General features: G+C 39.6%; 56 protein-coding genes (2 of these 56 cut by a window edge). 40 read left to right on the plus strand and 16 right to left on the minus strand.

What is annotated here, in order from left to right:
• The 11 genes from A7P54_RS12385 to A7P54_RS12435 all read left to right on the plus strand — a co-directional run.
• A protein-coding gene (locus A7P54_RS12385) for a KpsF/GutQ family sugar-phosphate isomerase (RefSeq protein WP_005202503.1) crosses the window boundary here: on the plus strand, nucleotides 1–702 show its 3' portion. 276 nt of this gene lie to the left of the window's left edge; 702 of the gene's 978 nt are visible here — the last part of the coding sequence; the start codon falls outside the window, past its left edge; the stop codon is at nucleotides 700–702.
• A gap of 3 nt (nucleotides 703–705) precedes the next feature.
• Nucleotides 706–1,245, plus strand: coding sequence for an HAD-IIIA family hydrolase (locus A7P54_RS12390; protein ID WP_004808435.1), 540 nt, complete (start codon nucleotides 706–708; stop codon nucleotides 1,243–1,245).
• A 39-nt stretch (nucleotides 1,246–1,284) separates the two neighbouring features.
• On the plus strand, nucleotides 1,285–1,836 hold the full coding sequence (lptC, locus tag A7P54_RS12395; RefSeq protein WP_004808434.1) for an LPS export ABC transporter periplasmic protein LptC: 552 nt from the start codon (nucleotides 1,285–1,287) through the stop codon (nucleotides 1,834–1,836).
• Nucleotides 1,820–2,368 (plus strand): lipopolysaccharide transport periplasmic protein LptA, encoded by a 549-nt coding sequence (gene lptA, locus A7P54_RS12400; RefSeq protein WP_005202505.1) that lies wholly within the window; start codon nucleotides 1,820–1,822, stop codon nucleotides 2,366–2,368. Before lptC ends, lptA begins: the two co-directional genes overlap by 17 nt.
• Nucleotides 2,368–3,114, plus strand: a complete 747-nt coding sequence (gene lptB, locus A7P54_RS12405) for an LPS export ABC transporter ATP-binding protein (protein ID WP_017402170.1) — start codon at nucleotides 2,368–2,370, stop codon at nucleotides 3,112–3,114. Before lptA ends, lptB begins: the two co-directional genes overlap by 1 nt.
• Before the next feature lie 346 nt (nucleotides 3,115–3,460).
• Entirely contained in the window at nucleotides 3,461–4,951 is a 1,491-nt protein-coding gene (locus A7P54_RS12410; RefSeq protein ID WP_171549814.1) for a TolC family protein, read from the plus strand.
• The gene (locus A7P54_RS12415; protein WP_032859133.1) at nucleotides 4,951–7,074 is read left to right on the plus strand and encodes a type I secretion system permease/ATPase; all 2,124 of its coding nucleotides are present in this window, start codon (nucleotides 4,951–4,953) and stop codon (nucleotides 7,072–7,074) included. Before A7P54_RS12410 ends, A7P54_RS12415 begins: the two co-directional genes overlap by 1 nt.
• Before the next feature lie 17 nt (nucleotides 7,075–7,091).
• Nucleotides 7,092–8,282 carry an HlyD family type I secretion periplasmic adaptor subunit gene (locus A7P54_RS12420; protein WP_005202510.1) on the plus strand — a complete coding sequence of 397 codons (1,191 nt, stop codon included), beginning with the start codon at nucleotides 7,092–7,094 and terminating at the stop codon, nucleotides 8,280–8,282.
• Nucleotides 8,283–8,374: 92 nt separating this feature from the next.
• Complete coding sequence (locus A7P54_RS12425) at nucleotides 8,375–8,962, plus strand: YigZ family protein (RefSeq protein ID WP_171549762.1); 588 nt, start codon at nucleotides 8,375–8,377, stop codon at nucleotides 8,960–8,962.
• Nucleotides 8,963–9,037: 75 nt separating this feature from the next.
• Nucleotides 9,038–9,652, plus strand: a complete 615-nt coding sequence (locus A7P54_RS12430) for a chloramphenicol acetyltransferase CAT (protein WP_004808422.1) — start codon at nucleotides 9,038–9,040, stop codon at nucleotides 9,650–9,652.
• A gap of 106 nt (nucleotides 9,653–9,758) precedes the next feature.
• Nucleotides 9,759–10,601: a universal stress protein gene (locus A7P54_RS12435; RefSeq protein WP_004808419.1), complete on the plus strand. Its 843-nt coding sequence runs from the start codon at nucleotides 9,759–9,761 to the stop codon at nucleotides 10,599–10,601.
• A 119-nt stretch (nucleotides 10,602–10,720) separates the two neighbouring features.
• On the opposite strand, the gene A7P54_RS12440 is transcribed toward A7P54_RS12435, so the two are convergent.
• The 5 genes from A7P54_RS12440 to mutS all read right to left on the minus strand — a co-directional run bounded on the left by A7P54_RS12440 (nucleotide 10,721) and on the right by mutS (nucleotide 16,302).
• Complete coding sequence (locus tag A7P54_RS12440) at nucleotides 10,721–11,389, minus strand: O-methyltransferase (RefSeq protein WP_005202514.1); 669 nt, start codon at nucleotides 11,387–11,389, stop codon at nucleotides 10,721–10,723.
• Nucleotides 11,390–11,527: 138 nt separating this feature from the next.
• Nucleotides 11,528–12,241 (minus strand): D-Ala-D-Ala carboxypeptidase family metallohydrolase, encoded by a 714-nt coding sequence (locus A7P54_RS12445; protein WP_216077108.1) that lies wholly within the window; start codon nucleotides 12,239–12,241, stop codon nucleotides 11,528–11,530.
• Nucleotides 12,242–12,365: 124 nt separating this feature from the next.
• Nucleotides 12,366–12,695: a ferredoxin FdxA gene (gene fdxA / locus A7P54_RS12450; RefSeq protein ID WP_004652744.1), complete on the minus strand. Its 330-nt coding sequence runs from the start codon at nucleotides 12,693–12,695 to the stop codon at nucleotides 12,366–12,368.
• Nucleotides 12,696–12,993: 298 nt separating this feature from the next.
• The gene (locus tag A7P54_RS12455) at nucleotides 12,994–13,569 is read right to left on the minus strand and encodes a GNAT family N-acetyltransferase (protein WP_171549816.1); all 576 of its coding nucleotides are present in this window, start codon (nucleotides 13,567–13,569) and stop codon (nucleotides 12,994–12,996) included.
• A gap of 93 nt (nucleotides 13,570–13,662) precedes the next feature.
• On the minus strand, nucleotides 13,663–16,302 hold the full coding sequence (mutS, locus tag A7P54_RS12460) for a DNA mismatch repair protein MutS (protein WP_171549763.1): 2,640 nt from the start codon (nucleotides 16,300–16,302) through the stop codon (nucleotides 13,663–13,665).
• Between the two features lie 666 nt (nucleotides 16,303–16,968).
• Between mutS and A7P54_RS12465 the strand changes: the two genes are divergently transcribed.
• The 8 genes from A7P54_RS12465 (at nucleotide 16,969) to A7P54_RS12500 (ending at nucleotide 27,208) form a co-directional block, all read left to right on the plus strand.
• Nucleotides 16,969–18,495 carry a TerC family protein gene (locus A7P54_RS12465; RefSeq protein WP_171549764.1) on the plus strand — a complete coding sequence of 509 codons (1,527 nt, stop codon included), beginning with the start codon at nucleotides 16,969–16,971 and terminating at the stop codon, nucleotides 18,493–18,495.
• 196 nt (nucleotides 18,496–18,691) lie between these two features.
• On the plus strand, nucleotides 18,692–19,636 hold the full coding sequence (locus A7P54_RS12470) for a DUF4424 family protein (protein ID WP_171549765.1): 945 nt from the start codon (nucleotides 18,692–18,694) through the stop codon (nucleotides 19,634–19,636).
• 106 nt (nucleotides 19,637–19,742) lie between these two features.
• The gene (mumR, locus tag A7P54_RS12475) at nucleotides 19,743–20,654 is read left to right on the plus strand and encodes a LysR family transcriptional regulator MumR (protein WP_171549766.1); all 912 of its coding nucleotides are present in this window, start codon (nucleotides 19,743–19,745) and stop codon (nucleotides 20,652–20,654) included.
• Nucleotides 20,655–20,998: 344 nt separating this feature from the next.
• Nucleotides 20,999–22,252 carry an NRAMP family divalent metal transporter gene (locus A7P54_RS12480; RefSeq protein ID WP_171549767.1) on the plus strand — a complete coding sequence of 418 codons (1,254 nt, stop codon included), beginning with the start codon at nucleotides 20,999–21,001 and terminating at the stop codon, nucleotides 22,250–22,252.
• Between the two features lie 35 nt (nucleotides 22,253–22,287).
• A complete protein-coding gene (locus tag A7P54_RS12485; protein ID WP_171549768.1) occupies nucleotides 22,288–23,052 on the plus strand; it encodes a 5-oxoprolinase subunit PxpA in 765 nt (254 codons plus the stop codon).
• Between the two features lie 2 nt (nucleotides 23,053–23,054).
• Nucleotides 23,055–23,870: a putative hydro-lyase gene (locus A7P54_RS12490; RefSeq protein ID WP_171549769.1), complete on the plus strand. Its 816-nt coding sequence runs from the start codon at nucleotides 23,055–23,057 to the stop codon at nucleotides 23,868–23,870.
• Between the two features lie 33 nt (nucleotides 23,871–23,903).
• Nucleotides 23,904–25,490 (plus strand): urea amidolyase family protein, encoded by a 1,587-nt coding sequence (locus A7P54_RS12495; protein ID WP_171549770.1) that lies wholly within the window; start codon nucleotides 23,904–23,906, stop codon nucleotides 25,488–25,490.
• Nucleotides 25,487–27,208: a biotin carboxylase N-terminal domain-containing protein gene (locus tag A7P54_RS12500; RefSeq protein ID WP_171549771.1), complete on the plus strand. Its 1,722-nt coding sequence runs from the start codon at nucleotides 25,487–25,489 to the stop codon at nucleotides 27,206–27,208. The genes A7P54_RS12495 and A7P54_RS12500 overlap by 4 nt, the downstream gene beginning before the upstream one ends.
• 84 nt (nucleotides 27,209–27,292) lie before the next feature.
• Here A7P54_RS12500 and pgaD read toward each other — a convergent pair whose 3' ends face one another.
• Genes pgaD through pgaA form a run of 4 tightly spaced genes read right to left on the minus strand, consistent with a single transcriptional unit; the run spans nucleotide 27,293 to nucleotide 33,283 of the window.
• Entirely contained in the window at nucleotides 27,293–27,766 is a 474-nt protein-coding gene (gene pgaD / locus A7P54_RS12505; RefSeq protein ID WP_171549772.1) for a poly-beta-1,6-N-acetyl-D-glucosamine biosynthesis protein PgaD, read from the minus strand.
• Complete coding sequence (gene pgaC, locus A7P54_RS12510) at nucleotides 27,763–29,007, minus strand: poly-beta-1,6-N-acetyl-D-glucosamine synthase (RefSeq protein WP_171549773.1); 1,245 nt, start codon at nucleotides 29,005–29,007, stop codon at nucleotides 27,763–27,765. The genes pgaD and pgaC overlap by 4 nt, the downstream gene beginning before the upstream one ends.
• A complete protein-coding gene (gene pgaB / locus A7P54_RS12515; protein WP_171549774.1) occupies nucleotides 29,004–30,818 on the minus strand; it encodes a poly-beta-1,6-N-acetyl-D-glucosamine N-deacetylase PgaB in 1,815 nt (604 codons plus the stop codon). Before pgaB ends, pgaC begins: the two co-directional genes overlap by 4 nt.
• Complete coding sequence (gene pgaA / locus A7P54_RS12520; protein WP_171549775.1) at nucleotides 30,818–33,283, minus strand: poly-beta-1,6 N-acetyl-D-glucosamine export porin PgaA; 2,466 nt, start codon at nucleotides 33,281–33,283, stop codon at nucleotides 30,818–30,820. The genes pgaB and pgaA overlap by 1 nt, the downstream gene beginning before the upstream one ends.
• 692 nt (nucleotides 33,284–33,975) lie before the next feature.
• On the opposite strand from pgaA, the gene A7P54_RS12525 reads away from it, so the two are divergent.
• The 4 genes from A7P54_RS12525 to A7P54_RS12540 all read left to right on the plus strand — a co-directional run bounded on the left by A7P54_RS12525 (nucleotide 33,976) and on the right by A7P54_RS12540 (nucleotide 39,124).
• Nucleotides 33,976–34,317 carry a hypothetical protein gene (locus A7P54_RS12525; RefSeq protein WP_005202551.1) on the plus strand — a complete coding sequence of 114 codons (342 nt, stop codon included), beginning with the start codon at nucleotides 33,976–33,978 and terminating at the stop codon, nucleotides 34,315–34,317.
• A gap of 502 nt (nucleotides 34,318–34,819) precedes the next feature.
• Nucleotides 34,820–35,836 carry an AraC family transcriptional regulator gene (locus A7P54_RS12530; RefSeq protein ID WP_171549776.1) on the plus strand — a complete coding sequence of 339 codons (1,017 nt, stop codon included), beginning with the start codon at nucleotides 34,820–34,822 and terminating at the stop codon, nucleotides 35,834–35,836.
• A 433-nt stretch (nucleotides 35,837–36,269) separates the two neighbouring features.
• Nucleotides 36,270–38,615 (plus strand): TonB-dependent hemoglobin/transferrin/lactoferrin family receptor, encoded by a 2,346-nt coding sequence (locus A7P54_RS12535; protein ID WP_171549777.1) that lies wholly within the window; start codon nucleotides 36,270–36,272, stop codon nucleotides 38,613–38,615.
• 224 nt (nucleotides 38,616–38,839) lie between these two features.
• Complete coding sequence (locus A7P54_RS12540) at nucleotides 38,840–39,124, plus strand: hypothetical protein (RefSeq protein ID WP_171549778.1); 285 nt, start codon at nucleotides 38,840–38,842, stop codon at nucleotides 39,122–39,124.
• A 67-nt stretch (nucleotides 39,125–39,191) separates the two neighbouring features.
• Here A7P54_RS12540 and A7P54_RS12545 read toward each other — a convergent pair whose 3' ends face one another.
• Nucleotides 39,192–40,118: a LysR substrate-binding domain-containing protein gene (locus tag A7P54_RS12545; RefSeq protein ID WP_171549779.1), complete on the minus strand. Its 927-nt coding sequence runs from the start codon at nucleotides 40,116–40,118 to the stop codon at nucleotides 39,192–39,194.
• Nucleotides 40,119–40,236: 118 nt separating this feature from the next.
• Between A7P54_RS12545 and A7P54_RS12550 the strand changes: the two genes are divergently transcribed.
• From A7P54_RS12550 to A7P54_RS12570, 5 genes are all read left to right on the plus strand, one after another.
• Nucleotides 40,237–41,217: an MBL fold metallo-hydrolase gene (locus A7P54_RS12550; protein ID WP_171549780.1), complete on the plus strand. Its 981-nt coding sequence runs from the start codon at nucleotides 40,237–40,239 to the stop codon at nucleotides 41,215–41,217.
• Between the two features lie 156 nt (nucleotides 41,218–41,373).
• Complete coding sequence (locus A7P54_RS12555) at nucleotides 41,374–42,273, plus strand: LysR family transcriptional regulator (RefSeq protein ID WP_005202562.1); 900 nt, start codon at nucleotides 41,374–41,376, stop codon at nucleotides 42,271–42,273.
• A 144-nt stretch (nucleotides 42,274–42,417) separates the two neighbouring features.
• The gene (locus tag A7P54_RS12560; protein ID WP_171549781.1) at nucleotides 42,418–42,747 is read left to right on the plus strand and encodes a hypothetical protein; all 330 of its coding nucleotides are present in this window, start codon (nucleotides 42,418–42,420) and stop codon (nucleotides 42,745–42,747) included.
• Between the two features lie 130 nt (nucleotides 42,748–42,877).
• On the plus strand, nucleotides 42,878–43,501 hold the full coding sequence (locus tag A7P54_RS12565; protein WP_171549782.1) for a class I SAM-dependent methyltransferase: 624 nt from the start codon (nucleotides 42,878–42,880) through the stop codon (nucleotides 43,499–43,501).
• Between the two features lie 251 nt (nucleotides 43,502–43,752).
• On the plus strand, nucleotides 43,753–43,980 hold the full coding sequence (locus A7P54_RS12570) for a hypothetical protein (protein WP_005202565.1): 228 nt from the start codon (nucleotides 43,753–43,755) through the stop codon (nucleotides 43,978–43,980).
• A gap of 189 nt (nucleotides 43,981–44,169) precedes the next feature.
• On the opposite strand, the gene A7P54_RS12575 is transcribed toward A7P54_RS12570, so the two are convergent.
• Entirely contained in the window at nucleotides 44,170–44,400 is a 231-nt protein-coding gene (locus tag A7P54_RS12575) for a hypothetical protein (RefSeq protein WP_004652770.1), read from the minus strand.
• A 294-nt stretch (nucleotides 44,401–44,694) separates the two neighbouring features.
• Between A7P54_RS12575 and umuD the strand changes: the two genes are divergently transcribed.
• Nucleotides 44,695–45,306 carry a translesion error-prone DNA polymerase V autoproteolytic subunit gene (umuD, locus tag A7P54_RS12580; protein ID WP_016163161.1) on the plus strand — a complete coding sequence of 204 codons (612 nt, stop codon included), beginning with the start codon at nucleotides 44,695–44,697 and terminating at the stop codon, nucleotides 45,304–45,306.
• Between the two features lie 4 nt (nucleotides 45,307–45,310).
• Nucleotides 45,311–46,609, plus strand: a complete 1,299-nt coding sequence (locus tag A7P54_RS12585) for a Y-family DNA polymerase (RefSeq protein ID WP_171549783.1) — start codon at nucleotides 45,311–45,313, stop codon at nucleotides 46,607–46,609.
• Nucleotides 46,610–46,630: 21 nt separating this feature from the next.
• On the opposite strand, the gene A7P54_RS12590 is transcribed toward A7P54_RS12585, so the two are convergent.
• On the minus strand, nucleotides 46,631–47,539 hold the full coding sequence (locus tag A7P54_RS12590; protein WP_171549784.1) for a LysR family transcriptional regulator: 909 nt from the start codon (nucleotides 47,537–47,539) through the stop codon (nucleotides 46,631–46,633).
• Nucleotides 47,540–47,637: 98 nt separating this feature from the next.
• Here A7P54_RS12590 and A7P54_RS12595 point away from each other — a divergent pair, with 98 nt between their 5' ends.
• Nucleotides 47,638–48,234 (plus strand): NAD(P)H-dependent oxidoreductase, encoded by a 597-nt coding sequence (locus A7P54_RS12595; protein WP_171549785.1) that lies wholly within the window; start codon nucleotides 47,638–47,640, stop codon nucleotides 48,232–48,234.
• A gap of 72 nt (nucleotides 48,235–48,306) precedes the next feature.
• On the opposite strand, the gene A7P54_RS12600 is transcribed toward A7P54_RS12595, so the two are convergent.
• Nucleotides 48,307–48,942: an SDR family oxidoreductase gene (locus A7P54_RS12600; RefSeq protein ID WP_171549786.1), complete on the minus strand. Its 636-nt coding sequence runs from the start codon at nucleotides 48,940–48,942 to the stop codon at nucleotides 48,307–48,309.
• Between the two features lie 213 nt (nucleotides 48,943–49,155).
• Nucleotides 49,156–50,259 carry an MBL fold metallo-hydrolase gene (locus tag A7P54_RS12605; RefSeq protein WP_171549787.1) on the minus strand — a complete coding sequence of 368 codons (1,104 nt, stop codon included), beginning with the start codon at nucleotides 50,257–50,259 and terminating at the stop codon, nucleotides 49,156–49,158.
• A 261-nt stretch (nucleotides 50,260–50,520) separates the two neighbouring features.
• On the opposite strand from A7P54_RS12605, the gene A7P54_RS12610 reads away from it, so the two are divergent.
• The 8 genes from A7P54_RS12610 (at nucleotide 50,521) to A7P54_RS12645 (ending at nucleotide 56,627) form a co-directional block, all read left to right on the plus strand.
• The gene (locus A7P54_RS12610) at nucleotides 50,521–51,168 is read left to right on the plus strand and encodes a hypothetical protein (RefSeq protein ID WP_171549788.1); all 648 of its coding nucleotides are present in this window, start codon (nucleotides 50,521–50,523) and stop codon (nucleotides 51,166–51,168) included.
• A 17-nt stretch (nucleotides 51,169–51,185) separates the two neighbouring features.
• Complete coding sequence (locus A7P54_RS12615; protein WP_171549789.1) at nucleotides 51,186–52,151, plus strand: D-glycerate dehydrogenase; 966 nt, start codon at nucleotides 51,186–51,188, stop codon at nucleotides 52,149–52,151.
• A gap of 111 nt (nucleotides 52,152–52,262) precedes the next feature.
• Nucleotides 52,263–52,850: a 1-acyl-sn-glycerol-3-phosphate acyltransferase gene (locus tag A7P54_RS12620; protein ID WP_004808338.1), complete on the plus strand. Its 588-nt coding sequence runs from the start codon at nucleotides 52,263–52,265 to the stop codon at nucleotides 52,848–52,850.
• Nucleotides 52,851–52,975: 125 nt separating this feature from the next.
• Nucleotides 52,976–54,418: a M48 family metalloprotease gene (locus tag A7P54_RS12625; RefSeq protein ID WP_171549790.1), complete on the plus strand. Its 1,443-nt coding sequence runs from the start codon at nucleotides 52,976–52,978 to the stop codon at nucleotides 54,416–54,418.
• Between the two features lie 59 nt (nucleotides 54,419–54,477).
• On the plus strand, nucleotides 54,478–54,972 hold the full coding sequence (locus tag A7P54_RS12630) for a GNAT family N-acetyltransferase (RefSeq protein WP_171549791.1): 495 nt from the start codon (nucleotides 54,478–54,480) through the stop codon (nucleotides 54,970–54,972).
• A 62-nt stretch (nucleotides 54,973–55,034) separates the two neighbouring features.
• Complete coding sequence (locus A7P54_RS12635; RefSeq protein ID WP_171549792.1) at nucleotides 55,035–55,400, plus strand: GFA family protein; 366 nt, start codon at nucleotides 55,035–55,037, stop codon at nucleotides 55,398–55,400.
• Nucleotides 55,401–55,440: 40 nt separating this feature from the next.
• Nucleotides 55,441–55,800, plus strand: a complete 360-nt coding sequence (locus A7P54_RS12640; RefSeq protein ID WP_171549793.1) for a hypothetical protein — start codon at nucleotides 55,441–55,443, stop codon at nucleotides 55,798–55,800.
• 59 nt (nucleotides 55,801–55,859) lie between these two features.
• A complete protein-coding gene (locus A7P54_RS12645) occupies nucleotides 55,860–56,627 on the plus strand; it encodes a polymorphic toxin-type HINT domain-containing protein (RefSeq protein ID WP_171549794.1) in 768 nt (255 codons plus the stop codon).
• A 47-nt stretch (nucleotides 56,628–56,674) separates the two neighbouring features.
• On the opposite strand, the gene A7P54_RS12650 is transcribed toward A7P54_RS12645, so the two are convergent.
• On the minus strand, nucleotides 56,675–57,121 hold the full coding sequence (locus A7P54_RS12650; RefSeq protein WP_004808327.1) for a GatB/YqeY domain-containing protein: 447 nt from the start codon (nucleotides 57,119–57,121) through the stop codon (nucleotides 56,675–56,677).
• Between the two features lie 29 nt (nucleotides 57,122–57,150).
• The gene (gene rpsU / locus A7P54_RS12655; protein WP_004652785.1) at nucleotides 57,151–57,366 is read right to left on the minus strand and encodes a 30S ribosomal protein S21; all 216 of its coding nucleotides are present in this window, start codon (nucleotides 57,364–57,366) and stop codon (nucleotides 57,151–57,153) included.
• A 145-nt stretch (nucleotides 57,367–57,511) separates the two neighbouring features.
• Here rpsU and tsaD point away from each other — a divergent pair, with 145 nt between their 5' ends.
• Nucleotides 57,512–57,671, plus strand: partial view of a tRNA (adenosine(37)-N6)-threonylcarbamoyltransferase complex transferase subunit TsaD gene (gene tsaD, locus A7P54_RS12660; RefSeq protein ID WP_171549795.1) — the beginning only. It continues 848 nt past the right edge of the window; 160 of the gene's 1,008 nt are visible here — the first part of the coding sequence; the start codon lies at nucleotides 57,512–57,514; the stop codon falls past the right edge of the window.

Consider the following 57,671-nt stretch of genomic DNA (forward strand, 5'->3'; position numbering starts at 1 on the left):
GATGTATTGATTGCAATTTCTAACTCAGGCAAGAGTGATGAAATTATGATGTTAATGCCTTTAATCAAGCATTTAGCTGTGCCTTTAATTACCATTAGTCGGGATAATAAAGGGCCAATGCCTCAAAATGCAGATGTGGCATTGACATTAGGTTTAGCTGACGAGGCTTGTCCTTTAGGCTTAGCACCAACATCAAGCACCACAGCAACATTAGTGTTGGGGGATGCATTAGCTGTTGCGCTATTAGAAGCACGTGGTTTTACTGCGGATGATTTTGCTCGTTCACATCCAGCTGGAGCCCTAGGTAAACGTTTGCTTTTGCATGTGAAGCATTTGATGCATACAGGTTCAGAATTACCAAAGGTTCGCCCAGATACACCAATGAATAAAGTGTTATATGAAATTTCTGATAAGCGTTTGGGTTTAACCACGATTGTCGATGAAAATGATACCTTATTGGGTATTTTTACCGATGGTGATTTACGTCGTATGATTGACCAGCAACAAGGCTTCGATGTGAACTTAGCGGTTTCTGAAGTAATGACTAAAAATCCACTAACGATTTCTCAAGAAGCGCGTGCGGTGAAAGCTTTAGAAAAAATGCATGACAGAAAAGTGAATCAATTTGTAGTTGTTGATGATGCCAATAAAGTGATTGGTGTGATTAGTATGCATGACCTCATTCAGGCAGGAGTAAATTAAGCCATGGCATCTTATGCTTTACAAGAACAAGCACGTCATTTAAAAGCACTGGTACTTGATGTGGATGGGATTTTAAGCGATGGCTTTGTTACATTAACCAATTCAGGTGATGAGATTAAATCATTTGATATCCGTGATGGCTTGGGAATGAAACTGGTTCAACAAGCGGGTATGAAAGTAATTATTATCACAGGTCGAAAAAGTCAGATTGTTGAAAAACGTATGTCTGATCTTGGTGTTGATCTCGTCTTTCAAGGGCGCGAGGATAAGGGGTTAGCACTGCGTGAAGCTTGTGCTCAATTGGATCTATTGCCTGAAGATTGTATTTATATGGGTGATGACTGGCCTGATCTATCTGCATTTGCTATCGCTGGTATGAAAGTTACTGTGCCCAATGGACATGAAGAAGTACGTCGTCGTGCTAATTTAGTGACCCAAGCGATGGGTGGTCGTGGCGCTGTACGAGAAGTATGCGATATGTTGTTGATGGCAAAAGGTGTTTACCAAGAACTGCTTGAAAAATATCTTGCTGTACCACATTAATATAGTGTTGATTTGCTCAAAGGTTAGGTAACCCTGTTTATGGATACCAAAGTTTTATATGTTGTTGCTGTTGTAGTCGCTTCTATAAGTGGTGGCTACTACTACTACAGTGGCAAAGCAAAAAAGTTGGATGTTGATTCAGCCAAGAATATGACCTATTCAGCTCAGGGTGTTCATTTAACTCAAACTGACGAGCAGGGTAATTTGTATATGCGAGCTGAAGTTAAACAGCTACAACAGAATATGCAACAAAAAACCTCTCAGCTTGATCAACTGAATGCGGTGATGTACAAACAGGGCAAACCTGATGCAACATTCTATGCAAAACAAGCAAATGGCTATGATGATAATACTAAAGTCATTTTGCTTGGAGATGTTGTTGCAACGAAACTGTCCGATCAAGGTAACAAATTAGAGTTTCATACGGATGAACTCACTGGTTACCCAAAAACAAGAGAGCTTGAAACACAACATCAGGTGATAGTTCAATCACCATCTGCTGAATTTGTGAGTCAGGGCCTCAAGGCTAATTTAAATAATGGTCAATATGAGTTTTATAAAATTCGAGGAAAGTATGCGCCAAGTTCTTAATTCCAAATCTCGTTCTACTTTCCTTAAACAACTAAGCTGCGTTGCTGTTGTTGCACTTTCTTCTGCAGCTAGTTTTGCTTTGCCATCGGATCGTAACCAACAGCTTTCTTTGGTTGCGGATCGTGCAACCTATAATGATAAAACAGGTATAACGACCTATACTGGCAATGTTGTGATCGAACAAGGCACCATGAAGCTTCAAGCTGATTCACTTGTTGCAAATTTAAATAGCAAAAAAGAAATTCAGATCATTACCGCCAAAGGTCAGCCAGCGAAGTTCCAGCAGCAAATGGATACTAATAAGGGCTTAGCCCGAGGTGAAGCACAGACGATCGTGTACAATGCAGATACGGGTATTCTTACTTTAACGGGTAAAGCATACCTTTATCAGGATGGCTCAAGCATTCGTGGTAATAGCTTAAAATACAGCATGAATAAAGGTGATGTAGAGGCACAAGGATCTTCAACTAACCGTGTGCAAATTATTATTCCACCTTCAAGTTCAAAAAGTTTCCCAGGGGCGCGTGATTAATGGAACAATCAATGCAGCAACCACAGACGCTCTGTATCAAACACTTAGCGAAGAACTATAGTAAACGTTGGGTGGTAAAAGATGTTTCTTTTACTATGCAAAGTGGACAAATTGTTGGTCTGCTTGGGCCAAATGGTGCAGGTAAAACGACGAGCTTTTATATGGTCGTTGGTTTGGTTCGTATGGATAAAGGCGAGATTCATTTAGATAATCTGGACTTGTCTGATCTGGCGATGCATGAGCGTGCACGTAAAGGTATTGGTTATTTGCCTCAAGAAGCTTCAATCTTTAGAAAGTTGACGATTGCTGAAAACATTATGGCAATTTTAGAAACGCGTAAAGATTTGAATAAGCAACAACGTCAGCAACGCCTGAATGAATTATTAAATGATTTTAAAATTAATCATATTAAGGATTCATTGGGGATGAGTGTGTCTGGTGGTGAGCGTCGCCGTGCTGAAATTGCTCGTGCTTTGGCTGCCGATCCTAAGTTTATGCTTCTAGATGAACCATTTGCTGGTGTCGACCCAATTTCTGTTGGTGATATTAAAGATATTATTCAAACACTTAAAGATCGTGGTATTGGGGTTCTGATCACCGATCATAACGTACGTGAGACTTTAGCCATTTGTGAGAAAGCCTACATTGTGAGTGAGGGTTCAGTGATTGCAGAAGGAACACCACAAGAAATTCTAGATAATGAGCAAGTGCGTAAAGTATATTTAGGTGATGATTTCGTCGTTTAAATCGTCCGATTATCACTTTTTAAAAAGAACCGAATGGTTCTTTTTTTTTGGGTAAATAAAATAATAAATGGTTAAATATTGAGTTGTTGATGAAGTGGTGGCTTATATTTTAGCCTAATTGCATGATAAATATATATTTTATATATTCCACTATAAAGGCATAATCTATTAAAATGTGAACTGTTTTACAAAAATATACATATATCTAGCGATGAAATTATGTGCGGAACGTAGTGTTTTTTATAAAAAAATGCTTAAAATGAAAATGCTGAAATGATAACAATACGAAAAAAATATGAACTTGCACAACGATATAAAAGTGAATAATGGCTCATGGAAAAAAAGTATGGATTTTAAGTGGTTACTTTATGTAGCAACCTTATCTGTGCCAATGACACATGCAACAACTCCAAGTGAACAGTATCACACTTTAAAGAACAATATTTCTCAGCTTTTTGTCCCAAAAAGTAGTGATGAGTTTAAAGTGGCACAAATGCAGAAATTAAGTAATTTTTCTGTTGATGCTTCACTCGGAAGTGATTTGCCTGTGGTTGGATCAGGCCGTCCTCAAGTCGATACAGTTCCGGCTGCTTTCTGGCAGAATCAGCGAAAAGTTCTCAAAGATGCGGTACAGATTGCGGTACAGCGGAACCCTGAAATTTCGCAAGGAATTTCATCATTAGCCTCACAAAATGCCAATATTGATGTTGCTAAATCTGGCTACTATCCACAGATAGGTGGTGGGGTCAGCACAGGTGACTTGGGTAAAAAAAGTACTCGAGGCCAACAGTTACTCACTTTAAGTGCTGCACAAATGCTTTATGACTTTGGTAAAGTTAAATCGGGTGTTGATGTCGAAAAAGCCAAAGTTGTGGTTGGGCAAGCGAATGTTCTAGTGAAAATTGATGATATTTCATTAGATGTTGCACAAACAATTGTTAATATTCAGCGTTATCAAAAACTCATCCAAATTGCGAATCAGCAGATTGCTGGAATTAAGCGTATCCAAGAGATGGCTAATCTGCGTGCTAATGCAGGAATTAGTAGTCAGGCTGATCCGATACAGGCGCAATCTTATTTGCAATCGGCTCAATCAGCGATGATCGCGCAACAATCTTTACTGAGCCAATATCAGCAGCATTTGTATACTTTATTAGGTTTTGATACACGAAATGTACAATGGGTGATTTCAGAAGATTTTGTAAAACAATCAGATTTATATGCTGCACCGCAGTTCAATACCATTCCACAAATGATCGCAGCTCAGGCTGGAATTGAGGTTGCTCGTAATCAAAAATTACAGACACAGATTAGTAATTATCCGACACTATCTGTAAAAGGAGAACTGAGTCAAGCTTTACATGGTAGGAACCCAGGAAATGATAAAGAGGGTGGGTTCGATAGTGCGATTATGTTGGAAGCTAGTAGCCAGTTCTATCAAGGTGGGGCCACATCCTCGAAAACTCGTGCGGCTAGTTTTGCTGAAGAGGCAGCAAAAGCACAAGTCAATGCGGTGTATTTAAAAGTGTTGGATCAGATTCGAACCAGCAGAGAACAAATTGAAAACAAACAACGTCAAATGCAGGTTTTAGCAGGACAACAAGCAACAACAATACGAACAAGAGAACTTTATCAAGAACAATATAAGTTGGGAACACGGACTCTGGTTGATCTGTTAAATGCAGAACAGGCGATTCATAGTGCGAATTCAGAGGCAGAAACAGCACGTTATGACATTTACAGCAGTATTGCTCAATATATTGCTGCAACAGGACGTTCTCGCCAAGCCTATGACCTCAATAATATAAAAATCCAAGGATTTGAGGTACAACCATGATTACTACAAAAATAAACTATCAGCCTTGGTTACAAGCCATACTGACCATTGCAAAGCATTATCGAATTGAACCTTCTGAGGAACGGATTCGCCTGCAGCTTGACTGGAATCAAAACCAGAATCTAGATGAAGTTTTAGTGTTAATCAGCAGACAGGTTGGATTAAACCTTAGAAGAGTTGCCTTTAGTGACGACGTGATTAACCCTTGGCGTTTACCTGTACTGGTGGAATTAGCCGACGGGCAGGTTGGTGTTATTGATAAAGCAGACGGTTCAGGCCATGTCAGTGTTCAACTAAGTGGCGATCAAGGTCTATCCCAAAAATTTGCCGTTGGCGCATTGAAGCATATTATTAAAAATGTATATGTGCTCCGCCCTGAACAGTCAGTACCCGATGCGCGTATTGATGAATATATCAAACCATACGAGGCAAGCTGGTTTTGGTCAATTGTATTGCAAGACTGGAAACGCTATATCGATATCATGTTGGCCTCAATGATTGCCAATATTTTGGCCTTGGCCACGATTATTTTTTCAATGCAAGTCTATGACCGAGTTGTTCCATCACAGTCGATTCCAACACTTTGGGTACTTGCGAGTGGTGTACTCATTGCTGCGATTTTTGAGTTTGTATTAAGACTTTCACGGGTTTATATCTCAGATATTATTGGTAAAAGGGCAGATTTACGAATTTCTGATCGCGTATTTGGTCATGCAATTCGGATTAAGAATAGTGAGCGCTCTAAGTCAACGGGAACCTTTATTTCTCAGATCCGTGAGTTAGAAGGTGTTCGAGATCTAGTGACATCAACGACCATGGGGGCCATTGCCGATTTACCCTTTTTCTTTTTATTCCTGATTATCTTCGCAATCATTGGTGGTAACTTATTTTGGGTCATGTTATTGGTCGTGCCTCTAATGATCTTGCCTGCAATTTTGGCACAAAATAAATTGGCACAGCTTGCACAAGAAGGGATGCGTGAATCTTCGATTCGAAATGCAATTTTAGTAGAAGCAGTACAGGGTATTGAAGATATTAAATTATTACGCGCGGAGTCACGTTTCCAAAACCAGTGGAACCATATGAACGAAGTGTCTGCTGATATCAGCATGCAGCAACGTAAGATTGTGGGGGTACTGACTGCGTGGACGCAAAAGATTCAGGGGCTAACTTATGCAGCTGTGATTCTAGTGGGTTGTTTTGCGGTGATGAAAGGCGATATGACCACAGGTGCTTTGGTGGCGTGTTCGATTTTATCTTCACGGATGTTGGCACCAATTTCACAAATCACGGGCATTTTGGGACGTTTGCAACAGGCAAAAGTGGCGAAGAAAAGCTTAGATGAGTTAATGCAGAAACCTGTCGATCAACCAGATCAAGCACATTTGGTACATAAAGAAGTGTTGCATGGCGATTATGAGTTGAAAAAAGTGGTGTTCCAATATACGGAAGATGACCCACGCCCAAGTTTGGTTATTCCACAACTTAAGATTCGTGCAGGTGAGCGTATTGCGATCTTAGGACGCAACGGTGCAGGCAAATCGACCTTATTACAGATTTTATCTGCGATGCAGTTTCCGAATTCTGGCTCAGTGTATTTAGATGATCTGGATATTAGTTTGATTGATCCTGCCGATGTGCGTCGTGATATGGGCTTACTTAATCAAAATGCACATTTATTTTATGGCACTATTCGTGAAAACCTGACGCTTGGCGCACCTTTAGCACGTGATGAGGATATATTAAAGGTACTAAAAGTGACTGGTGCACTGAGTTTTGTGCATGAAAAGAAAGAAGGCCTAGATCATTTGGTATTAGAAGGTGGCGTTGGTTTTTCTGGGGGACAAAGACAAGCTTTATTGTTAGCGCGCTTATTGATTCGTCAGCCGAATATCTTATTGCTAGATGAACCAACTGCTGCCATTGATGATGTGGCCGAAAAGCAATTGATTGATCACTTAAAGACTTGGCTTGGCTATCGGACTTTAGTTGTTGCAACGCATCGACGTGCAGTTTTGGAATTGGTTGACCGAATTATTGTCATGAATGAAGGCAAGATCGTCATGGATGGACCTGTAGATCAAGTTTTACAACAATCATCAATAAAACAAAAAATAGTTTAATACTTTGAGGAAATTTTATGAGTGAACAACAACAGAACAGCAGTCGTCCCATGAACGTAACTTATAATGAACCAAAGTTACCTCGTTCGACGCTTGTTGTTTGGATGATTGGGATTGGTTTACTTTCACTCTTAATCTGGGCATGGTTATTTAATCTAGAAGAAGTTTCAACGGGTACGGGGAAAGTGATTCCCTCTTCAAAAGAGCAGATTATTCAATCGCTTGAAGGAGGAATTCTCACTAAACTTGATGTTAATGAAGGCGATGTGGTTGAAAAGGGGCAAATTCTTGCACAACTTGATCCAACTCGATTTGCATCGAATGTTGGAGAGTCAAAGTCTTTACTGACTTCAGCACAGGCAACTGCAGCACGTTTACGTGCTGAAGTGACGGGTTCACCATTAAGTTTTCCTGAAGACGTGCAAAAGAGTCCTAAATTGGTGCAAGAAGAAACAGCGCTCTATTTGTCACGACGTGCTAATTTGGAACAGTCCATTGAAGGCTATGAACAAGCAGCAAAACTGGTACGACAAGAACTGGCAATGACAGAACCATTGGTGGCAAAAGGTGCGGCCAGTGAAGTAGAAGTCTTGCGTTTAAAGCGTGAGGCCAATGATTTAAACAATAAAATCAATGATACGCGCAACCAGTACTATGTCAAAGCACGAGAAGAATTGTCTAAGGCCAATACAGATATTCAAACTCAGCAGCAGATTGTGAATGGTCGAAATGACAGTTTAGAACGTGCGGTATTTAAAGCACCAGTCCGTGGTGTAGTGAAAGAAATCGATGTTACGACCCTAGGTGGTGTCATTCCTCAGAATGGTAAGTTGATGACTATTGTTCCTTTAGAGGATAAATTGCTGATTGAAGCGCGTATCTCACCGCGTGATATTGCGTTTATTCGCCCGGGGCAAGAAGCTTTAGTCAAAATTACCGCCTATGATTACTCAATTTATGGCGGTTTAGACGGTAAAGTGACTGTGATTTCACCAGATACCATTCGTGATGAAGTAAAGCAAGATCAGTTCTATTATCGTGTATACATTCGTACTGATTCTGACCGTTTATATAACAAAGCGGGTAAGGCATTCAGTATTACCCCAGGGATGGTAGCGACAGTGGATATTCGTACTGGACAAAAAACCATTATGGATTACTTGTTGAAACCGTTTAATAAAGCCAAAGAAGCTTTACGCGAACGCTAATTTTCCGCTAATAAAAAACCTTGCCTAGTGCGAGGTTTTTTATTTGGGTGCTAAAAAGCTATAATCGCGCTTTAAATTTGTATTTATGTTTTATGCCATTCACCATTGCTACTACAGTTACTTTTGAAGAAGAAATTAAAAAAAGTCGTTTTCAAGCGATTGCTGCTGTTGTTGAAAATGAACAGCAGGTTAAAAACTTTTTAGAAACGCATAAAGATCTGTCGACGACGCATCAATGTTGGGCGTGGAAAATTGGACATCAGGTTCGATTTAATGATGATGGTGAACCCTCAGGCACAGCAGGGCGCCCTATACTTGCCACCATTGAAGGCAATGAGTTGACCAATGTTATTGTATTAGTGAATCGCTGGTATGGTGGGATTAAGTTAGGCACGGGTGGATTAGTTCGTGCTTATGGTGGCTGTGCAGGACAATGTCTGGTCTTGGCTGAAAAAATTGAGTTGATTGAAAAGAAAGAAATTCGCTTTGCTTGTTTATTCAATGAATGGGCGATTATTCAATATGAGCTGATGCAGCAGCAGATCGAATATCAAGAACAATATACTGAAACAGGCGTGATTATTGAGGCGCGTGTTCAAGTGCATCAAATTGAACCTTTAAGACTAAAACTTCAGGACGTGAGTAGAGGACGTGAGAAATTACATGTATGCGATGACTGAAATTTATCCATCCTCTCTCGCGAGGCGATGCCTCTCAGCACGTGAGCAATTGGTATTGCTTGAGGAGCAAGATAGATGAATGATCCTTTATTAAAATACCGAGAGCAGCATAAACAACGTCTGAATTATATGCCGTGGTTATATTGGACACTGAAACCCAAACATCGAGAATGGGCAGAAGCATGGCAAGCCGAGTACCAAGCCTATTTGATGGATATGGAAACGGTTGAAATTGGTCAGAACTGTTTTATATCACCCTTGGCCCATATTTTTGCTGAACGTGGTCGAAAGATTTCTATTGGTGATAATACTTTCATTGCTGCGGATTGTACTTTGCATGGCCCTTTAGAAATTGGCAATGAAGTGGCAATTAACCATCATTGTATTTTGGATGGCGGTCGTACCGGGATTAAGTTGCATGATCAAGTTCGAATCGCGGCTTATAGTCATCTATATGCATTTGATCATGGCATGGAAATGGATCGTCCGATCTATCAACAACCCGTTACGTCTAAAGGTATTGAGATTGGTCGAGATGTGTGGCTAGGAGCGCATGTCGGGGTCAAGGATGGAATCAAAATTGGCGATCATGCTGTGGTAGGTATGAACAGTATGGTGACCAAAAATGTTGAGGATTATGCGGTGGTTGCAGGGAACCCGGCAAAATTAATTCGTTACCGAAGCGAATAAAAAAGTGTATGAGATTCGATACATAAATTTAACCCACCATGCTTTTATCTATGTTAAGTTAAAAATAAGTAGAAGACCTAAGGTACATACCTAGAGAGAGGCGAAAATGAACCGTGTAATTGCATGTATTGATTCTTCACCCTGCATTGATGCTGTTGCAGAAGCAGCAGTATGGGTTGCGAAACAAACGCAAAGAGAGTTGGTATTGTTGCAAATCTTGGACTATTACCCAGCTAGCTACCATTTAGGTGAAATCAGTGGCGTGATTGGCTTTGAAAGTAATGCCATGCTACTTAAAGAACTCGCAGAGTTGGAACAAAAACAGAGTGAGTTAGCACTCGATTATAGTAATAATTTGCTGAATCACATTTCTGAGTTGATCGAAAAACAATACGGTCTAAGCAGTACCAAAATTCAGGAAAAAGGCGACTTTCTTGAGCAAAGCTTTAATCTTCTCAATGAAAATGATGTGGTGATTATCGGCCGAGTGGGTGAGAGAGCTGCTGAGAAGAACAAGCCGATTGGAAGTAATGTTGAAAACTTTATTCGTGGTGCAAATTGTACGGTTATTACCGTTGGGGAACATTTCCAGCCACCGAAACGCTTTATCTTTGCTTATGAATATTCACCGACCTGCCAAAAGATGTTGCAACGCATAGCACAGAGTGACTTGTTGAAAACATTGCAATGCCATTTGCTCTATGTAGGTGATCATCCGGAAATGTTGACCGAACCTGAAAAGTATCTCACTGATGCAGGTCTGGAAGTGGTTTCAGTCTATCGTTATGGTGATGTAGCACAAAATATTCTTGAATATCAAAGAGAACATGATATTCAATTGATTGTATTAGGTGCATTTAGCCACAGTAAAATTCATCAATTCTTCTTGGGCAGTATCACGACGACGATCTTCCGAAATGCCAATGTTCCACTATTAGTTGCTAAGTGATTCATTTTATTCCATATAGTTATCCGCAATTCCTGTGGATAACTATATGGAAAAGCACTGGAGATAAATATAATTTATTGATATTGCACAACTAAATTAAATAGGTTGTTTTTTAATCTCTATTTTACGATTGCAATGGCAAAACCATCGTGGCCTTTTGAACCAACCGTTTGCAAAGCCGTGCAAGAAAGCAGCTGAGGATGGTCTTTCAAAGCGGTGAATGCTTCACGAATTCCTTCAATACTAGGTTTCTTGTTATTTTCATCAATGATCGCACCTGCACGAATCACATTATCTAATACAATGATGGTGCCTGGATGAGACAGTTTTAGACTGAGTTCAAAATACTCTCGGTAGCTTTGCTTATCGGCATCAATAAAGATCAAATCAAATGCTTCGCTGTCTTCAGCAATCAGTTGATTCATAATATCGGCACCACGACCTTTTTTGAGTTCGATATTGGTCGGCATATTGGCATAATCAATATTTTCTTGAGCGATAACCACGTGAGTATCGCGTCCTTCAACCGTCAGTAGATAGCCATCTTCAGGAAGGGCCTTAGCTAGCCAAATGGTACTATAGGCACCGAATGTACCGAGTTCTAATACGCGTTTGCATTGATTCATTTGAATCAACATTTGCAAAAACATACCTTGATTAGGTGCAACAGCCAAATGATTAGAAAAGCCTTGAGTATCAGTATTATCTAATGCATGTTGAAGTCTAGGGTCTGTGGGAATTAAATGTGAATTGATATAGTCATCAATCTCGGTCCACATCTGTTGCATAATCAAGTTTACCTACCAATTTGTTAGCTCTGCATTTTAAACGTTTATGCTCAGAGTGCAATTTTATTGCGGCTTGAATCCGCATGATTGAAACAAAAAAAGAGATCATTTTGATCTCTTTTTATTCAGATATCTGTTTTAGAAATTACACATTGAACTATTACGGGTCAAGTCAGGTCCCCATGTCCGATAGCCTTGAGTATCGATATGGATTTGACCAGAACTATATAAACCAATGCCTAAATCTAGGCTTTGACCATGCTGGGCCCAGAACTGACATAGCTTAAACTTGGTTTGTTCAATATAGGCATAGTCTTGCGGTTGAGGATATTCAGGTCCAATACGAAAATCGATGGCTGAATTGAATAAGTGTTTCGACGAGCCAGCACCACCTGCACATTGATTGAGTGGCAAGTCTCGATAGACAGAAGTCACCTCAAAATCGGTCAAGATTTTGGCTGCAATTAAGTATTTAAAGACACGTAAGGTCGAAAGGGAGTTGTTCCACAATTCACGGTTAGGCACCATATATTCAGTACGGCCGCATTTTTGCCAGTCCCGAGCAGTACGTAATAATTCAAAACTTGGAATAATATGTGCCACATTATTACGGGTTAGAAATTGTTCATATTCTCGAACACGTGCATAGTTTTCACCTTGATTCAGCCATTGGCGATAAGAGGCAGGTTCAACTTTGTTTGGGATGGGGCGGGTAAAAGTGACTTGTTCTTGGGGAATGTAAATTCTTTTACCTTGGTTCTGATTTACTTTTGTCGTTGAGCTGGTACAGCCCGCCATCATCACAGGGATGATAAATAATGATAATAGACCCTGTAATTTATTTCGCATCATAAAAAGGCAGTTCAAAATCTGTAGGCGTACTATTTTAATGCAAAATAGCGCATGAATAATGATGTAATTGCAAAGAAATGTGTGGTTCAGGTATAAAAAAGACCAGTAAAACTGGCCTTTTGAATTATTTTTCTAAATATTGTAGCTTGTCTGGCTTACCATTCCATTCTTCACGGTCTGCTGGCTGTTCACCAATTTGTGTGATGTTGTTACCCGCCCATTTTTCTGATAATTCAGCATTGAGTTCGATAAAGACTTCTTGACCTTCTGGTAATTCATCTTCAGAGAAAATTGCATTTGCTGGGCATTCTGGTTCACATAGAGCACAGTCGATACATTCATCTGGATTGATAACAAGGAAGTTAGGACCTTCGTAGAAACAGTCTACAGGGCAAACTTCAACACAATCTTGATATTTACATTTAATACAATTTTCAGTGACAACAAAGGTCATGGCGACAGCTACCTAAAAATACGGTTTTTTGTTTGGAATGAGGTATTGTAGGCAAAAAAGGGGTAAACAAACAATTGCTTTTATTGATATTGTTTATTTATACATATGAAAAATGAATTAATATATTGATAATAAATAAAATATTTTCGGGTGCTAAGATTTTTTGACTAAAAAATAAAGTGATGGTCACCTTAATTGACCTAATCATTGCAACTGAATCTTATTTTTATTCTCAGTTAAAACAGCTAATTAACGAGGTTGAGCCATCTTCATGCTTTCATTTCTGCTTGGTTAGAACTTAAAGCGTGTAGAGCAAGTGAATGTCTTCTGGTTCTCGTTCAAACAACTGTTGATCAGGTTGTGCTAAAAGTTGAGCACCTTGTTTAAGATAAAAGTCTACAGTGCGCTTACTTGGGGTAGCGGAAATATAGAGTTGTTTTGCATTGAGTTGCTTTACAGATGCGATAGCAGCTTGCATCAACTGAGTACCGATACCTAAACCTTGGTGATCGGCATCCACATAAAAATATTGCAGTAACTTGGCTTCAGGATAATCAGCAATGTGCTGATTGGAAACGACCTGTACAGCAATCAGCTGATTAGATTCGTCAAATCCACCTACGCATAAAGCCCCTTGTTGATGTAACTTTTTGAGTAAAGGTGGATCATTTTCCAAATGATAAGTATCCCAATTTTGCTCATCATAAAAACAATCAATTAATTGTAAATTTAAACTCTGCTGTATATACATTTGAGTGATAAGTTCACGCCGACTAATCTGTAGCCAGATTAAATCAATTTCTGAGTGTTTGAGTGGCTTAAACAGAATATTAATTGTGCTTTCCCTTAAGTTGGATACTGAACAAAAATCTATTCAGTCTTTTTAGGTTGAGTGATATCAGTCAAAAATAAACAGGAAATGGTTTTGGAACAAGCTGAAATGATCAACTTGTTCCAGAAACTACATTTAAGATTTTAGAGCAGCTTTTAGAGAATAAAGCTGCTCTAATGCCTGACGTGGTGTTAAATCATCGACATCAATTTGATGTAATAATTCTAAAGCAGGTGATGGTTTTTCAACCTCAATAACTCGCTCAATGACTTGAGTTTCGATCTCATGTTCAACAGCACTAAACAAATCATTCTGCACGCTACTTTGCAAATGTTGATGCTGTTGTTTTTCCAAGATCTTCAAACGTTTTTGTGCTTCTTTAATCACGTTGGCAGGGATACCAGCTAATTTGGCAACCTGTAAACCATGACTTTGGCTGGCTGGGCCATGTTGAACTTTATGCAGCAAAATTAAATTGCCATTTAGTTCTTGTGCGGTAACATGATAATTATCAATGCCCGCTTCGCTACCCAATTCAGTCAACTCAAAGTAATGTGTTGCGAATAGGCACAGGCATTTCACTCGTTTGGTTAAATCAACCACACAGGCCCAAGCCAAAGAAAGACCGTCATAAGTACTGGTACCACGACCAACCTCATCCATCAGCACTAAAGACTGACTGGTGGCATGGTGCAGGATCTGAGAAGTTTCAGTCATCTCGACCATAAAGGTTGATTTGCCTGTTGATAAATCATCAGCAGAACCAATACGAGTAAAGATACGGTCAATCGAACCTAGTTTTGCCGATTTAGCGGGTACAAAACTACCGCAATACGCAAGCAGGCTAATCAAGGCAGTCTGACGCATAAAGGTCGATTTACCGCCCATGTTTGGCCCTGTAATAATCGCCATACGATGTTGGCTATCCAGGAAGGTATCATTCGGTGTAAAAGGCGCCTTATTTAAAGCTTCAACAACAGGGTGGCGACCTGCCTGAATTTTGATACTGGTTTCAGGCGTATATTCAGGTCTAGCCCAATTGTTGAGTCGAGCTTGATGTGCAAAGTTTGCCAGCACATCAATATAGGCAATTGCAGCACTCATCATTTGTAAATGTGCAATGTTTTGACGCAATTCATCGAGTAATGATTCAAACAGAAGCTTTTCACGGGCGAGGGCACGTGACTCGCTAGAAAGAACTTTATCTTCAAAGCCTTTCAGTTCAGGGGTGATATAACGCTCAGCATTTTTAAGGGTCTGACGACGAATATAGTCCGCTGGAGCTTGTTCTGCCTGCGCACGGGTGAGTTCAATATAATAACCGCTGACACGGTTGTATCCGATTTTCAGGGTATTGATCCCAGTACGTTCACGCTCTTTTATTTCCAAGTCAATCAGGAACTGTCCTGCATGATCACGGATTTTACGTAACTCATCCAGTTCATCGTCATAACCTTCTGCAATTACATTGCCATCACGTAGTAATACGGGTGGACTTTCAACAATTGCAGCCATTAAATGTTGATGCAGACTCTTAAAGTCACCAAGCTCTTCATCTAATTGAATTAATAACTTAGATTGCTGGGTCTTTAAAACAGGATCTAAGGCGTGGCGTAGGAAAGGGATTTGTGCACAAGCTTGACGCAGTTGTACTAAATCTCGTGGACGAGCACTGCCAAGCGCAACACGACTCAGCACACGTTCAATATCGCCAATCTCTTTTAAAACTAGACGAAGTGGTGATTCATGATAGCCCTTTAACAGTTGTTCGGTTGCATCAAGACGTGCATCTAAAACTGCCGTGTCACGAATAGGCTGCATTAACGTGCGGCTTAGTAAGCGTCCGCCCATGGCAGTTTGGCAGTCATTAATCAATTGGAACAGCGATGTACCATGATCAAACAACGGTTCAATAATTTCTAAATTACGACGCGTGATTGGATCAAGTGCAATGAAGTTTGTACTTTGTTCAATTTGAATTGAACGAATATGCGGTAAAGCTGTTTTTTGGGTTTCTTTCGCATAGTGAATCAATGCCGCGGCTGCTGCTTTCGCGAGTGGAATCGGATCTAATCCAAACCCAGATAAGGTTGAAACACTCAACTGATCGCACAACGTTTTTTGCGCGTTATTTAAATTAAAATCAACGTTTGGACGTTTGGTGATTGGACAGTCCAGATTTTTCTTAATCTGTTCAATAATATTTTTATCAATAAGATCTTCGTCAATGAGGATTTCGCTTGGCATTAAACGCGCCAGCTCTATTGCAAGTTGTTCCGGTTTATAGTCTTGTTGTTGAACTTTAAAAATACCTGCGCTCAAGTCGAGCAAAGCAAAACCAATTTGATTTTGTTGAATGCACAGTGCGACCAGATTTGATGATTGGTAACTGCCGAGCAGCGCATCATCGGTTAAGGTTCCTGGCGTTAAAATACGGACAACTTTACGTTCTACAGGACCTTTGCCTGTGACTTCACCGATTTGTTCACAGATCGCGACAGTACGTCCTGCTTTGACTAAACGCGCGAGATAACCTTCTGCTGCATGATAAGGAACGCCAGCCATAGGGATAGGTCGACCACTGGCTTTGCCACGATGAGTCAGGGTAATACCTAAAAGTTTGGCTGCTAAATGCGCATCTTCAAAGAATAGCTCGTAAAAGTCACCCATACGGTAGAACAGCAATGCATGCTGATAGTCTGTTTTGACTTTGAGATACTGCTGCATCATCGGCGTATGAGATGAAAGGTCAGCCATGATTTCAGCGCTATTCATGTATGTTAAATCCTTAAATTTAAATAATAAATAAGTTTAGTTTGAACGTTTGGCTGTCTCGCCAATTCTAACAACCACTGTAAAATTCGACTTAATTGCCAAGAAAGTATACCTTTCTAAGGCCTTCTTTTCTGTCAAAATTAAGTCAACAGGGTATGAGAAATTGAATGACTTCCTCAGTCGCTCATCTTAACAAATTGAGAAAGATTCACAAAAAGGAATCCGCGATGTGTGAAGAAATAAACAGCAAAAGAATGGTACTCGATGAACTAGAGCAATCGGCCAAGTGTCGCTATAGCATTAAAATTGGTAAGCAAAAATAGCTTAGATTATTTGCTTAGGTCTCTTTTTAAGCTGAAAAATAATGTCCTTAATTGTTTGGTTGTCTGGGTTTTATTGTGAATCTCAGCGCTAAAAATATGTAACAAATTATTCAAAAAATAATTAAATGATAAACTTTAATTCTATATATCATATTGATATTTAAATTATTTATTTAATTTTATTTAAGTTGTATATAATTCTTAAAAAAATAAACTTAATTCTGAAAGATTAGGCATAATCAGAGCAACTATTGTCAAAAAGGTTAACATAAATGGATCCCTCGCCGGGTACAAAGTTAAAATACAATTTCATGACTCCTTGTTTTTGTTTAAGGAGTAAATAATGGAATTTTTATTAGATCCAGGGATTTGGGTAGGTTTGCTTACTCTGATCGTTTTAGAGATTGTTTTAGGGATTGATAATCTCGTCTTTATTGCCATTTTGGCAGATAAACTTCCTCCTTCCCAACGTGATAAAGCCAGAGTCATTGGTTTGTCTCTCGCATTGATCATGCGTTTGGGCTTATTGTTCGCCATTTCTTGGTTAGTTACCTTAACCAAACCGCTTATTTTTATTTTTGAATGGTCTTTTTCGGGCCGAGATCTGATTCTTTTATTCGGTGGTTTATTCTTACTGTATAAAGCGGTAAGTGAATTACATGAACGGATGGAAGGCAAAGCAGAAGTCAAAATTACCACCAATGTGGTCTATGCAAGCTTTACTGCAGTTGTCGCCCAGATTGTGGTATTGGATGCCGTATTCTCATTAGACTCGGTTATTACCGCCATTGGTATGGTGGATAATATCTACGTCATGATGGTGGCAATGGTTGTGGCCATGTTGGTGATGTTGCTGGCTTCTAAACCCTTAACGGAGTTCGTCAATCGACATCCAACCGTTATCATTCTCTGCTTAAGTTTCTTACTGTTAATTGGTATTAGCTTGATTGCTGAAGGCTTTGGTTTCCATATTCCTAAAGGCTATATCTACTCGGGTATTGGTGTTGCGATTGTGATTGAGGCATTTAATCAGTTTACGCAACGTAATCGTTCAAAGCATGAGTCGAAGATCCCGTTACGGAATCGAACTGCGGATACGATTTTAAAGCTTATGGGTGGCAAGGCCGAAACCACTGCGACCAATCCGCTGCAACATTTGCAAGCACAACAAACATTTGATGACCAAGAACGTTATATGATCGGCGGTGTATTAACACTGGCAGAACGATCTGTGGCTTCAATTATGACGCCACGTAGTCAAATTTCTTGGATTAACATCAACGAAACGCCTGAAAAAATACGCGAACAGATTTTATCTGTACCGCATAGCTTATTTCCAGTCTGTCGAGGCAGCTTAGATAAAGTTCTGAGTGTAGTTCGCGCCAAGGAAATTCTGGATGTGCTGGATGATGAAACGCAATTAAAATCTTTGATCAAAGCACAGCGCCCGATTTTTATTTTCGAAAAAATGAAAGTGATTGATGTGATCAATACATTGCGCACTTCTAAAGGTTCTTTGGTTTTAGTCAATGATGAATTTGGAAATGTACAGGGATTAATTTCACCTCTGGATGTCTTTGAAGCCATAGCAGGTGAGTTTCCAGATGCAGATGAGCAGCTTGATTTGATTCAAGTTGATGAACGTACTTGGAAAGCTGCAGGCACCTTGGATCTGTATCAACTTGAATTACAGCTGGGTGTTGATCTCGTTGATGAAGAGACTGGCTATATTACTGTGTCAGGACTTATTCTAGATAAGTGTAATGGCCTAGTGGAAGTCGGCTCAATGCTGGACTATCAAGACCTACAGTTTGAAGTGGTCGAGATGGAGAGCAATCGGATTAAAACGGTAATGATTCGATTAAAGTAATTTATCTTGCTAAAAGTAGAGCTCATGGTTTGAGAAAACCTTGAACTTGGATGTAAAAGTCTGAATTAGGGGAGTAGCCTGCGAGCAACAGGCTACTCCTTTTTTAAATGTACAATGAGTAAAAAAGTGAATATCTGAGGCTTTAAGCCGCTATGATTGATCCTGATAATGACAATCTTAAATTGGACACTTAAAAATGAAAAAAATCATCTTAGCATGTTCTATTTTGCTGCAAATACCGACCTATAGCCTAGCCAATGATTCAACGGGCTATGTGGGAACGGGCGGAGTGGCCTATCTCAAAAATGCGCATGTTGCGATGCAAAGCGAAGACTTATTTATTAGCAAAAAACTGATTAAAGTGAATTATCTTTATAAAAACTTAAGCAATAAAGATGTGACGGAAACCATTTTGTTTCCCTTACCACGTATCGATAACTTCTTTGAAGCGGATTTTGCCCATACCGAAGCATTGCTAAAAAGCTTTAAAATTATTGTTGATGGTCAAAATATTCAGCCAGAAATGCATGTGCGTACTTTTATCCAAAAGGATGAAAAGTCACCGTTGATTGATGCAACAGATCTATTTAAACAATGTGGTTTTAGCCAAACCGACATGCTTAATCCTTGGATGCGTAACAATGATGACTATCGCTATTTTTTCGATAAATTAAAGCAATGTAAGCAGCCACAAATGCAGAAGATATTGGCGAATTTTAAAAAAGATGATGAAATTCCATGGTCATCTCAAGTGATTTATAGTTGGAAGCAAACCTTTAAAGCCAATGCGTTGACCAAAATTCAGCATCAATATCAACCTTTGGTGGGGGGCGCGGTTGCCCTATATCCTGATGAATATAATCAGAACTTTTGTATGGATGCACAATTTAAGCAGGGCTTAAAAAAAGCCAAAGCAGAGAATTCACCGTTTAATGCTTTAAGCTATATTCTGACCACGGGGGCAAACTGGGCTAAACCGATTGAAAATTTTAAATTGACGATTGAGCGTGATAAGAATGAATTGGTCTCATTTTGTTGGAATGGCAAAGTCGAAAAAATTAGTCCAACGCAATTTCAGATGACCAAGCGCAACTTCGTTCCCAAACAGGATTTAGATATCATCTTTGTGAATGTGAAATAAGTCGGTTTGCAAATGACTGCAACAAAAATCAATAAATAGGTAGCTTAATCAGGCGGATCACTCCCATACTATATAGTGAGAAAAGGATAGCGAGCTTTGGTTTAAAGTGAATTTAAAGAATCTAGAAGCATTTTACTGGGTGGTGACGCTGAATAGTTTTAATAAGGCAGCGACAAAATTACAAACTACTCAGCCAGCGGTATCACAGAAAATCACCGCGATTGAAAATGACCTTGGATTTAAAGTTTTAGATCGAAGTTTTCGCCAACTGAAACCGACCCATAAAGGAATGACCTTATTTAAATACGCTGAAAAGTTGATGCGTTTAGAAACTGAACTTATCGCAGAATTAACTGAAAATCAGCATTTGACAGGCACAATTCGTTTGGGCGTTTCGGAAACCATTGTCTATACTTGGTTGGTGGAATATATCGAGAAAGTTCAGCAGGAATTCCCTAAAGTTTCTGTGGAAATTGTGGTTGATCTAACCCCGAATTTACAAGAAGGCGTCCGTACAGGTGATCTCGATATGGCCTTTTTACTCGGACCAACGCTGGCTTTTGAATGTATTGAACAGGCACTTTGTGATTTTGAACTGAGCTTCTTGGCTTCACCTTCATTTAAAGGAGGGATTGCTCAAATGTCCTTTAAGACCTTAATGTCACATACCATTTTAACCTATCCAAAAATTACCTATCCCTATAAAGAGCTCAAAGCCAAAATGAAGGAACAAGGGCTAGATGAGCCGCTTTCGATCACCAGTTATTCCTTGGCGACATTATTACGTCTTGCCGAGCAAGGTTTGGGGATCGCTGTGGTACCGACCTTAACTGCTTTAAAAGAAATTACCGATGGTCGATTAGAAATATTAAATACGCCAATTAAGTTAAAGACCTTCCACTTTACCTCGATTTATATTCAAGGCAATGATGCTGCATTGAAAGAAAAATTAACTGATGTCGCCGTGAAGGTTTCTGAAAGTGCGATGAAAAGCTTGAATCAGAAAATAAAACTTTGAGATGCTTAAAGCAAGCTTCTGTGAGAACCGTGTATGTGGAATTCGACAGCTGCTGAGTTAAAAAATTATAAAAGCAGCTTATCAGGAGTGATAAGTAAAATTTATCTTCGAACTAATCATAAATAAAAAGTAATTAAATTCAATGGATTGGATTTAATTTTATATCTAAAAAGTCGTATTGTTCAGTTGGCTTGCATATGTTTTTATTTGAACGAGAAGATTTGATGACCCACCGCTGAGTGGGAGAACAGGGAATCTTTGTGATTTAAAAAGGGTTAAAGAAGATCGTTTATAAACAAAATGATGCTCTTGGATCAAGTCAAAAATAGCGTTATTGAGCTCAAATGGATGAGGAACGCATCAATATGTCTTTACTGAAATCTTCTTTGCTATCAGATCGCCAATGGGCCATTGTCGCCTCCATTTTTATGATGGCAACCTCTGCAATGGGACCCGGGTTTTTAACCCAAACTGCTGTGTTTACAGTGAAACTAGGTGCGGCCTTTGGTTTTGCCATTTTAGTTTCAATTTTGATTGATTATGTGGTGCAGCAAAATATTTGGCGTGTGGTGACACTGACGCAAATGCGTGCATCCGATATTGCCAATAAGGCCTTACCAGGCAGTGGTTATTTACTTGCATTTCTGGTGATTCTAGGCGGTTTCTTCTTTAGTATTGGAAATATTGCAGGTGCTGCATTAGGTTTGAATGCACTGTTTGGTCTGGATACCAAATGGGGTGGTATCCTCAGCGGTGCATTGGCGATTTTGATTTTCGCCTCCAGAAAAGCCACACTTGCGATGGATAAAAGCATGATCATATTGGGATTGTTGAAAATCATCCTGATCATCATTGTCGCAGTCATTGTGATGCCTCCTGTTGGGCAGGCGGTACAGCAAACCTTTGCGCCAGATCAGATCGACTTTGCCATTATTACCACCATTGTCGGTGGCACGGTGGGTGGTTATATCTGCTATGCAGGTGCACACCGTTTACTCGATAAAGGTGCGGTTGGCCCTGAAAATATTGATGAAGTGGCCAAAGCAGCGACTAAGGGCATTGTTGTAGTTGGGATCATGCGCTATGTCTTATTTTTAGCCTTCTTGGGTGTGGTGGTGAGCGGTGCAAGCATCGATCTCGCTAGTCATAATGCCAATCCAGCGGCACAAGCATTCCAGTATGCTGCGGGCACATTTGGTTATAAATTATTTGGCCTGATCTTTTGGGCAGCAGGTATTAGTAGCACTATTGGTGCAGCCTATACCTCGGTTTCATTCTTTAGTGCATTTAAAAAGAATTTAACCCCAAAACAAAGCAACTATACCACCATCACTTTTATTGCCTTAGCCTTATTACTCTATGTGGTATTGGGGGCAACACCAGCAGGTCTACTCATTTTTGTCGGTGGTTTTAACGGTTTAGTGTTGCCAATTGGTCTTACAATTTTTGTGTATGTTGCGGCTTGCCGTAGAGACTTGATGGGCAATTATAATTATCCAAAATGGTTAATTGTTTTAGGTGCACTCACCTGTGTATTGACGTGGTGGATGGGCTATATGTCATTTACGACCGTGTTTAACTATTTGACCAAACTTTAAGCCAGATAATCGTACAGCGAAAAAGGAATGATGCCATGTTTGTAGATTTAAACAGTGATTTGGGCGAAAGCTTTGGCTCATGGAAAATGGGCAATGATGACCAGATTTTACCTGTGGTGACCAGTGCCAATATCGCATGTGGTTTTCATGCAGGTGATCCTTTGGGGATTTTAAAAACAGTTCGTAAAGCCGTTGAATTGGGCGTCACGATTGGGGCACATGTCTCTTATCCAGATTTGGTTGGTTTTGGCCGCCGTAATATGGATGTGTCCCGTGACGAACTGATTGCTGATGTGTTGTATCAAATTTCAGCATTGGACGGTTTGGCAAAAGTGGCAGGTTCGAAAGTGCAATACGTGAAACCACATGGTGCACTGTATAACACCATTGCCCATGATCAAGTTCAGGCAGCAGCAGTGATTGATGCAATTAAAATGTATAACCCTGAACTGGTTTTAGTGGCTTTGGCGGGGTCAAGCTTGGTCGAGCAGGCACGTGTGGCTGGTTTAAAAGTTGTGTCAGAAGCATTTGCAGATCGTGCATATAACAGTGATGGTTCACTGGTGTCTCGTCGTCTCGAAGGTGCGGTTTTACATGACTCGGCATTTGTTGCCAGTCGTGTGGTTTCAATGCTTAAAAATGGTGGGGTAGAGTCAATTGAAGGCGTATTTACCCCAATTCAAGCTGACACCATTTGCTTACATGGCGACACTGACGGTGCATTAGAGATGTCGGCAGCCATTAAAGCCGAGCTTGTAAAAAACAATATTGAAATTTGCCCATTTGTAAACAATGCATAAGGATGAGCACAATGTATAAGGATATTAAAGTCGACCCAGCTCAACTTGAAGCCGCGTTAGATGCGCGTTTAAAAATCCGTGCAGGTTTTGATAAACCAACGGCAGGCATGGCTGCGGGCATGACACAGGTCAACATGATTTCGGTACCAAAAGCGTGGGCCTATGATTTTTTACTCTATGCGCATCGTAACCCGCAAAGCTGTCCAGTACTTGATGTGCTCGAAGAAGGCATTTATGCAACTCAGCTTGCAGCAGACTCAGACATCCGAACTGATTTTCCACGTTATCGCATTTGGAAAGATGGCGAAATGTTTGAGGAAGTGACCGATGCGAGCGAGATTTATAATGCCCATCCTGATTTGGTGACTTTCTTGATTGGTTGCAGTTTTTCGTTTGAAACCGCTTTGCAAGAAGCAGATATCGAAGTTCGCCATATTCATGACAACACTAACGTCCCGATGTATTTAAGTAATATCAAGTGCGAACCCGCAGGGCGAATCTCAGGAAATATGGTGGTTTCTATGCGACCAATTCCATCACATCAAATTAGTGAAGCTGTACAAATTACCGCACGGATGCCGAGCGTGCATGGCGCGCCTGTACATATTGGGCACCCTGAAAGCTTAGGAATTTTAGATGTAAATCAGCCTGACTTTGGCGATGCTTCCCGCATTGAAGCAGGTGAAATTCCAGTGTTTTGGGCATGTGGGGTAACACCGCAAGCCGCTGTTATGAACTCGAAAATTCCCTTTGCGATTAGTCATGCACCGGGTCACATGTTGATTACCGACATTCCTGACCGTGCTTGGATAGGCTAATTGGACTAAAGAACCATTAAAAAGGATAAGCAAATGCGTTTTTTATCGGTAAACGCCGATTGTTTTCTGATTGAGCTTGCGAGCCTCGAAGAAACTTTGGCGTTGTACAATAAATTGCAACATACGCCATTGAATGGAATTAAAGACTTAGTCCCTGCTGCAAAAACAATTTTGGTTTTCTTTAACGAGATCGAAACTAATTTTAAAACATTGGTTGCTTCAATACAGAGTCTCAAAATTGATACTGGATTTGAGCGTAGCAGCCAAGAAGTGATTGTGCCGATTCGTTACGATGGCGAAGACCTTGCGCAGGTTGCCGAGCTACAAGGCTTGTCTGTTGCCGAGGTGATTAGAAAACATCACCAAAACGTGTGGAATGTGGCTTTTATTGGTTTTGCTCCGGGCTTTGCTTATATGAGCAGTCCCGATAAGCCTTTTACCGATATTCCGCGTTTAACGGTTCCGCGTAAAAAGATACCGTCCGGTTCTTTGGGTTTGGCTGGAAAATACTCTGGTATTTACCCAAAAGACAGTCCGGGTGGCTGGCAGCTGATTGGTACCACATCAGAAAAAATGTGGGATTTAGAGCGTAAAAATCCTGCATTGCTGTTACCGGGCATGACTGTACATTTTGAAGATGTCACGCATCGTCCAACGACTGTGACTGTACCGCAGCAAATCACACGTAAGGTTGAGCCGAAACAATCTCTGCCATTATTTACGATCACTGCACCAAGTTTACAGATGCTCATTCAAGATGGAGGGCGTTTAAACCAAACCAATATTGGGGTTGGGGTTGCAGGTGCAATGGATTCATCTGCCATGCATAGTGCTAACCGTATTGTAGGTAATCCAACCGATACACCCGTTATTGAAGTTTTAAATGGTGGCTTAAAAGCCAAAATGCAGCATGCCGGCGTTATTGCAGTTGCAGGTGCCATTTCAAATATTCGTGTGAAATTTGCTGATGGTCAAACCACAGATTTTGCAAGCTATCAGCCGATTGATTTAGACGAAGGTGATGAATTTCAGATTCAGCCACCCACAGCAGGCTTAAGAAACTATCTGGCAGTTCGTGGTGGTATCGCTATTGAACCAGTGCTGGATAGTGCTTCATTTGACAGCTTGGCAGTGTTAGGGCCAGAACCTTTAAAGCTCGGAGATACCATTTATCAAGGACAGGTAAAGGCGACTAACATTAGTGTCAATGAAGTAGGCAAAAGCGATTTACCTAAAGCTGGCGAAGTGGTCGAGCTAGATATTGTGATGGGGCCGCGCACTGACTGGTTTGAACAAGACAGTATTGAACTATTATGTCAGCAAGAATGGCTAGTGACCAATGAAAGCAACCGAGTCGGACTCAGACTTTCAGGTGAGCAACCTTTAACTCGCAAAATTACCCATGAATTGGAAAGTGAAGGCACGTGTATCGGTGCGTTGCAGATTCCCCCCAGTGGTCAACCCGTTTTGTTTATGAATGATCACCCTTTAACGGGTGGTTATCCCGTCATTGCTGCTGTTGCAAAACATCATTGGGACTTGGTGGCACAGATTCCAGCAGGTTGTCACATCAAATTTAAAAAAATTGCCGAATTTACAGATTTTGAGAATGAAAGATGAATACAGAAAAATTATTGATTGCGAATCGTGGTGAAATTGCCGTTCGTATTATCCATGCTTGCCGTGATATGGGCATTTCATCGGTCGCATTATATGCAGATGATGATATTGGCAGCATGCATGTGGAACTTGCAGATGAAGCATGGGGTTTGGCTGGTGCAACCGCGAGCGAAACTTACCTAAATATTGCTGCCATTATCGAGATTGCAAAGAAATCCAAAGCAACCATGGTGCACCCAGGATATGGCTTTTTATCTGAACGTGCTGAATTTGCCCAAGCCGTGATTGAGGCAGGTTTAAAATGGGTCGGGCCATCTCCAAGTGCCATTGAAAAATTAGGCGATAAAATCGAAGCACGTAAAATTGCGGCTTCGGTGGGTGCGCCGTTGGTTCAAGGGACCCAAGACCCACTTAATAATGCAGAGGAAGCTTTAGCATTTGCCAAACAGTTTGGTTTACCGATTGCGATTAAGGCGGCATTTGGTGGTGGTGGTCGTGGTTTAAAAGTGGCGTGGAAACTCGAAGAAGTCAAAGAACTTTATGAGTCTGCAGTACGTGAGGCCAAAGCTGCATTTGGCCGTGGTGAATGTTTCGTTGAGCAATATCTAGATCAACCGCGCCATGTCGAAGCACAAGTGATTGCTGATCAACGTGGCAATATTGTGGTACTCGGAACGCGTGATTGCTCTTTGCAACGTCGTAACCAGAAGTTAGTTGAAGAAGCGCCAGCACCGTTTATTAGCGATGAGATCTATCAACAAATCTTAAGTTCGGCAAAAAACATTTGTCAGGCTGCAAACTATGTCGGTGCAGGAACAGTTGAATACTTACTCAGTCGTGACGGCAAGCTTTCATTTTTAGAAGTAAACACCCGTTTGCAAGTTGAGCACCCAGTGACCGAAGAAACAGCAAAAGTTGATTTGGTGGTAGAACAAATCCGTGTTGCACAAGGCCATACCTTGTCGATTCAAGAAACTCCAAAAACACAAGGCCATGCCATTGAGTTTCGTATCAATGCCGAGGACCCAGCACGTGGGTTTATTCCAGCATTTGGTGTGCTGAGCTTATTCGAAGCGCCATTTGGCCATGGTGTACGTGTCGATACAGGGGTTCGAACTGGGTCATTGGTCTCCAGTCATTTTGACTCTCTCATGGCAAAACTGATTGTAACGGGCCCAACCCGTGAAGTTGCCATTGCCCGTGCTAAACGTGCGTTAAAGCAATTTAAAATTGAAGGTATTGCATCGGTTTTGGACTTTCACCGTGCGGTACTCAATGAACCTGATTTTAGTGATGAGTTTAAGGTCCATACGCGTTGGATCGAAAATGACTTTAAACAACAGTTAAAGCCAACCAAACGCGGTATTCCTAACCATCAACAACCCATGTTGCTGAGCTATATTGAAATTGATGGCAAATTACATCGTTTAGGTCTACCGGCTGGCATGTTTGCACACAACCCAGCAGTTACTGTCCAAACGCAACAATCTGCTGAACTAGAAGTAAGTGCAGAGCATTTACTGGCACCGATTAATGGTGTGATGAGTGCATGGAAAGTTACACAGGGTGAGCAGGTGACCGAAGGTCAGATTGTCGCGATTATGGAAGCCATGAAAATGGAAGTGCCTGTGCTTGCACATCGAAGTGGGGTCATTCAAATCGTGGCAGAACAGGGAAGCAGTTATCAGGCAGAATCGATTATTGGCATGATCGAATGATACTCGACACCAGTCGGTATGCTGGACATTGAAGCGATGAAAAGAGGCAATTGATTGCCTCTTTTCATTTTCGTTCGTGAATATTTATCTCAGTTCATAGTTAGCTAAAATACCTTCCTGGTTATAGTGCAGTACAATGTTTTTTGAGCGTTGAATTTTGGATAGTTCATCCTTTGGAATCAAAAAGCCCTCAGCAAGAATGGCATGGCTCACGTTAATCACAGTCGTTTTTTCCGTGTTTCGGTATCGCAACCAGTTATAGCTCGCCCATAACAACAAAGAGGCACAACAGATCATCACCATCAAGGCGAGCCAAAAGAAATTGTGGATCTGTACGCTCATCTGTTCTGCAAAAATATAGTTTTTGATCAGTTTACCTTGGTATAGCCATAAAAATATCGCCAATAACGGTAAAAATAGCAGTGTCCAGAGTGCCCAACCGATCCCTTGCAGCAAATAATGCGCACCTTTGTTTTTCACATACCGATGTTGGTCGATATATTCAGGAATATCTAGCTGTGAAACATCCTCAATGATATTTAAATGCGATTTGTTCATTCGGCCTCACCTTTAAAACCACGATCTGGGCTGACCCATCTCGCTCTTTTCTTACGTGTAAATAAAGCTTTAGGAACAGCAAACACAGTTGTTGCTGCACCGAGCATCCAAAAAAACAGGGGATACCAAATCACCCAAAAGTAATTTCTAAGGAAACGGTTTCCGTCATATCGTTTGTCAATGAACAAGCTCACAAAAAATTGAATCAGACAGGTAATGGCTAGAATTACGCCGTACCACTGTGGAAATAATGATTTGATGTGCCATTCTGCGGATAGCGGAACAAACAACCCAAGGAAAAACAGGACAATGATCAGCAAAATGACATAGGCCCAGACCATGCTGATGATCGCTTCAAGCGCGACAGGCCACATTTTGAGTGCTGAAATCTTAAAGAGTTTGGGAAAATAGGTTTTAATGACTTCGACACCACCTTGAGCCCAGCGCAATCTTTGTTTCCACAGCCCCTTAAATGTTTCAGGCATATAGATGTAGCACAGCGCATTGGGAACATAGTGAATATCCCATTCAGCGAGCTGAAGTTTCCATGAGATATCAATGTCTTCAGTGATCTTATCTTCTGACCATAATCCTACTTGCATGAGTGCCGTTTTTCTAAAGCCTGCAATCACACCTGAGACGGTAAAAATACGTCCATAAGTCCGTTGGGCACGTTTAATTAAACCAATAATGGATGAAAACTCACCGACCTGTAGTTTTCCTAAAATACTGGAGCGATTTAAAATCCGAGGATTACCAGTCACGGCGCCGACCTGATTAAAAGCTGTGAGTTGATGCATCATCCAAATCGCAGCATGGGGATGCAGCAAGGCATCTCCATCAATACAAATCAAGTATTCATATTGGCTGACCATCATGCCTGAACGTAAGGCAAAAGCTTTGCCTTGATTTTCTGCCAGATGCACAACCCGTAAATCTGGATGTTCAAGCGCCAACTCATCTAAAATTTTTGCGGTATCGTCTGAACTGCCATCATTGACGGCAATAACTTCAAATTTTGGATATTGTGTTTGTAGTGCAAACCGTATGGTTTCTCGAACTTGAGCTTGTTCATTAAAACAAGGAATGATAATGCTGCATCCTTGTTCTGAAATCTCGGGTAATTGGTTTTGCTTATATTCGCGTTTAAAGTAGAACCATAAACCACCAACCATCCATGTCCATGCCATGACTAAGGGATAGATAAAGGCAAATAGGAAAAGAATTTCCATTAAGGTCATGGTTGTTCTCCATTTACGTGCTGCTGGATAAATGGATTGCGATAACTCATTGGACTGTCATTTAAACTGAGTGGTGTAAATAGTTGTTCATGTACCGCTTTTGCATTATCAAAACGGTAATTGCTTAAAACCAATTTTTGAATTCCATGTCTTTGTAAATTTAAATAGTGTTGCTGCAAGCGTTGTAGTTGCTTTGGCGAAGATGGATTGTGGTTAACTAAAGTCACCATCAGTCTGGCTTTTTGTGAAGCAGTTAAATGACCCACTTGTTGTATAAATTTTTGATAGCTATTGATATTGTCTAGACTATCAATTTCAATATTCAATAAAGATACGAAGGGTAGATAGGTGTTAACAATTTGCTTTAGTCCCTGATCTGCTAAATCAGTCAGAGAGAGCTGTAAGATTAACTGGAAGGTATTACTTTGATTGAGATAAGGTGCGACAGCCACTTTTAGTTGTTGTGTTAATTCTACGATTTGAGCCTCTTTTTCCAGACAAGCTGTATTCACAACAGAGCTATAACGACAAGCCAGTTGCTGGTCTGTTTTTAAAATAATGCCATCCAGATTGGGATTATTTCGAATCAGATCTTTGCTTAAATCGATAACTAAATGCGCTTGTTCTGGGTCTGGGGCAATCGGCATCTGGGTATAAACTCGATGAAAAACCCGTGTTCGTGTCTGCCATTGGGTGCGGCTTAATATATCTTGAGCCAGTTTTAGATGAGTTGTTGGAAAGTAGCTCTGAGCATATGCAGCATTCTTTTGATCAGTTAATCCATTAACGATTAAAGTATTGGTTTTTAAGGCACTTAAATTATTTAATAAACTGCCTAACTGCTGATTAAACTGTGTATTGTCTTGTGAGAATTGAGCTAGGTCAAATTGTACAGCTCGAATAGGTTCATAATCTTGTAGTTGAGTGTATTCCATAAAACCAGTGAGTTGTTCACGTAGATTTTCAGCTGTTGGGTTATTTGAGATAATACCGCGTTGAAAGGTTGCGTCATTGCTGTCATTTAACTTTTCCGTCCCTAAACTAAAAGACAGAGGAAAACCTGCTTGATTGGCAATTTTAGTGACTTGTTGATTGACCGCACCATAGGGCCAAATGATTGCAAGCGAATCTATTCCTAATTTTTGCTGTAACACCTGCTTGGATTTCACCAGATCAGTGTAGATCCGTTGGCTATATTCTGACTCAGTTTCATAGCGTTTTTGAATCGGATCGTATTGTCGAGTCAAGGCGGCAGGCTTTTCATTTTTCTGCATATTGGCCAATAGGCCTTTATGCAAATCATGGCTATGGCTGGCAAACTCAACTAAACCTGATTTTTGGATATCTTGGAGTTGTTTCCAACTCATCAAATTATTTTGACCATAGGCTTCATAAGCTGCTTGAGTATTGCCTTCGGTCCAACTGGTCACCAAAGCAAAGACCACAGGGATTTGATATTGTTTTACTAAAGGATAAACATGGCTGTAGCCACTTAGGGCACCATCATCAAAACTAATTAAAATTGCATTTTTCGGTAATGGAACACCATGTTCCCGAGATGCCATAATTTGTTTGAGGGTAATCGGAGTCCATTCAGAACGTTTCAGCCATTCAAAAAACTGCACTAAGTTTTGGGTATTAATTGCATAGACATCTCGGTCGCCATTCTTCAAAACATCATCACGCACATCATGAAAGGTCAAACTGACAAAATGATGAGCGTCGAATTTAGCAGGTTCCGCTGCAACAAGATGAACTGGAAGCAGAACTGCACAAGCGGAGAGTATTTTAAAAATATTCAAAAAATTCATTAGAATCGCCCTCCAAAACCGAATAGGGCATAACTTTGTTTTTCATTGATGCCATCATAGGGATGTAGTTTCCAACCAACGCCATAATGCAATGCCCAGATCCGTGACAATTGCCATTCATGTCGATATTGCACATCAAAAATCGGTTTGGCAGCATAATCCTGCTGCTGGAACAGTCCTGCATCAATAGAAATATTTTGATTAAAATGACGTTCATAACTTCGCCAAGTTAACCAGTCATGACTCACGTTAATCGCAAGGCTATAACTTTGTTTTGGACTAAAATAAGCAACATTATCTAAACGATTTTTTCCTAGAAATGCAGAAAAGCCTGCTTGTGTGGTGTGATGAGCAGCTTGGAAAATACGTTGCTGGTAGTTTGCAAAAAAGTCTTGGCGTGTGTTGCCGTCACTGATCTTGGTATAGCTATATCCTGCATCGACTTGCCGGGCTTCATGTTGTTGCCATCGAATTGCAGCGCCGTAAGACTTGCCATTTTCGTCTTGTTCAATGGCTTGTAACGGAATATTGGCTTGGGTGTTGATGGATAATGCGTACTGCCAATAATCATTGAGTTGCTGTGACCAATCTGCTCTTAGGCCTTGGCGCTGACCCTCAGTATTTTGAGAGGCAAGCAGGACCAAATTTTTACCTTTGTCTTGCCATTGCAGGCCTAAACCCAAGCGTTGTTCTTGTAAATCACCATCAGCGTATTTTCCCCAAATATCTTGATGTTCAAGCAAGAGGCGATAATTGTCTGCGAGCCAAGGTGAATATAAGGTGGTGTTGGATTCACGATCACGTGTTCCTTTGAGTGATTGGAGTAATTGGTTTTGCTCAGACCGGCTACGTGAAAAGCGGCTTTCATGGCTCATACTGGCGTGATTACGATCATTCAATTCTTTATGACTTTTTATGACGCTACTATCGTTTGGGTAGTCTTCAATAAGTGCTTGAGTTTGTTGCTGCCAAGCTTGGATATCGCCAAGTGCTTGAGTGTTTTGCATGACATTAATGCGTGTGTATTTTGATTGGGGTTGTAAACCATTTAAACGCTCAATCGTGTGTTGAGCTTGACGAGGTTTTTCGCGCCAACGTTGGATTTTGGCCAGGTCATTTAAAAATTGCGCATTATTCGGAGCTTTGGCTACGGTGTTATTTAGATATTGTTCTGATAAATCCAAGCGGTTGCGATAAGCCATATTTAAAGCCAGCAAAGACAAATATTCATTTCGATCCGCATGTACACTTTTGTCGACACCTTTCGCTTCACTGTATTCATATGTGGGAATCAGGTCATCAATGACGTGAATCAAGGTATTTGCATCTTTATATTTTTCTTGTTCGATTAATGCATAATAAAGTGATGTATACAGGCTGATATCGGGATAGTTTTTCTCCGTGAGCAAGCTGCGGTAGATTCTCTCGGCTTCGGCAGGTTGTTGATTTGCAAGGTATGTATTTGCAATCGCATGCCGTGTATAGGCAGGCATTTGTTCAACTGGTGGTAAGGTGACTTGATTTAATAGGCTCAAAAGCTGTTGTGTTTTGCCTCGATAACTTAAGGCGTAGAGATAGTCATAATAGAAGCGATTAAACATGGCTTGATCAGCTGGAATCTGTTGCGCGATTTGTTCTGCCTGCTTCAAGACTTGATCGAGTTGGGCAAAGCTTTTACGGTCACTTTCCGCACGGGAGGATAAATATTTCTGTTGTTTAATCGCTTCATTCACATGCTGTGAAAAGCCTCCGATTTTATTCTGCCAAATAAAATTCTGGTTTTTATCAGATAGGTGGTGCTTTGCAGAAAAAGCAGCTGCCATTTCATAGCTCCCCAGTGCCACCAAAATATTCAAATACTCATGTTGAATGGCTTCATTGTTAGGTTGTTGGGTATAGGCCAACTGAATGGCTTGTAATGCATAAGTGTATTGTTGCAATAACCGATAAACATAAGCGGCTAAGACCAGCTGTTCAGCATTCATTTGCGTTGTATCAAAATTCTTTAATTGCTGTGCTGCTTCAGTCGGTTGTTTATTTTCTGCAAATAGCGCCGCTTTAAGAATTGTGACCTGCATGCTGTTATGCATTTGATAAGGTTCAAATTTATCTAATAGTGCCAATGCTGCAGCAAATTGCTTTTGATCCCGTAAAAGTTTAACTGTTGCGAGTTGAGCATATTCTGGGAAGTGCCTTGGCTGAATACGTTGGGTTAAATCAGTTAGGGTCACTTGTGGCAGAGCTTGAATGCGTGAGGCAGATAATAAGTAGTCAGCTAGGATGTACTGTTGATCTGGGTACTGCCGCAATAAAGATTCAAGTGCTGTTAACCCTTGTATAGGTTGTCCATTCTTAATTTGCGAAACTGCTTTTTCTCTTAAAAAATCAGATGGATGTGCATGTGAAATATTAGACATAAAAAAAAATAACAGGCTGGCTGGAAAGAGAGTGTGAAGATTTTGCATAAAGTGTTTTAAAGTGTGTGTTAATTATCTTTTTTATTTTAATATGTGATTTAAATCACATATTGTTTTGCTTGTGTACGGCAATGTTGATTGGTTTTATTTAAATAAATATATATTAATCAGTATTTTATTTATTCATTGGTTTTCAATATCTAGATTTTCACATGGCTTTTATGTTTTTTCTGTCCATGCGTTTGTGTATTTTATGTTTTGTATTTGAGTCGTGTAGATTGAACAAAAAATATGAATAACTGAGTGGGAAAATAAGTTAAATAATAATATTTAAGATATATAGTTAAGTTTTAATAAATATATTTTTAAGTAAAATCATGTGATTGTATCATTTATTTGACATGTACATGTTTGCTCTAGATGAAGTATTGAGCCGACGAAAATCATAAATATAAATTAACTTTGCTTTTGCATTATAATTACAAAAAATAAACCTATTCTATTTTTAATTTAACTCCATTTAATAATTTAAATATTTGTATTTTATATTTATTTAGGCTTTTTTATAAATTTTATTTTCAAAAAGTTAGCTACTTTGATGAGCTTTGTTGAAGGCTATTTCTCAATAGTTGTTTTTGTATCTAATTGAATTTATATAATAAATATTATTTTACTAAAGACGTTGGTAAACTGTTTTTTGAAAAAATGATAACTTTTGTGTATTAAATGCTAATTATTTTATGAGCAAAGGCGTTATTTTAACTTTTATATTATATAGCCAAGGTGTAAATGTGGTATATAAAAAAATTACAGTATCCGATTATCGGAAGATAAATAAAGGAAGTGAAGTTAAAGTAAGTAAAAAATATCTGAATTATAATTTATTTTTTTTACTGGTCATGTGCTTGTGGAATTCAAATATTGGCTATGTTTTTCTGTTTTTGTATTTTGTGAATTATATTTTTGAGAAAATGAGTGATTACTACTTTTTGGTTGGATTTTCTTTGTTATTTAGCTTTGGCTTGATTGTTTCTATTTCCTTTTTAATGTTTATTGTTGAGCTTTTTTTTTCGTCAAAATAATTTTGAATTTATCATATAGGGGAATAAACAGGACTTTAATCGGTCTTGATATGTTTTAAATTTTTGCACCAAATTGAGGCGGTGTGTCGTCATTTTAGCGCTTTAAAATAATTAAAAATTTTTTGAAAATAGTCAGTATTCATAAATATGAAATAATGTAGATGATAAAAATGAAATTTAAAAAATATAAAAATCTAATTGTTGAATAAAAAATCACTTTTAACTCTCCCTTTCGTGAAGAGACTTTTGCAATCTTGAAACTTTCCTTTAAATGATAAGTTTTTTTATAGAAATGATAATTTTTTTATTGAATTTTAAAGTAGATTTTGAGCATTATCTGTGATTGATATCACAAAAAATGGATTTTTTGCCGCATTAGTATGAAAAATGGAAAACTGGATTATCGTTAATTTTTAAGGTCGATTAAATAATGTACTTGTGTAACTGGTTTTTTGATTCCTTCTCTGAGGTGGGCTTTTAGATATGATATGAGTGGGGAGCAATGGTTTTGAGTCATCCTAATCAGGTTAAATTAATATCAAGTTCGATGCTTAATTTGTTGATTAATTTTTGTGTAAAAAATAATCTTAAAAATGTAAAATATTTGAGTGATTATAAAACAAGTGAACTGATTCCAATCGGGGAATGGATTGAACTATTAGAGGAAATTAATCAAAAACAGACTAAACCAACACTTGGACTAGAAATATCAAAATATACTCAACCTAAACATCTTGGTATTTTAGGATATATTACTTCATCATGTGAAAATATATTAGATGTATTAAATGTATTTATAAAATACCAAAGGCTATTTTGTGAGGCTAAGCCTGCAAAGATGTCTATTTCCGATCAGTTTATTGTCATTCGGTGGGGATTTGACCCTTATCTTAAAAATAATCATTTGGTAGATGAATTATTAATGGGGGTTTTTTATACACTTTTAGATCAATTAGTACATCCGAATAGAATAGAAGTGAAAAAAGTCAGTTTTAGTACAGAGAAAACCAAATTTTTTTATAACTACGAAAATTTTTTTGGCTGTCCTATCGAGTTTGAAAGTGAAGATGTTGAAATATATATTTCCATGACAAGTCTTGATTTAGAAGTTTTCAATGCTGATCCTGTGTTAAATGATATTTTAATTAAGCAGGCAAATGTATTGCTGTCAAAACGTCCTAAGCTTGATCTTTTTGATGAGTTAATACAGAAAACAATTATTCAAGCTGTAAGTAAGGGGAATATCAGCGTGGAGGAGGTTGCAAATAAATTGGGCTTACCAGCTCGGATATTTCAACTGAAATTAAAGCAGCAAGGATATACCTTCAAAGAAAGATTGAATCAGGTCCGTAGAGATTTAGCTTTTGATTATCTTGCCGATCTCAATTTGAGCATTCTGGACATCTCAATGCTATTGGCCTACCAAGAACAAACCTCGTTTATCCGAGCATTTAAGTCATGGACTGGGATGAGTCCGTTACAATATCGGAAGAAAAAAATCTTAAATCATCGTTCGTGATTCTGGCCTATTCTTACTGCAATGTTGTTGTGCAGGAAGTACAACTTTAGGTCATCTAGCCAATGCTTGTCCTAATCATCACTTAGCAGTACAACGGATGAGAGCATTTTAGGTGTCTTAAAAATTCTATCCATCCATTTACATTTATTTAAATGCAAGTGATAATCAATATTATTTGTGTCGTTTTATTGAATTGAATGAGATATGTTCCCTCAATCCTCCTCGACAGCAGTTGACTCATCGTCGTTCTCCACAGGGCGACGTCATGCTGCTGTCAGACTCTAGTCAATTAGGTTTGCAGTCTGAATGATTTGGCGTATGCTGCAAGCGCTTTATTGAAGCTTAATTTTTATTATTTTTTATATAATTAAAACGTCGATTATTTTAGGACCTCGTTTAGGTTGCTGATGATTTTTATCTTCCGGTGAAGTTTATGTCCCAATCTCCCTCTCAAACAAAGGTGATTAAGCCTCTTGTACTGGCTATTGCTTTATCTATGTATGCCTTGACCATACCTGTTTATGCAGATAATACCAAGGTTGTTCTGGCAAACACCGTCACAAAAGTACCGACCGTACAAGACACATTGTCTAAGACCAATGCTCAGAATCAAATTTATCAAATGACGCCAATTGTTGTACAGGCGGATAAGGAAGATACCATCCAGTTTGGTCAGAGTGTGTTAAATCAAAAGGCCATTGACCGTTATCAAGCCAACAATGTTGCACAATTGCTGGACCATATGCCAAGTGTGGGTTCGGCAGGTTCACCGCGACCAGGTGGGCAAACCATTAATATCCTTGGTATGGGAGGTGTTGAGGATGTTCCGATTACTTTGGATGACTCGGTCAAAAGTTTTGATAAATATCGACAAGGTTCAGTTTTTATTGAACCCGAACTGTTAAAAAAAATTACGGTCGATAAAGGTCCACATAATGTTGAGGTTGGAAATGGTGGTTTTGGAGGGAAAGTCACCTTAGAAACTAAAGATGCCACTGATTTATTGGTTGATGATAAAAATATTGGGGCTTTTTTGAAATATTCGCGATTTTCCAATAATTCACAAAATACCTATACAGGTGCTGTGTATGGAAAGAGTGAAAATGGTGTCGTTGATGGGATGTTCTACTATACCAATCGAGATAGTGGCGATGTTCAACGCCCTGATGGCAGCAAGTTTTTGTATTCTGCACAGCAGCAGGATACTTATTTGGCCAAACTCAATTTTCATCCGACAGACAGCCAAAAAATTAGTTTGAATGCGATGCAAAGTGGGCATAAGGGCTGGGAACCATTTGCGGCAATGCGTGATCAAGATGCCGTTCCAACAGAAGCGGATATTAAAAAATATGGATATGAGGAGGCATGGAAACGTCGTTTGGTCTATCGCGATCAAAACGATAGCAGCTATTCAGTTGGATATGAATTAAATCCTGAATCAAACCCCTATGTAAATTTGAAGGCTACAGCATCGTATTCAAAGACCGATCAACATGATCAGAGATTACCGAGCGTGACTGGATCGGCAGCTACACTGGGCAATGAAAGCTGGGTAACTTATACCAATACAGCGTTTAAGCTCAGTAATATCAGTGATATTGTAACTGATTATGGTACGCATAAATTAAAGGTCGGGGCTCAATATCAGAAGATGGAGCAGAACTCACTCATCTATGATAAGAACAACGCCAAAAAACCAGACTATAATTTTGGTTATTATGAGCCAAATTATATGCCTTCAGGCAAACAGCAAATGTTGAGTGCATTTGTAGAAGATCAATACCAGATTGATAATCTCACGATTACACCATCGCTTCGCTATGATCATATTACCAATACAGGTCATCCAAACCGAGCATCACGTTATAATGATCCGAGCGCAGGGCATGATTATTCCAGCAAGACCTATAGCGGCTGGTCACCACGTTTGGCCTTGGCGTGGAAGCAAGCAGATTATCTCACTTGGTTTGCCAATATCAGTAAAACATGGCGTGCTCCTCGTGTCGACGAGCAATATTATGTGCAATCGGCAATGACCTCTGTACCATCAACCAGTCGCTATTTATTGCCTGAAAAGATGTTGGCGATCCGTTTGGGCAATGAAATGAATTTTGATGATGTTTTTTCAGAACAAGACCATCTGCAAGTCCGGTTGACTTATCACCATAATCGGGGTGGCGATGAAATTTTCCGAAATCGATCAACCTTCTGTAAGGCACAAGCAGAAAATAATGCCAATGGTGGAAATGGCAGCATTAATGACTGTAATGGAAACTATAAGCATGGCTTTTACCGTAATGTCACTGACTATACCATCAAAGCCTATGAGGCCGAGATTTTCTACAATCAGCCGACTTGGTTCACAGGTTTAACCTATTCTTATATCCGTGGTCAACGTGATAATTCACCTGTAAACCCATGGTTTGAACAAAAAACATGGATGACGGATATCCCTCCGAAAAAAGCAACAGCAACCTTAGGTGTGAATGTGCCTGAGCATCATTTAACAATGGGCTGGCGAGGGATATTTGTTGCTAAACAGGATCGTAGCCTGTCTGATAATGATAAATCGATTGCAGCATCCTCTTTTTCATTACCCAAAACTAAAGGATATTCACTGCATGGTATTTATGCGGATTGGCAACCTGTTGGAGATAAAGGGCCTACTTTAAATTTCTCAATCGACAATTTATTTAATCGAGACTATAAGATGTATTTAGGTGAATATATGACCGGTACAGGTCGTGATTATAAGCTCAGTATTTCACAGCGATTCTAGTGGTCGTAAAGAGTCGTATTTAGCGTGAATTTTAGCATTTATCCAGCGGGTACAGATGTGAAGGAGTATCTAAGCATCTGTACTTTTCATTTAGAATATAACAATGTCCTGATATGATTAAATATTTAAATTTTCACTAAATGATAATTTTTTAATGCTTTGCTGTTAATTTTTCAGTGAATGCTTTTTATACAATAAAGGGAGCTTTTTGCAGAGCATTGATAATGAAAAAATGGATTTGCTTGACCTGTGGAAAGTACAAAAAAATTGACCCAGATAATTTGAAAACAGGCCAAATTGTTTTCTTTTATCAGTTTAAAATTGATGCAGAAGAAATTCAGAAAATAATAAAACACGGCATTATCTTAAAACGGAAAAACAAAGTTTTAACCATATTGGATGAAGGAGAAATTTTTTACTTACTTGATCGGGATGTATATCCGATCGATGCACCTGTTGACTTTATTTATAATATGTTCGGAAAATGTAGCTGTTCCCTCTATGACTAATAAGAATAATAGTATTTTGATATTAAATAATATTATTGGGGATGACTGGGATCAAAAAAGGAACTACTTAGTCGCTTAATGCTGGATGTAGTTTGTGCCGTAATCGCGGAATTGAAAAATCTAAAAAGAGTTTTGTTGCCAATAAAATATTTTCTCGTGTTGGTATAAGTGCATTCACTAAAGATGCTTGAGGTGACCATGGCGAATCAGGTTTAAAGACATTTACAAATTGGCCAGAATTCAGTTCATGAGCACATAAATACCAGGGCAGAATAGCAGCCCCCATGCCTTGTTGCACAGCCGATTTGAGTACCGACATATTGCCACAACTGATATAGGGTTCGAGCAACACGGTGTTTAAGTCGTTATTTTGATTGGTGAATATCTGAGAGATCAGGTTCTTTTGCACTCCTAAAGCAATGAAATTTAAATGTTTGAGTTGTTCTGGATACTCAATTTTTTCTTTATCACTCATATAAGCCTGACTGGCAACCAGTATCATCGGTAAATCGCAGACAGGGCGAATAATTAAACTCGAGTCATTGAGGAGTTTGGAGGAGATTCGAAAAACCAGATCGACTTGCGCACTGATCAAATCAATATTGTGATCTGATGTGTTGATGATCAGGCGTATCTTAGGATATTTTTGTAAGAACAAATCAAGAATAGGCAGCAATGCTTCTTGTGCAAAGGTTGAGGAACATCCGATTCTTAATGTTCCTTTTGGGTCACCAGCAAGGTCTGTTGCAACCGCAAAAGCATTTTGTGCGGCCTGTTTTAATGCTTTTGCATGAATATAGACTTCTTCACCTGCTGGCGTCAGAACAACATTGCGTGTATTGCGATGCAATAAACGAACACCAATTCTATTTTCCAGTTCTGCAATATGTCGACTGAGTTTAGAGCGCTGTACGCCTAAATCACGTGCCGCAGCTGAAAATCCAGCATGCTCGACCACCTCAACGAATAATAAGAGATCATCCAGTTTTTGCATGGCGGCCCAATCCATTATTGTTGCTAATTTTAGGACAGTATATTGTGGATTTTGTGGGTTTTGTCAGAGGCCTGAACTTGTTAGATTGATCTCCGTGAAATCTATGCAGGGTTTGTCGGTGAGCACGTTTAAAAATCAAATAATTAGGGCATTTTTGAGCTATAAATTTTTTGTAGCATTATTGCTGTCATTGCCTCTAAGCCCTGTTTTTGCGAAAGATAATGGGATTGCTGTAGATCAATCAATCTATCGGAATCGTGCTGTGTTAGCGGATTTTACCGCGGCATCCTGTCCAGATAATCCAAGAAGCTTAACGCAAGTCAGAGGTAATCTGTACCGACATACTACGGGTGCAGGCTTAGCCGTACATAGCGGTTTAGTTTTGATCACTAAAGAAGGTGCTTTGGTGATTGATCCAGCGATGACCTGCACATCGACATGGCTAAAAGATGAAATCAAGAAACGTTTTGATGTGCCTGTAAAATATGTGGTTTATACCCATGCACATGCGGACCATATCAGTGGTGGGCAGATCTTTAAAGCAGATGGTGCAACTATTGTTGCCAATCAACGTAGTCTTGAACCGATCGTGGGGGAAAAGTTAGCCACAGCATTACCAGATCGCGTTTTTGATCAGGACATGAAAATTAGTTTAGGGGGCGAGGAGGTTTTATTACATTACGTTGCACCGAGCCATTCAGACAGTATGGTCATGGTACTGTTTCCAAAATATAAAGCACTGCAATGTACCGATGTGTGTGAAAGTAAAAGCATGCCATACAATGATTTTTTAGATTTTTATTACACAGGCTGGATTGATACCTTGGATTGGGTGATCAAGCAAGATGTCGATTTTATTGATGTTGGACATTATAGCCCTGCCACACGTGAAGATCAGATCGCATTGCGTCATTATATTGTCGACTTGCATCAACAAGTTTTGGATTTGGTTCGTGCAGGACAGTCGTGGGATCAGCTCTATCGTAATGTCAAATTTAGCCCCGAAGTTCAGAACTGGATTGGTTTCAGTACGATGAAAATACCGAATATTCAAGGCATGTATCGTTGGGTAGCCAATCATCGTCGGGGGAACTGGTAGCCATATGACCAGATAAAATAAGGGCTTTTCTGTTGAAGCAGGAGTTTGTATCGAGTCTGATGATTTGGTCTGAATAGGCAAATTCATGTGATGCATTATGCTGAAATGTAAAACCAGTGATGGAATTGATTTGGAACGCGTCTGAACAACAGATGAATGAGTGTTAAAGTGTTAGAAATTAAAGATTTAGAAACGTTTATATATGCTGTTGAAAACTCTTCTTTAACTGTAACTTCAGAAAAGCTAGGTATTGATCAATCTACGGTAACCAAACGCATCAATAATATTGAGAAAAAACTAAAAGGAAAGCTATTCAATCGTAAAAGCCGACCTTTGCAGCTTACGCATTTGGGAGAGCAGGTATACTTTAAAGGTCGTTATATCCTCGAGCAAATGGAACAATTAGAGTATTTTCATCAGCAAGAGGTTCTTCCAAATCAAGAAAAAGTGAGCATCGGTGTTCCAATTACCTTGGTGGATGATCTCTCTGAATATATTTATGAAAGGTATAAGCACGACCATTATTTGACAGGTGTTGAGATACAAAGTGGTTGGGGGCGAAGTCTAATTCAGCGAGTCGCTGAGAGTGAGTTACCGCTTGCCATTGTGATGATTCCTTCCAATCTTAATCTTGCGAACCATTTATCTTTCTTGAACATTGGGACTTTACCTTTAGTCGTGGTTTCGGCCAGAACTGGCGTGAAAGAACATACCAGTTTGGAGCGATGCAGTAAGAAAGGTTGGGTGATCCACCCTGAAGGATGTTGCTTTAGAGAATGCTTAAATAAAGAACTAAAGGAACGAAAGTTGTTCCTATATGCCAATAAAGAAATCTTCGGGATAGAACCGCAGTTACACAGTATTTTAAATGGAGATGGTTTGGGGATTTTTCCAAAGCCGTTTATAGATCAGCACTCGGCATTTAACTCTGACCTTGAAATTGTGGCGCTCGAAGATTTTAATGTTAGTGTTAATGTAGGCATTATTTATGCTGATCAGCGTCATTTGAAAGAAGTGAATTATTTCGCAAAAATTGTGAAAGAGCGATACTTCTAGCCAGTTAGCATGGCAAAGATTGGACTTGCTCTTTTAAGAAAAAAGCTCAAATGCTGCAAATGGGGGGATAAGATTTAAAGCAATAAGCGTAAGCACACATGTTAAGATAAAGCATCAAAATTAAAAACAAGCTAGGGCTTGAGCATGAGAAGAACATTAGGTTTGATGTCTGTTCTGATCGCATCAACGGGGATTTTTGCAACTGAACTACCAGTGGAACAGCAGGGTGAGCGAGTTGCTCCTATTCATTCAGCAGTACAAAAAAGCAAGGATTCTTTGATTAAACAGTCTACGAAAAAAGCAGATATTGATGAAGAAGTTGATACTCAGGCTTTGAAATTAGGTGGGATTCATCGTCGAGAAGATGCTAGACAATACCTTGAGTTAAAAAATGAAATAGAAGAGAGCCGTGAACAGCCCGATGATAAAACCAAAAATCAGAAAGAAATATCCAATGTGATGACACAGAAGTAGATTTTATTTGATGTCTGGGGACAAATTAATTCTGTAGCTATCAAGCTGTTCACGCCAGTGCCATAATCACCAGATAATTTTTCATTTCGCTGATGCTGGAGTGTCCGATTAGCACTGAGAAGGAACTCAAATGAGCAGAAATTATTGGGAAGAAGTGTATCAATCTAAACAAGCTGACCAAGTGAGTTGGTATCAGCAACACCCAAGTAAAACAATTGAGTTGATGCAATCTCTGGATGTGCCGTTGCATGCCAAGCTGATTGATGTGGGCAGTGGCGCCTCTCTCTTGATTGATCATCTGCTGGAAGCTGGATATCAATCTTTATATGTGCTTGATTTATCCGAAACTGCATTAGATACAACCCGTGTAAGGTTAACTGCAAAGAGCTTAGACAGTCGCCATGTGCATTGGTTAGTTGCAGATGTGTGTACGGTTGCACTTGCGTCTCAATTTTTTGATGTGTGGCATGATCGTGCGGTATTTCATTTTATGTTGACAGAGATACAACAGGAACAATATTTACACAATCTACGTCAAACATTAAAGCCAAGCGGATATCTGATTTTGTCTACTTTTGCTGAAGATGGGCCAACACAATGTAGTGGCTTAACGGTAGAGCGTTATAGTTTGGCTAAGTTGAGTCACAAACTGAACAAGGATTTTATATTGCTACATCACGAGATAGAGCTACATATTACCCCTTGGGGCACAGAGCAAAAATTTCTCAATACGATCTGGCAATTCAGAAACTAATATTTTAAAAGATCTACCGCTCATTTAAATGATGACGAGAGGTGAATTATTTTGAAACGTTTTAAACGTAAATGTAACTCGATGGTTAATTAAATATTAACGGAATTTATAAATTAAAAGTTAATTTCAATGGCTTAGCGGTTTAAACAATAAAAAGATAATACTTATAACTCTTGTTACAACGATTTTATCGACAAGTTCTCGAAAATTTCCCATAGTCCTATGAACCTATAGATATTGGGAGAACTGTTATGGATAAGATTACAGTCATCGTCAAGGACCAAGAAGAAAACGAATCGATTGTCGTTGCACAGCTGAATGATTTAGAAGACCGTGATATTCCTTTTTTTAAACGGGTTGAACATATTGAAGTAGAAGGAAATATCATTTTTCCAAATATTGACTTACTTTTTGAAAGTGATACTGACGGTAAAATTTATAAGTTGGTTGCACCTGTAAATGACAAAAGATTTATCTGAATTTAAACCGATGATTCAACTTTATAAAAAGGCCCACTGATGCAATTGCAATCGGTGGGTTTTTATTTGAGAGTATTAAAATAATGTACAAGTTGAAGCGTATTTAAGTTGAAAAATAAAGAGCTTGTTGAGTGAGATCATGGAACAAGCTCTTTTATAGCAAGGTCATATTGAATCGATATGTTTTTATCAATGAATGGGGTTAAGACCTTTAACAATGTCATTAAACTCTGAACCATTTAACCAAAAAGATTTCTTTAAAAAAAGTGTGGTCATAATACTTTCTGCGGCTTCACTATTTTGGTTGTCACAAAATAGTCCGTAGCTATCACCTAACACAGTATTGTTCTCGATCAGGCGAATAAAGAAAGCATGTTGTTCGTCAGCATAACCAAGAATAGCATCACGTCGATTGTTCATTTTTCATGTCTCCACATCAAAAATATTTGAATAAAACCTAACTGCTGAGAGATCAAATAGATTAATGAATTAGATCAATGGCTTAACATTTTTTAACTGAGTAAAAAATAAGATAAGTCATTCATTTGAAACATTAATTTTAGTTTGTCTTATACATCCTTGTCTAAGTTAAACAAGCTAAAATCTGATCTATGGATTCATTGTTATGCAAAATTAATTGTACGTCAACTTGAATTTGTAACTTTTTCAAGTTAAATTATTTGAAAGTATTTTAAGCTTGGGTAGGGGGAAGTTATGTCCAAAAAAACTGAATTTGAGCATGGAGGGGCAAGAACCAATGCTGGGCGGAAGGCACAGTTCACTGAGCCGACCAAAGTCATCCGTGTTCCCGAATCTCAAGTTGATTTCATCAAAAATTGGTTACTGAATAATGTCAAAACGGGTACTCAAACTGATTTGACGACATCAATGAAAATACAGAATGTCCAAGCCAAGAATGATCGACTTTATCACATTCCACTGGCAACGGAACGTGTTGCCGCCGGTTTTCCGTCACCTGCCCAAGACCATGTAGAACAAGCTTTAGATTTAAATGAATTTTTAATTCGTAACGAAAATTCTACTTTCATTGTGAAAGCAAATTCACTTTCAATGTTAGATGCAGGCATTGATATCGATGATCCTTTGGTGGTAGATCGTAGTCTTCCTGCCAAATCTGGGGATATTGTAATTGCCTTGATTGACAATGATTTTACCGTGAAGCGTTTAATGGTTGATCACCATTTCAGCCCACCTAAAGTGTGGTTAAAAGCTGAGAATCCTGACTACCAGAATATTTATATTAGCGAGGGACAAGAGTTACTGATCTGGGGTGTTGTGACCTATAACCTGAAACCGATGAGATAAGCCCATGAGTCTGCCACAACGTATTTTTGCTTTGATTGATGTAAATAACTGCTATGTTAGTTGTGAGCGCGTGTTTAATCCAAAGCTGGAAAATCGTCCTGTGGTGGTGTTGTCCAATAACGATGGTTGTGTGGTTTCCCGTTCTTATGAGGCGAAACAGCTCGGTATTCGGATGGCTGTGCCTTTTTTTCAGATTGAAGAGATTATTCAACGGCATCAAGTCGAAGTTTTTTCAAGTAATTATGCCTTGTATGCGGAAATGTCGCGCCGTTTCATGAATATATTGGGCAGCTTTGTCGATCCATGCGAGCAGGAAGTGTATTCAATAGATGAATGCTTTCTAGAGTTAACCGCCTATCAACAAAGTTATGATCTTACTGCTTATGCGCATCAGATTTTAGATACCGTCAAAAATTGGTTAGGCTTGCCGTGCTGTATCGGGATTGGTTATTCCAAAACTCAAGCAAAACTCGCCAATAATCTCGCCAAAACCCATGCCTGTTTTAATAGTGTCTGTAATATCGTTGCTGAAGATCCCTGCGTGATTGAAGATTTGTTGCAGCATATGCCCGTAGGGGAAGTGTGGGGTGTGGGTCGTAAGATTCGACAACGTTTGGAAAAAATGAATGTCTACTCGGTGATGGATTTGCTGCAAGCAGATGCAAAAATGATGGGAAAGTATTTTTCAGTGCTGATGGAAAATACCGTCAAAGAATTACAAGGTATGGCTTGCTTAGAACTTGAGGATGTTGTGACAGACCGTCAACAGGTGTTGAGTAGTCGTTCATTTGGACAGCCGATTCAGGAGAAAAGTGATTTAAGTGGCGCACTGACTGAATTTAGTTTACGTGCCATAGAGCGCTTACGCCATCAGAAACTATTATGTAAGGCGGTTGGGGTAAGTATTCGTACTAACCGCTTTAATAAGGATCAGTATTATCGACCTTATACGGTCGTCTATTTGCCTGACTACAGTGATGATCGTTTAGAGATTATCAAAGCGGTACAGCAGGGGCTTGATCGCATTTTTCAAGCTGGGCATCGTTATAAAAAAGCGGAAGTGATCTTGTTAGACATCATTCCGCAACATAGTCATGCTGTTGATTTATTCCATGATACTGATGAACTGATTGCTCGAAGAAATCTTTCGATAGCATTTGATGGAATTAATGAAAAGTTCGGACGGGACACCATGACGTTGGGGCGTTTAATCACCCCTCATGGGCGGGCATGGCGCATGACACAAAATCATAAATCACCAAGTTATTTGACTAATTGGGATCAAGTTTTAAAGATTGGATAATGATTTTGTATAGATGGGTGGTTAATTGGCACTGAGCTGAGATGGGAATACCGCGACCAACAGATCAATGGCTAAACGCGTTTTAAGTGGCATATAGCTTAAAGCAGGCCAAACCACATGAATCGGGAAATCGACACTGGAAAACTCTGCCAATACCTGAACTAAACTGCCATCCTGTAGTTCTTTATGAATCAGCCAGTCAGGAAGCCATGCAATTCCTTGATCTAATAACACTGTATTTTTAATCGCCTGCATATCATTTAACAGCAATTTTGCTTTGGGTTTGATGGCATACAGTTGTTTGTTTTTATCTTGAAGATGCCATTTCGGTGGGGACCCAGAATAAGGATAAGCAATGGCCGTGTGCTGTTGTAGATCATCCAAGTCCTTCACTGTGCCTGATTGCTGTAGATATTTGGGTGTGGCACAGAGTAGCATCCGATGATCGCCTAGCTTTCTCGCAATCAAATGATGGCTATCTGGTAAAGCACCGATACGAATAGCTAAATCAAAACCATCTTCGACCAAATCGACAGTTCGGTCATTAAAAGAGAGTTCTACCTGCAAATCAGTATGCTGTTGTGCCAGTTCAATCATCATTGGGGCAACATAGAGTTGTCCAAACAGAACTGGGGCCGAAATTCTTAATAAGCCCGTTGCACTGATTTTACCCTGATCCAACAAGCTTTCAGCAGCATGGATTTCTGCAATAGCACGCTGACTGTGCTCATAAAACAGCGTACCTTCGGCTGTTAAGCTGAGGGTTCGAGTAGTACGCTTAAATAAAGTTACGCCCAAAAGTTGTTCTAAACGCGCAATGCTTTTACTCACCGCCGAGCGGGTCAGATGTAGTTGTTCAGCAGCATTGCTAAAGCTTCCTGCCTCGACCACCGTCACAAAGATTGAAATCGTACTCAGCTCAGTTTGCATGATTGTAGAATTTTTGGAATCAATTGATTGAAATAGTATCACTACTGGCGATTAAAATGTAATAGTAAGATAGCTCCATCAAGATATGGAGAACAAACATGGCGAAAGTGTTGGTATTGAAATCAAGCATTATGGGTGATCAATCACAGACGAGCCGTTTGATCGATGCATTCTTAAAACAACGTGCAGAAGCAGGCGTACAGGATGAAGTGATCATTCGTGATTTAACCACGCTTAACTTACCTGTACTGGATGCTGAAATTTTCCATGCGCTGCGTGGTGCAGAACACGTTGCAGCGCCGATACAAAAGATTGTCCAGTTATCGGATGAGTTGATTGCAGAACTTAAAGCAACGGATCTATTGCTGATCGGTGCGCCGATGTACAACTTGAATGTGCCAACACAGTTGAAGAACTGGTTCGATTTGGTTGCGCGTGCTCGCCACACTTTTAGATATACCGAAACTTATCCTCAAGGTCTGGTTGAAGGTGTCAAGGCAATCGTGATGAGCAGCCGTGGTGGTATTCACCTTGGACAAGCGACGGATGCAGTAACGCCTTATCTACAGTCTGTTTTAGGCTTAATGGGGATTCATGAGGTGCGCTTCGTTTATGCGGAAGGTCTGGATATTCCTGCTTTAAAGGTGGATGCATTAAAAGATGCGCATCTAAAAGCCCAGCAAGCTGCTGTTTAAAAAAATACCCCTTACTACTGAACTTGGTAGGATCGGACAAGCAGGGTGCCTGTTTGTCCGATTTTTTCATATTTAGATGAAATAAGGTTGATCGGCATCTGAGTGTGGTTTATTGAGCCCTAAGTTTTTTCTAGAGGCTAATGCTGGTGTTTGAATAATTTTAACTACGAAGGCAGCGACGCTTTTACGTGAGATGACCGTGCCTTTAAAATGCTCATGGCGTTCCGTTGTTTCATAGTCAATCTCATCTTCATCCATGAGCCACGCCGCACGTAAAATACTATAATCCAGGTCAGAGGCTTCTAATAAATCGGCTGCTTTACGATATGGGCCAAGGTATTTGCCGATTTCATTGCGATTCCATTCACCAAATTTACCTTCAACTTCATCATAGATGCCTAAGGAGTTGATCAGAATAATACGTTTAACCCCTGCGCCGTGCATGGCGTCAATGATATTCCGTGTTTGTTGTTCTAATTCACCGGCAAGGTTGGCGTAAACAATATCTTGCCCTTGTACAGCCTGTTTTAATTGTTCTAGATTCAAAACATCTGCTTCAATGACTTTTGCATTGCTCGGCAAATCAGTACCTAATTTTTTTGCATCACGGAGCAATAGCGTTTGAGTCAATTTAGGCTCGTTGGCTAACATGTTAATGACCCATTGAGCAATTTGACATGATGCGCCAAGAATTAATACATTTTTCATTTTGAACTACCTTTATTTCACTTTTTCATTAAAAGAAAACACATGTGAATGTTATTTTCTTGATCTTTGATGATTTTATTTAAGCTTAAAAATACGAAACGGATTGACCTGAAATGCTCAGTTGTTTGCCTAATTTGATGAGCTTGTCGTTTTTTGCAGTATCTATAAAAAAAGCCTCATCGAAATGAGGCTGATATAACTATCATGATTGAATTAGCGAATATTCTTCCACCACTGTTTAAACGGTTGCTGTTCATTATCCAGCTCAACCAATTCTCCAATCATCGGTGTCGCAAGGCGATATTTTCTGCTTTTTGAATATTCAACAATGCGGGTAATCGGTTCATACCAAGCATGCTTGGCCAAACTGAATTTTGAATGATGTACGGGAATCATATTACGTGCATTCAGTTCTTCAGTGGCTTGGGCAACCTCATCAGGATGGCAATGCACTGAACGCCAAGCGGCGTCATATTGCCCATTCTCCATCAATGCCCAATCAAAGGGACCGTATTTCTGTCCAATCTCGACAAAGTGCTTGTCATAACCACCATCACCCGTATAGAAAATCTTTTTATTCGGGGATTGAATCACGAAAGAAACCCATAAATTCTTACCACCATCAAAGGCACGTCGTGAATCATGATGGGTGGTTTCAGTGATAATGCTAATCCCATCATCAAACTCGATTCGATCACCCCAATCTCGCTCGATCAGTTTATTTTTGGGATAACCCCAGTATTCAAAGTGTTCACCGACGCCTAGACCAGTAATCACGTATTTAACTTTGTCTTTGAGTTTAAGTGCCGTTTCATAATCTAAATGGTCATAGTGATCATGCGAAATCAGCAAATAATCAATCTCAGGTAAATCCTCAACCCGATAGATATCAGTCCCTTTATAGGCGCGTGTGCCCCAAGGGAAAGGAGAGGCTTTGCCACTCATAACAGGGTCGATCAAAAAGGTTTTACCATGCAACTGCATAAATACCGATGAGTGTCCAAACCAGATCATGACATCTTGTTTCGGATCAAGAGTAAGTAGATTGGTTTTAATGGAAGGAATGGGATCAATCGGATTACGATCAGGAATGGTTTTAATAAAGGTTTTATAGAGTTCAACTGCAATACTAGAGTCTTCGCTCATGCCTGATTTTTCAATTAAATTTCGAAATTGACCTTGGCGATAGTTGGGAGAGCTTTCAATGACTTGTAGTCGTTCACCAGAAGGGATTTTACCGAATAAGGGTTGTTGTGCATATAAAACACTCGCTGCAATAAGCAGGGCCACGGCGATCGCAACAAAAAGAATAAGCATAAATGGAGTCAACCTTTTCATTTGAGCATTCGATACGATATTAATAAAAACTAAAAGCGACAAAATGATGAAATATTGTCTAAAAGTCGATGAGTGAAAACTTGCCTATTGTTATTGAATATTTGCCTAAACGAACGAGAATTGAATGTGTATTGATGTGATTGAGCAAAAGGAAGTCATTTAGCGGGGCTTGGTTTATGCTAGACTATGTACGGTTACAGTGTTGTAAATCACTGTGCATCAAGACAACGAGTAGGTAACATGATCGGGCAGCAAAGAAACATATTGGCAACTTTGGGGATTGATGTTTGGATTCCTAGAGAGGTGGTATGTCAAAAAAATACTGCACCGAGCTTATGGCGGGATCAAATTGTTGAAGAAACTTCACAGCCACTGACACCGATATTAGATGTCGTACCAACGCCAAAAGAAATTCAAGTTGCATCGCGACCAACATTAGCGATCGCCGAAAAAGAAATTCCTCAGCCTACAGAAATTATTGCCAAGCCTATTGTAAAAGAAGCTGTTGTTGAAAAAGAACAGATTGTTATTACAACGCAGATTCAGGCATTTGAACTGCAAATGTATGTTTTAGAAAACTGTGCCATTTTGTTGGAAAGCAGTCAGCTCAGCGATGCACAAAGGCAGCTCTGGCAAAATATTCAAAAGGCACGATTGGGTCAATACGCAGAGTTGAAATGGCCATTTCCCTTGGCTGCATTTCAAGAGAGCAGAGGACTGCCATCTTATATTCAAGGCTTTCTGGATGCGACCGCAAGCGGCAGAAAGATATTATGCTTAGGTCAACTGGACTTTATTCAGCATTCTAATATATTACATTTAGCGAGTTTAGAAGAAATGCTGGCTCAACCTGTCTTGAAAAGACGATTGTGGCAGCTCATGCAATAAAGAACGGAAATCGAATCATGAAGAAAGTCGTTGTATTCAGCCAAATAGATCAGGACGTGATAGCGCAGTTACAGCAAGATTATCAAGTGGTGGTACTCAATCCAAAGCTTGGTGATATCAATGAACAGATTCGGACCGAAGTGGTTGATGCTGATGCCATGATTGGCGCAGGGCGTTTACTTAATGAAAGCAACTTAGCACCTGCACAAAAACTCAAAGTCATTTCTACGGTGTCGGTTGGCTATGACAACTACGATGTTGACTATCTCAATCAAAAGAAAATTTGGCTTGCCAATACGCCACACGTTTTAACGGAAACCACAGCCGATCTAGCCTTTAGCTTGTTACTGAGTGCCGCACGTAAGATTCCACAATTAGATGCTTGGACTAAGCAAGGGCAGTGGAAGCGTACCGTTGCGACGGAACAATTTGGGGTAGATGTTTTCGGCAAAACCCTAGGCATTATTGGGCTGGGGCATATCGGAGCCGCCATCGCCCGTCGTGGTTTTTATGGTTTCAATATGAATATTTTGTACCATAATCGCCGTGAAAAGATTGAGGTGGCTCAGGCCTTCAATGCGCAGTATCGTGATTTAGATCAGTTATTGCAGCAATCTGATTTTATTGTAGTGGCTGTTGACTTAAATAGTGAGTCAAAAGCATTGATTGGGGCCGAGCAATTTGATTTGATGCAAAAACATGCTGTCTTCGTCAATATCGCGCGTGGCTCGGTGGTGGATGAACATGCATTGATTGAAGCATTGCAGCAAAACAAAATCTTTGCAGCGGGTTTAGATGTATATGCCAAGGAACCACTACAAAGTTCTCCATTATTTGAGCTAGCAAATGCGGTGACTGCGCCACATATCGGTTCGGCAACTGCTGAAACACGTCAGAAGATGGTCAGCCTTGCTTATCAGAACCTGATTGATGCATTAGAAGATCGCACACCTCGCTATTTAGTGAATCCGAAATTCGAATAATTGCTTACAATGCTGATCATTTAATTGCTGCATTATTGTGCAGGCCCATCTTTTTAAGTTGATTAATATTGGTACACTTGCGCCCTTTGTGACTTCGTCTTGGGGCGTCTGGTGTTTGAAAAATTAGCTGAACAAAGTTTGGGCTTAATGGGTTGGGAAATTGACAATCATTGGGATTTAAATATTGATCAATGTGTCATGATTGCTGCCCCGCATACCAGCAACTGGGATGCTTTATATGCGCGTTTGGCGTTAAAAGCCTTGGGTGTTAATGTGCGCCTGACCATCAAAGACAGTTATATGAAATTGCCATTTGGTCCTTTTGTTCGTGCCATGGGGGGGATTGGCATTGATCGTCGTGCTAAGCATGAAGGTCAAGAACGTCCAAGTATGGTTCAGTTGATGAGTGATTTATTTAAGACGCATCCTAAGTTAGTCATGCTGGTGACTCCAGAAGGAACACGCGCTAAACAAGAGCAATGGAAAACTGGTTTTTATCATGTGGCAATAACAGCGGGTGTACCGATTGCACTTGCGTATATGGACTATGCCAAGAAAAAAACAGGTGTAGGAAAAATTGTTTATCCTACAGGGGATTATGAAAAGGATATGACCGAGATCATGTCTTTTTATGCCACGATCAATGCGAAATTCCCAGAGAAATTTAGTGTAGATCAGCGTTACGTCGCGGCAGAGTAATTCAGTCGATTTCAAAAATCATAAAGTAAGGCAGGATTTTCCTGCCTTTTATAACACTTTGTTGCAAATTTCTCCTTTTTTCAATGCTATATTAAATTTCTTTATTAAAATCATAGAGAAACCACTTGAGATCGTTCCTGCTCGCCTGTGGCCTTTTCGCCACAACTCAACTGAGTCACACTGAGGTTTTTTTGCCTGCGCATAGTGCTGGGCAAACAGAAGTGCCTGAAATTGGCAGCGGTATAGGTTTACTCGATCAACAAAAAGAAAAATTTATTGGCGAAAAAGTCTATCGTGAAGTACATCGTCAAATGCCAACGTTGCAAGATGCATGGTTGGGGGATCAGTTCTTGCAGGTCTTTTCAGGTATTTTAAGTCAGACCCAACTTGGTCAACCGATTGGCTTGGTGATTATTAAAGATCCTCAAATTAATGCCTTTGCCGTTCCTGGTGGTTTATTTGCATTGAATACAGGTTTGATTACTTCAGCTAAAAATCTAGATGAGATTGCTGGGGTTATGGCGCATGAGATTGCACACGTTGCACAGCGACACTATAGCCGCTCTCAAGAAGCATTTAAGGGGCAAGGTTTGCTTGCATTGGCGGGGATTCTTGTTGGGGCTGCCATTGCATCTCAAGCCGATGGCAATGCGGGTGCAGCGGTAATGATGGGGACTCAAGCGGCATTGATGGATAAGCAGTTGAGTTATAGTCGTAATCAGGAACGTGAAGCGGATCGTATCGGCATGCAGTTTATGTATGCCGCAGGTTATAACCCACAGAGCATGGCAGATTATTTTGAAACCATGCATCGTGCCACCAGTCGTGTTAGCTTTTTACCAGACTTCTGGTTTACCCATCCTTTAACCACTGAGCGGATGAGCGAAGCACGTTTACGTGCCAATCAATTACCGAAAGTGAAATCAAAAATTTACGATCTCGATTTTGAAATTTTAAAACTCTATACCTTAGTGGTTTCAAGTCAGGCCACTGAGCTTCAATTACAGTCACTGGCAAATCAGAAAAATACAGCTGCACAATTGGCATTGAGTAAGTTCTATCTTGAACAAGGTGACTACGCACAAGCACAAGCCAATTTGGATTTAGTGAAGCCGAAACTCAAGAATCATGTGCTGATTCCTTTGATCCAAACTGATATTTATTTGGGCCAAAATAAGTTAGATCAGGCCTATGCCACAATTAATCCGATTCAAAAGACCATGCCGGAGAATAGAGCCTTGTCCTATAAGTTGGCGGAAGTTCTGATTCGCCAAGGGCAAGTTGCACAGGCACAAACTTTGGTACAACGCTTTATCCACAAAAACCAACGTGATATAGAAGGCTGGCAATTACTGCAACAAGCCACCAATTTAGATAAGAGTTCACCTTTACAAGCAGTCAATGTATTGGGTTATCGTGCAGAGGCAGAGTACTGGTCGGGTTACGAAGAAAATGCAATTAAATCGATGTTACACGCACAACGGTTGGCGAAAGGGAATCTAGCCATGTCAGCCAAGATTGATGCGCGTTTAAAACAGATGCAAGATGAACGCCGTATGCGACTGTAATCGGCTTCCTTAGCTGATATTTACTGAGACGTATTCAGTTTAGAAAGAGTAATAACGATATGGAAATCAAACTAGAAAAATTTCATAGGCATGACTTTAAGCTTTATTACCAACTGGTTGGAAATGAAAAAGTTATGGCGATGATTACAGAAAGAGCGATTCCTGAAGAAGAGGCGATGAGAGATTTTCAGTTACTTATTGTCAATAATCGATTACATCCGAACTTTGGTCATTTTAAAATATTAGATGTGAATACTAATGAATATATAGGCTTAGCGAAATTGGAAATCAAAAAATTGAATGACAATGAGGTTGAGTTGGGGTATATGCTTTTACCAAGTTATTGGGGAAAAGGTATAGCTCGTAAAGTTAGTCAACAGTTACTGAGTGATGCCAAAAAACAAAATTCAATTCATCGGATATTTGCAATTATTGACCCTAACAATATCGCATCACGTAAAATTTTAACAAGTCAGGGATTCATTCATACAGCGTTCAAAGATTATGATGGGCTTGCTGGTGAAATACTTGAACTAAAGCAGAGCCTTATTTAACTTATATCAAACCATAAAACTTAAAGACGACTTATATTTATAAAACTGAGGGGAAAATTGTTATGATCAAAGGGCAATGTTTGTGTGGTGCTGTACAGTATCAATATCATGGAGAAATTGAAAACAGCATTTTATGTTATTGCAGTCATTGCCAACAGGCACAAGGTTCAATTGCGGGGTGGAACAGCCCGATTGAGCAAAGCAAATTTGAGTTAATTTCAGGGCAAGAGCAACTGAAAGAATATTTTCATACAGTTAACAAGGCGCGTGTATTTTGTCAAAATTGTGCCAGCCCGCTCTATTCTTATCGAAAGGATTTGCCTGATGTACTTCGTTTACGCCTAGGCACTGTGACAGAAGGTAATATACCCGCACCGAAGGAAGAATTTTTTCTGGAGCATAAACCAAAATTTATTGAATTAAGATAAGATGACGTGCGTAAGCAATTGCTGAGAAGTTAGAACATTTATGAAGAAAATTTTAGTTTTTATTTTTGCGATCAGCAGTGTGGGGATCAGCTCAGCAGCATCGATTGAGCAATATGCAAACTCAGTGGATAAAATTCGTGGTGTATATGCGCAAGATATCCGCAGCTTTTTACGAAGTCTGAATCCACAAACGTCACAATTTACGCCTGAGCAGCAAGCAAAGTACTGTCAGATTAATCAGCGTTATATTCAGGATATGTCTGATGCGATTGAAAAAAATCGCTCATCATTACCAGCGCAATATGCCAGCATGAGCAAGCAAGATTTAATCAAGCAGGTGGTTGAATCAAAAGAAATGCAAATGCTTGCGAAATATAATGTTCAGTGTGATTTTAAATAATAAAAAGACCTTGGGTTCATTGTTGAAATGAATCCAATTTAAAATAAGAGTAAATAAAAATGACAGGATTTGTTGCAGGAACATTGGTGCATACAGATAAAGGTTTAGTACCAATTCAGGAGATTAAAGTTGGGGATATGGTTTTATCAAGGCATGAAAGTGGCACAGGCTCAACAGAATATAAAAAGGTCGTAAATACCTTTAAATCGGATGTAAAACCTCCAGTGATGTCTCCGCTTGCCATTGTTCAGATTTTTTGTACGGAGGAGCATCCATTTTGGGTGAAAGATCGTAGTTGGGTACCTGCAAATCAAATTGATGATGCAGATGAGATTGAATATTTAGTTCATTTACCTCACAGTAATATTCATGATCAAGGCAGATATGATCATGTTAGGGGCATGGATTCTATTGAGAATATGGGTTTTCATATATGGGATTCTGGTATTGAGAATTTAGCGATCATCCCAAAAACGAATGAATGGAAGTATAATAGTGAAATTCACTATGGCTATGAGTTAGTTGATTTTTCTTTGGGTAAACCAAGAATGGTTTTATTAGATGACTATGATGATGTGGGATTGGCTACATTTGTTGACTCTAGTTGGTTTTCTCCAGACCGTATTAGTGATAAAGATAAATCAGATTATTTATTATTATACAAGGATAAAGATAAGGAATTAATAACAAAGTACTGGGAATTATTTAATAGTGGAAGAGGCTATGGAGGAATAGGGAAGCCTTACTCTACTTACGTGTATAATATAGACGTTGAAGATTTTCATACTTATTTTGTTGGTGAAGAAGGGATTTGGGTTCATTGTTAAAATGAATCCAATTTAAAAAATAGGGCAATATAAAGGAGTTAAGCGGATTAGCTTAATTTTGCTTTAATTTTAGCAGATACTTGTGCAGGATCGGCACGCCCGGCTATGATCGGACGTAGAGAATTCATCACCTTACCCATATCTTTCATGCTAGTAGCTTCTTGAGCAGCAATCGTTTGCTCAATGATGGAATCAAGTTCTTCCTCAGTCATAGCTGCTGGTAGAAATTGAGAAATAACCTCAACTTCGGCTTGTTCCTTACTAGCTAAATCATCTCGACCAGCGCCAGAAAAGGCCTTGATCGATTCTTTACGTTGTTTAATTTGCTTTTCAATGACCGCAAGAACCTGAGCATCGTCAAGCTCAATGCGCTCATCGACTTCGATTTGCTTAATTGCTGCTTGTACACCACGAATAACCGTTACTGTTGCCATATCTTTGGCACGCATTGAATTTTTTAACACGTCAGTAATTTGGTTTTTTAAAGTATTCATAGTCTCTTCAGCAGTCAATCACAAATTAATTAGTAAAGGCGAGTAGTACGTACAGATTCGCGAGTCAATTTCTTTTGATAACGCTTAACTGCAGCAGCTTTTTTGCGCTTACGTTCTTGAGTTGGTTTCTCATAGAATTCGCGCTTACGAACGTCAGCTAAAACACCCGCTTTTTCGCATGAACGTTTGAAACGACGGATAGCTACGTCTACTGGTTCGCCTTCTTTCAACTTAACTTGTGGCATGTAAAATCCTCTAAGATGATGGATAAGATCTAACGCACTATTGCACTAGATCGCAAGTGAAGGTCAGTATTTTACTCATTTACAACTCAGATCACAAGTCTATAATAGCTCTGATATTACTTTTGATCGTTGTAAAGGCAGTTTAATGATTGTTTTGGGCTTAGAAACTTCGTGTGATGAAACTGGGTTAGCACTCTATGATAGCGAGCTCGGCTTACGTGGACAGGTTCTATATAGCCAGATCAAATTGCATGCCGAATATGGTGGCGTCGTTCCTGAGTTGGCTTCACGTGACCATGTTCGCA

Origin of the sequence: Acinetobacter sp. Ac_3412, from assembly GCF_013072675.1 — a bacterium.
In the GTDB taxonomy this organism is placed as follows: Bacteria; Pseudomonadota; Gammaproteobacteria; order Pseudomonadales; family Moraxellaceae; genus Acinetobacter; species Acinetobacter higginsii.

Excerpts from the sequence above, each read along its gene's own strand:
- mutS (WP_171549763.1), bottom strand. The coding sequence starts at position 16,302 with ATGAATAGCGCTGAAATCATGGCTGACCTTTCATCTCATACGCCGATG.
- A7P54_RS12435 (WP_004808419.1), top strand. The coding sequence starts at position 9,759 with ATGAACCGTGTAATTGCATGTATTGATTCTTCACCCTGCATTGATGCT.
- A7P54_RS12540 (WP_171549778.1), top strand. The coding sequence starts at position 38,840 with ATGAAAAAATGGATTTGCTTGACCTGTGGAAAGTACAAAAAAATTGAC.
- A7P54_RS12560 (WP_171549781.1), top strand. The coding sequence starts at position 42,418 with ATGAGAAGAACATTAGGTTTGATGTCTGTTCTGATCGCATCAACGGGG.
- A7P54_RS12535 (WP_171549777.1), top strand. The coding sequence starts at position 36,270 with ATGTCCCAATCTCCCTCTCAAACAAAGGTGATTAAGCCTCTTGTACTG.
- A7P54_RS12445 (WP_216077108.1), bottom strand. The coding sequence starts at position 12,241 with ATGATGCGAAATAAATTACAGGGTCTATTATCATTATTTATCATCCCT.
- A7P54_RS12600 (WP_171549786.1), bottom strand. The coding sequence starts at position 48,942 with ATGAAAAATGTATTAATTCTTGGCGCATCATGTCAAATTGCTCAATGG.
- A7P54_RS12570 (WP_005202565.1), top strand. The coding sequence starts at position 43,753 with ATGGATAAGATTACAGTCATCGTCAAGGACCAAGAAGAAAACGAATCG.
- pgaD (WP_171549772.1), bottom strand. The coding sequence starts at position 27,766 with ATGAACAAATCGCATTTAAATATCATTGAGGATGTTTCACAGCTAGAT.
- A7P54_RS12635 (WP_171549792.1), top strand. The coding sequence starts at position 55,035 with ATGATCAAAGGGCAATGTTTGTGTGGTGCTGTACAGTATCAATATCAT.
- A7P54_RS12530 (WP_171549776.1), top strand. The coding sequence starts at position 34,820 with ATGGTTTTGAGTCATCCTAATCAGGTTAAATTAATATCAAGTTCGATG.
- A7P54_RS12470 (WP_171549765.1), top strand. The coding sequence starts at position 18,692 with ATGAAAAAAATCATCTTAGCATGTTCTATTTTGCTGCAAATACCGACC.
- fdxA (WP_004652744.1), bottom strand. The coding sequence starts at position 12,695 with ATGACCTTTGTTGTCACTGAAAATTGTATTAAATGTAAATATCAAGAT.
- A7P54_RS12610 (WP_171549788.1), top strand. The coding sequence starts at position 50,521 with ATGATCGGGCAGCAAAGAAACATATTGGCAACTTTGGGGATTGATGTT.
- A7P54_RS12590 (WP_171549784.1), bottom strand. The coding sequence starts at position 47,539 with ATGCAAACTGAGCTGAGTACGATTTCAATCTTTGTGACGGTGGTCGAG.
- A7P54_RS12555 (WP_005202562.1), top strand. The coding sequence starts at position 41,374 with ATGAGTGTTAAAGTGTTAGAAATTAAAGATTTAGAAACGTTTATATAT.
- lptB (WP_017402170.1), top strand. The coding sequence starts at position 2,368 with ATGGAACAATCAATGCAGCAACCACAGACGCTCTGTATCAAACACTTA.
- A7P54_RS12645 (WP_171549794.1), top strand. The coding sequence starts at position 55,860 with ATGACAGGATTTGTTGCAGGAACATTGGTGCATACAGATAAAGGTTTA.
- A7P54_RS12500 (WP_171549771.1), top strand. The coding sequence starts at position 25,487 with ATGAATACAGAAAAATTATTGATTGCGAATCGTGGTGAAATTGCCGTT.
- A7P54_RS12575 (WP_004652770.1), bottom strand. The coding sequence starts at position 44,400 with ATGAACAATCGACGTGATGCTATTCTTGGTTATGCTGACGAACAACAT.
- A7P54_RS12485 (WP_171549768.1), top strand. The coding sequence starts at position 22,288 with ATGTTTGTAGATTTAAACAGTGATTTGGGCGAAAGCTTTGGCTCATGG.
- pgaA (WP_171549775.1), bottom strand. The coding sequence starts at position 33,283 with ATGCAAAATCTTCACACTCTCTTTCCAGCCAGCCTGTTATTTTTTTTT.
- pgaB (WP_171549774.1), bottom strand. The coding sequence starts at position 30,818 with ATGAATTTTTTGAATATTTTTAAAATACTCTCCGCTTGTGCAGTTCTG.
- pgaC (WP_171549773.1), bottom strand. The coding sequence starts at position 29,007 with ATGACCTTAATGGAAATTCTTTTCCTATTTGCCTTTATCTATCCCTTA.
- A7P54_RS12565 (WP_171549782.1), top strand. The coding sequence starts at position 42,878 with ATGAGCAGAAATTATTGGGAAGAAGTGTATCAATCTAAACAAGCTGAC.
- A7P54_RS12495 (WP_171549770.1), top strand. The coding sequence starts at position 23,904 with ATGCGTTTTTTATCGGTAAACGCCGATTGTTTTCTGATTGAGCTTGCG.
- A7P54_RS12465 (WP_171549764.1), top strand. The coding sequence starts at position 16,969 with ATGGAATTTTTATTAGATCCAGGGATTTGGGTAGGTTTGCTTACTCTG.
- A7P54_RS12390 (WP_004808435.1), top strand. The coding sequence starts at position 706 with ATGGCATCTTATGCTTTACAAGAACAAGCACGTCATTTAAAAGCACTG.
- A7P54_RS12440 (WP_005202514.1), bottom strand. The coding sequence starts at position 11,389 with ATGCAACAGATGTGGACCGAGATTGATGACTATATCAATTCACATTTA.
- A7P54_RS12525 (WP_005202551.1), top strand. The coding sequence starts at position 33,976 with ATGAGCAAAGGCGTTATTTTAACTTTTATATTATATAGCCAAGGTGTA.
- A7P54_RS12425 (WP_171549762.1), top strand. The coding sequence starts at position 8,375 with ATGCCATTCACCATTGCTACTACAGTTACTTTTGAAGAAGAAATTAAA.
- A7P54_RS12650 (WP_004808327.1), bottom strand. The coding sequence starts at position 57,121 with ATGAATACTTTAAAAAACCAAATTACTGACGTGTTAAAAAATTCAATG.
- A7P54_RS12420 (WP_005202510.1), top strand. The coding sequence starts at position 7,092 with ATGAGTGAACAACAACAGAACAGCAGTCGTCCCATGAACGTAACTTAT.
- A7P54_RS12595 (WP_171549785.1), top strand. The coding sequence starts at position 47,638 with ATGGCGAAAGTGTTGGTATTGAAATCAAGCATTATGGGTGATCAATCA.
- lptC (WP_004808434.1), top strand. The coding sequence starts at position 1,285 with ATGGATACCAAAGTTTTATATGTTGTTGCTGTTGTAGTCGCTTCTATA.
- A7P54_RS12545 (WP_171549779.1), bottom strand. The coding sequence starts at position 40,118 with ATGCAAAAACTGGATGATCTCTTATTATTCGTTGAGGTGGTCGAGCAT.
- umuD (WP_016163161.1), top strand. The coding sequence starts at position 44,695 with ATGTCCAAAAAAACTGAATTTGAGCATGGAGGGGCAAGAACCAATGCT.
- A7P54_RS12615 (WP_171549789.1), top strand. The coding sequence starts at position 51,186 with ATGAAGAAAGTCGTTGTATTCAGCCAAATAGATCAGGACGTGATAGCG.
- rpsU (WP_004652785.1), bottom strand. The coding sequence starts at position 57,366 with ATGCCACAAGTTAAGTTGAAAGAAGGCGAACCAGTAGACGTAGCTATC.
- A7P54_RS12640 (WP_171549793.1), top strand. The coding sequence starts at position 55,441 with ATGAAGAAAATTTTAGTTTTTATTTTTGCGATCAGCAGTGTGGGGATC.
- A7P54_RS12585 (WP_171549783.1), top strand. The coding sequence starts at position 45,311 with ATGAGTCTGCCACAACGTATTTTTGCTTTGATTGATGTAAATAACTGC.
- A7P54_RS12480 (WP_171549767.1), top strand. The coding sequence starts at position 20,999 with ATGGATGAGGAACGCATCAATATGTCTTTACTGAAATCTTCTTTGCTA.
- A7P54_RS12605 (WP_171549787.1), bottom strand. The coding sequence starts at position 50,259 with ATGCTTATTCTTTTTGTTGCGATCGCCGTGGCCCTGCTTATTGCAGCG.
- A7P54_RS12430 (WP_004808422.1), top strand. The coding sequence starts at position 9,038 with ATGAATGATCCTTTATTAAAATACCGAGAGCAGCATAAACAACGTCTG.
- A7P54_RS12630 (WP_171549791.1), top strand. The coding sequence starts at position 54,478 with ATGGAAATCAAACTAGAAAAATTTCATAGGCATGACTTTAAGCTTTAT.
- lptA (WP_005202505.1), top strand. The coding sequence starts at position 1,820 with ATGCGCCAAGTTCTTAATTCCAAATCTCGTTCTACTTTCCTTAAACAA.
- A7P54_RS12410 (WP_171549814.1), top strand. The coding sequence starts at position 3,461 with ATGGATTTTAAGTGGTTACTTTATGTAGCAACCTTATCTGTGCCAATG.
- A7P54_RS12490 (WP_171549769.1), top strand. The coding sequence starts at position 23,055 with ATGAGCACAATGTATAAGGATATTAAAGTCGACCCAGCTCAACTTGAA.